Source organism: Bacillus cereus group sp. BfR-BA-01381, from assembly GCF_022663555.1.
GTDB lineage: Bacteria > Bacillota > Bacilli > Bacillales > Bacillaceae_G > Bacillus_A > Bacillus_A pacificus.
The window spans coordinates 1-55399 of the sequence record NZ_JAKUFR010000027.1 but is presented as its reverse complement, the minus strand read 5'-3'; the positions used below and the strand labels follow the sequence as shown (position 1 = coordinate 55399).

Here is a 55399-nt window from a genome sequence, read left to right as displayed (position 1 = left end):
GATAATAACATTATAATACAGATAAACATGGGTATAGGTAATTTTAGACAATAATTCGGAAATTGTTCATAATTTCACAAACATATTTTTCCTTTTCTATCTAGTGAAAATGCAAAAATACCGATTTTTCAGATGGATTTCTTCATGCTATATACATAGTGGGGAGGGAAAAATGATGAATGGAATTGAAAGCTTTGCGAATACGATTTTGAAAGAGGCGTGTAGGGTACAAGCTTCGGATTTACATATTGTGCCCCGGAAGAAGGATGTAGTGATTCAACTGCGCATAGGGAAAGATTTAATGACTAAACAATACATTGAAAAGGAATTTGGAGAAAAACTTGTTTCACACTTTAAATTTTTAGCATCCATGGATATAGGAGAGAGGCGGAAACCACAAAACGGTTCACTATATATACAAATAGATGGACAAGAAGTGTATTTACGCCTTTCCACGCTTCCAACCGTATATCAAGAAAGTCTCGTTATTCGTCTTCATTTACAAGCGTCTATTCAGCCGCTATCTCATCTTTCGTTATTTCCAAGTACAGCGAAGAAACTACTTTCTTTTTTACATTATTCCCATGGATTACTCGTATTTACGGGACCGACTGGTTCAGGAAAGACAACAACAATGTATGCATTACTAGAGGTGATTAGAAAAAAGAAAACACGTCGCATCGTTACACTGGAAGATCCAGTTGAAAAAAGAAATGACGATGTATTACAAATTCAAATAAATGAAAAAGCAGGTATCACATATGAGGCTGGACTAAAGGCTATTTTGCGTCATGATCCAGATGTTATTTTAGTGGGTGAAATTCGTGATGAAGAAACAGCAAAAATCGCTATAAGAGCAAGTTTGACTGGCCATTTAGTAATGACGACACTGCATACGAATGATGCGAAAGGAGCAATACTTCGGTTCATGGATTTTGGTATAACGAGGCAAGAGATTGAACAATCTTTATTGGCTATAGCTGCACAGCGACTTGTTGAATTGAAGTGTCCGTTTTGCAAAAGAAAGTGCTCAACTGTATGTAAATCAATGAGGCAAGTAAGGCAAGCGAGTATTTATGAGTTGTTATATGGATATGAGTTAAAACAAGCGATTAAAGAAGCAAACGGGGAATGTGTCACGTACAAGCATGAGACATTAGAGTCTTCGCTGCGAAAAGGATACGCTTTAGGATTTTTAGAAGAGGATGTTTATGTTTAAGAAAATATGGAGTTTAAGTGATCAAGTAATATTACTGAAACGATTAGGAGAACTATTAGAAAAAGGATACTCTCTTTTGCAGGCATTAGAATTTTTACGGTTTCAATTACCTTTAGAAAAGAAAGTACAATTGCAGCACATGATTGATGGATTAAAAAATGGAAAAAGTCTACACGATTCTTTTCATCAATTAAAGTTTCATCAGGAGATGTTAAGCTATTTATTTTATGCCGAGCAACATGGTGATATTTCTTTTGCGTTGCAACAAGGGAGTGCACTTCTTTATAAAAAGGATAAGTATAGGAAAGATATGATGAAAATAATGCAGTATCCTATGTTTTTGGCGTTCTTTTTAATAATCATGATTTTGATTTTTAACCGCATTTTATTACCACAGGTTGACATGGTATATAGTTCATTTGGTTCTACAGCACCGTTATTCACAGAACAAATATTAAGTACAATTAAGCTACTACCCTATCTTATTTTTAGCACAATTTTTATCGTTATGATTGGCTGTAGTGTATATATATTGTACTTTCAGAAACTCCCGCATATGAAGCGAGTAAAAATTATGCTTCGTATCCCCCTCGTAAAAACATTTCTTATTTTAAAGCATTCGCATTATTTCGCTACTCAATTGAGCGGCTTATTACACGGAGGACTATCAGTACTTGAGGCTCTAACAATAATGATGGAGCAAAAGTATCAGCCGTTCTTTCAGTATGAAGCGGGCCGAGTTAAACACCAATTAATTGCGGGAGAACCGTTGCAATCTATTATTGCTAAAAGCGGATATTATGAGGAAGAACTTTCTTATATTATTACACATGGACAAGCGAACGGTAATTTGGCGATTGAATTAGGTGACTATAGTGATCTAATTATGGAAAAGATTGAGCAAAAAATTAAACGTATGTTAGTGATTATTCAACCGATTTTATTTACGTGTATTGGAGCAATAGTCGTTCTTATGTATTTAGCGATGATTATGCCAATGTTTCAAATGATGAATTCTATATAGGAGGCATTTACATGCAGAATGAGGAAGGGTTTACCCTTTTAGAAATGTTATTAGTTATGGTCGTCATCACTGTATTATTACTATTAATTATTCCGAATGTCGTTACGCAACGTTCATCCGTCGAAGGAAAAGGATGTAAAGCCTATGTGAAATCTATAGAAGCGCAAATACAAGTATATCAACTACAACATAATAAAATTCCCTCGCTAAAAGAGCTGATTGATGGGAAATATATTACAAAGGATGAGTGTCCGAATGGTGAAGCTATTCATATTTCCAATGATGGCACAGTAACAAGTGGGAAACTGTGAACCAAAAAGGTTTTACACTTTTAGAAATGCTACTCGTTTTATTTGCAATTTCTGTACTAAGTATGGTCACGTATTTTCATGTACATTCATTATATGAAAAACAAAAAATTGAACAATTTTTAAGACAGTTTTCAAATGATATTTTGTATATGCAACAATTAGCCATAAACCGTCAAAAACACTATACATTACGATGGCATAAAGATAGACATATGTATTATATAGGGGAATCGAGTACGGATCTTTCTATCATTAAAAGAGAATATGATAACGATATACAATTGGATTTGAATACTTTTCCAAATCCGATGACATATAATCCGAGTGGAAATATTAATAGAGGTGGCACGATTTTACTTTCGTATCGAAGTTATAAATATGAGATTGTATTCCAGCTTGGAAGAGGGAGATTTACGTATCGTGAAATGTCAAAAAGGGTCAGTGATGGCTGAAATGCTTGTAGCATTAAGTATAGTAATGATGATGGTATCTTTACTACTTCCGCAAACAGTATTGATTATGCAAGAACGAAAAAACATACAAATTCGTTATAAGGCATTTGTATTATTAAAAAAAGAAGCAGCTTTATATATGTATGAGAATGAGGCAAAACAACAGAAAGAAAAAGTCATAAACGGAAATGTATATTACACATATTGGGGAGGAAATGAAGTTTGTGCGATGTGGAAAGATGTGAAAGGAAAAATGATGGAACAATGCTTTTATGCGGGAGAAAAAATGAATTAGAAGTTGGATTTACATTAATAGAAATGATCGTATGTTTTTTTCTGTTATCACTGTTCTTTTTACTCTTACCACGTTTAAACTTTATTGGAATAGAAAACAAGCAATCAAAAGGGTTAAATAATTGGGAATGGGATGTGTTTGTAGGACAAGTACAGTTAGAGTTTCGTGAAGTATCATTTGTGGAAAAAATAGTTCCTGAAAATAGAGAGAGTATGTTGCGCTTCCGTCTTCGCACTGGAGATGAAGTGACGTATGAAAAATTGAATAATCACCTTATAAGAAAAGTGAACATGCGCGGAAGAGAAGTTATATTACAAAATGTTGAAATGGTTTCGTATGAAGTAACACCTCATTTGCTCTTTATCAATGTGAAAGATAGGAGTGGGAAAATATATGAAGGTGTAGCTATTAGGTATAGTGAAATGGAAATAAATACATGAGAAAACAAGATGGGTTTACGATGCCAGGAACAATTATTTTTCTTGTATTATTAACTTCGTTCTTTATATACGAAACGAATATGTTGCTTGTAGATAAAAAATTTTATATTGAAATAGAGCAAAAGTTTGTACTGGAGGAAATACTAAATCGATCTATTACAAATATAAAAAAAGACTTACAGCAAAAAGAAAAGGAAGGTACTTTTTTCTTTTCATATGAAAAGGGCGAAGCGAGTGGAAATTACGTATTTGAAAACGACGTTATTCTCGTTTCATTGCAGTGCAAAATAAAACAAGAAGTTTTCTATAAAGTAAGCTTTCGGTATAGAAAAAAGGATGAGAAAATATTTGATTGGATAGAAGGGTAGTATGTGAAATATATGGATAAAAAACCATGATTTCTCATTTGAAAATAGGCTGTTTTTTTAAAGGAAATGGATAAATAAAACAATTAAAAGTTTAAATTTTCTTAAAAAAGAGAAAGGTAGAAAGAATATGATATATTCATGCTATCCAATCATTATTTTTAGGGAGAATAGGGAAATGACAAACAACAATCAAATAGGTGAAAATAAGGAACAAACTATTTTTGATCATAAAGGAAATGCAATTATGACAGAAGATAGGGAAATACAAATTATTTCAAAATTCGAAGAACCTCTTATTGTCGTGTTAGGAAATGTATTAAGTGATGAAGAGTGTGATGAATTAATTGAATTGTCTAAAAATAAATTAGCGCGTTCTAAAGTTGGCTCATCACGTGATGTAAATGATATTCGAACAAGTAAAGGTGCATTTTTGGACGATAATGAACTTACAGCGAAGATTGAAAAACGAATTTCATCTATCATGAATGTTCCTGCGTCGCATGGAGAAGGATTACACATTTTAAATTATGAAGTGGATCAACAGTATAAAGCGCACTATGATTATTTTGCAGAACATAGTAGATCAGCTGCTAATAATCGTATTAGTACGCTTGTCATGTATTTAAATGATGTAGAAGAAGGCGGAGAAACTTTCTTTCCGAAATTAAATCTTTCTGTGCATCCTAGAAAGGGAATGGCAGTATACTTTGAGTATTTCTATCAAGATCAATCACTAAATGAGTTTACGTTACACGGAGGGGCACCTGTAACGAAAGGCGAGAAATGGATTGCAACGCAGTGGGTGAGAAGAGGTACTTATAGATAAGGCGAGTATGTTACGTTTTGTTCTTCAGTGTATAAGAAGAACAAAACGTTTTTTATTAAATAAAGTAGCATCTTTCGTTATAATAACAAGTAATACATGACGATTGAGAGGAACGAAAATGAAATCTATATACATAACCGGCTATATGGGAGCTGGGAAAACAACAATTGGAAAAGCATTAAGTAAAGAACTTCATATGGATGTTATAGATACAGATCAAAAAATTGAAGAGAAGCAAGAGAAGGAGATTCGTGATATTTTTGCCGAAGAAGGTGAAATGGCTTTTCGGGAATATGAAAGTGAGATGTTACGTTCACTACCTGTTGAAAATGTAATCATTACAACTGGCGGCGGAATCATTGAGCGAGAGGAAAACCGAAAGTGGATGAAGGAAAATGGCACTGTCGTGTATTTATATTGTGATCCACACGTAATTGCAGAGAGGCTTCGTGAAGATACGACACGTCCACTATTTCAGAAGAAAGATATAGATGCATTTGTAATGAAATTCGAATCGCGCCGAGCTTATTATGAAGAGGCTCATATTCATATTGATACGACGAATAAGTCTGTAAAGCAAATTATGGATGAATTAAAAGAAAAGATTAATGAATAAAAAAGTGGACATACTAATCAAGTAGAGGTGATGATAATATGTCTACTAATGATTATGTTCGCTTTGTGACACAGCAGTTTGTGTCGTATATGGATGCGCCAAAAGAAGATCGAAAACAAAAGAAAGAACAACGCCGTGCTGAAAAAGAGCCATTTATGAATAAGTGGTTTGGTGTTATGCCGCTAAGTGCTGCTTTGTTTTATCAAAACGTAAAAAATAAAAGAAAAAAATCAAGTTAAAGATTTCGTAATATGTGTAGCAAAATGAAAATCCCCTAGTAGCATCATACTACTAGGGGATTTTCATTTACTGCATAGACTCGTTTTCTTCTGTAACGGCATGTATTTTATTGTTCACCCAGACAAATCCAATTCCGATACAAATGGAAATGCCCCATCCAACAGCGGTCATAATTGCTCTCATTTCACCGTAGCCATCTACACCGAAAACAGAGATGAAATAAATTTTTAAGAAGCTTTTTAATATGAATTGTAGACCGAAAAAGAGCGTTAAATATTGCAATGCTGGATAGATACGACTATCACGATACAGTTCACGACTTTTATCACGGTCATGGCCTTGCAGTGCAGCAATATCTGCTGCGAAATATAACATAAGTGGTTTTTTTATAAAAATTGTACATATAACGATAATACCGAGTACGATGTGATAATACGCATCGTTCCACAACATTCGTTCAGCTGATCCAGATAATAGATCTACCGTTGTATTAGAAATGAGTGTAATTAAAATAAAGAACCCTGTTACGTTAAACTGTTTTTCTTTTTTAAAGGTATACAGTGTATAAATAATCCCCGGAACAGAGGAAAGTAACATTGCGTAATAAGGATCGATATAAGGTTTTGCAAATTTCCAAATGAGGAATGGGATTACGAGATAAAAGACAAGATCTAATATAGCTTTTTTATTTTGATTCATATACAGCCTCCTTAAGTCATACATATATTTTATAATATAATTTCTGAAAATTGTATAAGGTTTAGTGGAAAAAGAAAAAGTATATGATTAGTAGATTGAAAAAAATACCCCTAGCGTAGTAAGTTTTTTTAGTATATAATAAAGGAAACGCTTTCATTTTTAGTTTGTTCACAAAATGGACGGAAAATCACATATTTACTATCGATATGTTGCTTTATAATGAAACTAATTAAATATACATGCATACAATATTGTGAAATAAATAACATAAATAATTTATATAAATGTAAACGTTATCAAAAGAGAGAGGTGGAGGCAATGAGTAAATTTTTCTTCAATCATAATCCAGCAACAGTAGAGGATGGAAGGCTTGTTGAATATGCTGAAATTATTTATGGAGAAGGCGGCCGTTCTGTATTAGAAAATTTAATGGTGAAGGCATCTATCAGATTGCGTGATCGTTATCCGAATAAATCTGACGAGCAGATCTCGAACCTCGTAAATAAAGGCATCCATGATATGTTTCAAAAATATGTGAGTGAGTAAGAGTAGCCATTTGCTACTCTTATTTTTTTGTATAAGGAAGGTGTCTCTAGCTGAAAATAAGGGTGTATTTTGAAAGATATAAAAGGAGTGAAACAGATGAGCAACGGAATTGGCCGTTCAAAAGAAAATCTTCCAACTGATGCAAATCATGTGAGTGCAAAGGATCGTGCGTATCAAAAACGCATGGCAAAGCAAAAACAACAAGAGCGTAATGGTGATAGAGGATAATTCAAAAAAGCTCCTTCAAAAATGAAGGGGCTTTTTAAGTTAGAAAATGATTCGCGGTAACATAAAAGAGTCCACCGTTAATAATTTGTACTGTAATGCGGGGTTCATATTGTTCTTGCAGTGCTTGTTTTTCAATTTCATAGCTTTCAGGAAGTTCATCACTTTCTTCATAAAAACGATTTAAAAGGTCCAAATCGTGATTCCAGCGTACTCTTGCTTCTTTCGCCCACGTATGGTCATCTTCTGCAATAATATTTTTTAAAGCATCCTCTATACGTTGTAAACCACTTTGCGGTTTAATAATAGGCGAGAGCGTAAAACAAAAGTCAGGTATTTTCGGTGTAAGTTTAATTTTAGTTAATGTTTCATGAAAGTTTGCAATCATTGTGCCAGAAATAAGATGAATGCCAATCGAGTGAAGAATATCTTTTTTTCGATCACATTGATAGGAAACTTTTATATTTACACCGAGCCACGGATGGAGCGGTGTATGCGTTGCTCCGCTATGCCGTACTTCTTCATATAAACGTATGTAAGAACCTAATTCTTTTGTCGTTTGAAAAATTTGATGAAGGCGTGGGGAACCGTAGTGGATAAGCTCGCCATCGTTTTCTTCATTTTCTGGATTTGTAATAAGAGTAAGGCGCATCGGATTCGGTACGCCCCCTGTTTTTTCAAGATAGTGCCAATAAAAAGGACGGTTCATTAATAATTTATCCATTTCAATTGTTAACTGCACATCTAATAAATGAGGAGAACGTTCTAAAATTTCACAGTTATTCGCCTCAAAGAAATTGTATAAGTAATTATGAATTTCATGTTGCTGCATAGCCTTGCACCTCAGCTTCATTTCGTTTCGCAAAGTCGATAATAGATGTTAAGTTTTCCATCTTAATGCGGATTTCTCCTTCGCTTTTTGATTGCGCAAATATTTCTTGAATGTGTGCGTCGATGTTTTTCATATTAATTCTCGTTAAAATTTCATCAAGTTCACCGATTACACGCTCAAATAAATTAATTTTTTCATATAACAGTTTCAAAATATGTTCTTCAACAGTGTGTTTTGTAGCTAAGTTATAAATATGAACATCATTCTTTTGACCAAGGCGGTGAATACGTCCGATTCTTTGTTCAAGGCGCATTGGGTTCCATGGTAAATCGTAATTGATCATATGGCTACAAAATTGTAAGTTAATTCCTTCACCACCAGCTTCCGTTGCGATTAGCACTTGCGCATGATTTTGGAAAAGTTCCTTCATCCAATCTTTCTTCCCGCGTTTAAATCCGCCGCGGAATGGGACGGAAGAAATACCGTGTTGTTGTAAAAACCATTGTAAGTACATTTGTGACGCTCGATATTCTGTGAAAATGACGACTTTATCGTCAATTTCTTTTATAAGCTCTAGCGCTTTATTTGCTTTTGAGTTAAAAGGAATACGGTTAATTTTGTCCATTAGCACATCAATATGCGGATCTTTTACGTAATGCTCATTTTCCTTCTGTCGTTTTTCTACATGTTTTTTTAATGAATAGTAAACGGCCTCGCGACTACTACACGCTTCCCGTTTTAAAGTTAATGATGAGAAAGCAGATGTGAAGGCGTCTTGTCCTCGCCAATTTTCGATATCATTATATAGAGCTTGCTCTTCTTCATTAAACTCAACAAAAATTGTACGTACATGTCTCTTTGGCCAATCAATCCCGGTATTATGACGCCGATTTCGGACCATTACTTTGTTAATAAGAGCTTTTAAATCTTCATCAGATTCGGCTGAACGATTTTTTGAAGCATAATATTCTTCAAAATTGGATTGATTGCCTAAGTGTCCTGGTTTTAATAAAGAAACGAGGTTGAAAATTTCATCAATCTTATTTTGGACAGGAGTAGCGGTTAATAATAAACAAAATTTCTTTTTTAATCGCTGTGCAAATTCATAGTTTTTTGTTTTATTATTTTTAAGTTTATGTGCTTCATCGATAATAATAAGGTCATATTCTAAGTTCAAAACGATATCACGATGTGGTGAACGTTTTGCAGTATCAATTGATGATACAATCACATCGGCTTGTTCCCACGAGTAGCTTTTCTTTTGAGCTACAGCTGGAATGAAAAACTTTGTATTTAATTCGTATGCCCATTGTGATACGAGAGAGGCTGGAACGAGTATAAGTACTTTTTTCACAAGGCCGCGGACCATATATTCTTTTAAAATAAGTCCAGCTTCAATCGTTTTTCCAAGTCCTACTTCATCTGCTAGAATCGCTTTACCATTCATTTGTTCAATAACATTTTGAGCGACTTCTAATTGATGAGGAAGTGGTGTGAAATGGGATAAATGTTTCGGTGCTTGTAATCCATCAAAAGTAGGAACAAGTAACGATTTTTCTGTTTCATAAGCTAAATGATATAAATCCCAGTTTGTCCAAGGACCATCTTCATCAATTCTATTTAAAAAATTGTTTTGCCACGTTCGATCTATGGAAATATCGACATTCATTACGACTCTCCCACCTTTTATAAACTAAAGTAATTATGAAAAAATCTTTAATATATAAGCCTTGTAATAAGGCGCTATTACACTTACTGAAAGGTAAACAATAAGTAAAGATAAAGGACTAAATCTTAAAAACTGTATGTAATAAGATTAAGCGTAAAAAATTCTAAATTATTTTTTATGCTAGAATATTGATGAAATATAGCGAATAATGTTAGGATAATGGTGTGAAATGTGTGGAATCTTTCGTATTTTATCCAAGAAAGTGATTTTTTATTTACGCTTTCATAAAAAAATATAATGAGATTCCGTATATCCTATCTTTTCAGAGTGAAAATGTTTAGATAAGGGAAACAACTTTTATTGATTTGTCAGAGCATAAGGGGGAGAGAGCATGATTACATTACAACGTACACCGTTATTTGATGTATACGCGAAGTATGGTGGGAAAACAATCGACTTCGGTGGTTGGGAGTTACCAGTTCAATTTTCAAGCATTAAAGAAGAACATGAAGCTGTACGTACAGCGGCAGGTTTGTTCGATGTGTCTCATATGGGAGAAGTTGAGGTAAAAGGTGTAGATAGTTTAGCATTTTTACAACGTGTTGTTACAAATGACGTATCTACCTTAAAGGTAGGGGGCGCACAATATACAGCAATGTGCTACGAAAATGGTGGTACAGTAGATGATTTATTAATCTACAAACGTGGTGAAGAAGACTATTTATTAGTTATCAACGCATCAAATATCGAAAAAGATTACGAATGGTTAGCTAGCCATGTAATTGGCGATGCGACAGTAGTCAATGTTTCTAGTGAAGTTGCACAGCTTGCAATTCAAGGACCAAAAGCAGAAGGCATTTTACAAAAAGTTGTGTCAGAAGATTTGAAAGAAATTAAGTTCTTTAAATTTAAAAACGATATTGTTGTAGATGGAATTCCAGCACTTGTATCTCGTACAGGTTATACAGGTGAAGATGGATTTGAAATTTACTGTAAGAGTGAAGATGCTGCAAAACTTTGGGAGAAACTTCTTGAAGTTGGAGCAGAAGAGGGCTTAAAACCATGTGGTTTAGGTGCTCGTGATACACTTCGTTTCGAAGCAACATTACCACTTTACGGTCAAGAATTATCAAAAGATATTACACCGGTTGAAGCTGGAATTGGCTTTGCGGTAAAACCAAATAAAGAAGCAGACTTCTTTGGGAAAGCGACTTTAAAAGAGCAAAAAGAAAACGGTGCGCCTCGTAAGTTAGTCGGCATCGAAGTAATCGAACGTGGAATTCCTCGTACGCATTACCCTGTATTTATTGGAGAAGAAAAAATCGGGGAAGTAACGAGTGGTACACAATCTCCAACGTTAAAGAAAAGCATTGGTTTAGCACTAATTGATGTAAAATACGCAGCAGTTGATACAGAAGTAGAAATTGAAATTCGTAATAAACGCGTCAAAGCAGTAGTTGTTCCAACACCATTTTATAAACGTTCAAAGTAACGGGGAGAGGGGTAGATTTCATGTTGCATCGTTATCTTCCAATGACAGAAGAAGACAAAAAAGAAATGTTACAAACGATCGGCGTTCAAACGATCGATGAGTTATTCTCTGATATTCCAGAGAGTGTTCGTTTTAAAGGGGATTTAAAAATTAAAGAAGCAAAATCAGAGCCAGAGCTTTTAAAAGAGTTATCTCAAATGGCTAGTAAAAATGCTAACTTAAAAGAGTACGCTTCTTTCTTAGGAGCAGGCGTATACGACCATTACGCTCCAGTAATCGTAGATCATGTTATCTCTCGCTCAGAATTTTATACAGCTTACACGCCATACCAACCGGAAATTTCACAAGGGGAATTACAAGCAATTTTTGAATTCCAAACAATGATTTGTGAATTAACAGGAATGGATGTAGCAAACTCTTCTATGTACGACGGAGGTACAGCTTTAGCTGAAGCGGCAATGCTAGCAGCTGGCCATACTCGTAAAAAGAAAATTCTTGTATCTAGCGCAGTTCATCCAGAATCAAGAGCTGTACTTGAAACATATGCAAAAGGTCAACACCTTGAAGTTGTTGAAATTAATCATAAAGATGGTGTAACAGATTTAGACGTATTACAAAGTGAAGTAGATGATACAGTTGCTTGTGTAATCGTTCAATATCCAAACTTCTTCGGACAAGTTGAAAAATTAGCTGATATTGAAAAAATCGTTCATCAACAAAAATCATTATTTATCGTTTCTTCAAATCCATTATCATTAGGCGCATTAACACCACCAGGAAAATTTGGTGCTGATATTGTCATCGGTGATGCACAACCATTTGGTATCCCAACGCAGTTTGGTGGACCACACTGTGGTTACTTTGCAACGACGAAAGCATTCATGCGTAAAATTCCAGGACGTCTTGTCGGACAAACTGTAGATTCAGATGGTAAACGTGGATTTGTATTAACGTTACAAGCACGTGAACAGCATATTCGCCGTGACAAAGCGACATCTAACATTTGTTCAAACCAAGCGTTAAATGCATTAGCAGCATCAGTTGCAATGACGGCACTTGGTAAACAAGGTGTGAAAGAAATGGCACGCCAAAACATTTCTAAAGCACAATATGCAAAACGTCAATTTGAAGCGAAAGGCTTCACAGTTACATTTGCTGGACCATTCTTCAATGAGTTCGTTGTAGATTGCAAGCGCCCAGTGAAAGAAGTAAACGATGCATTATTACAAAAGAATATTATCGGCGGTTACGATCTAGGCCGTGATTATAAAGAGCATGAGAACCATATGCTTGTAGCAGTAACTGAGCTTCGTACAAAAGAGGAAATTGACACACTTGTAAACGAAATGGGGGCTATCCAATGAAGAACCAAGACCAAGCACTTATCTTTGAAGTAAGTAAAGAAGGACGCATAGGATATAGCCTACCAAAATTAGATGTAGAAGAAGTGAAACTAGAAGATGTATTTGAGAGCGATTATATTCGAGTAGAAGATGCAGAGCTACCAGAAGTATCTGAACTTGATATTATGCGCCATTATACAGCACTTTCAAACCGTAACCACGGTGTTGATTCTGGTTTCTATCCACTTGGATCTTGTACGATGAAATATAATCCGAAAATTAATGAGAGTGTAGCTCGTTTCGCAGGATTTGCAAATATTCATCCGTTGCAAGATGAAAAGACAGTACAAGGTGCAATGGAATTAATGTACGATTTACAAGAGCATTTAATTGAAATTACAGGTATGGATACTGTTACATTACAACCAGCAGCTGGTGCACACGGAGAATGGACAGGCTTAATGTTAATTCGTGCATACCATGAAGCAAATGGTGACTTTAACCGTACGAAAGTAATTGTTCCTGACTCTGCTCACGGAACGAATCCAGCATCTGCAACTGTAGCTGGTTTTGAAACAATTACGGTAAAATCAAATGAACATGGTCTTGTTGACTTAGAAGACTTAAAACGTGTTGTAAATGAAGAAACAGCAGCACTTATGTTAACAAACCCTAATACATTAGGTTTATTCGAAGAAAATATTTTAGAAATGGCAGAAATCGTCCATAACGCAGGCGGTAAATTATACTATGATGGTGCAAACTTAAATGCAGTATTAAGCCAAGCGCGCCCAGGAGATATGGGATTTGACGTTGTGCATTTAAACCTTCATAAAACATTTACAGGTCCTCACGGTGGCGGTGGCCCAGGTTCTGGTCCAGTAGGTGTGAAAGCTGATTTAATTCCGTACTTACCAAAACCAATTTTAGAGAAAACGGAAGATGGCTATCGCTTTAACTATGATCGTCCAGAGGCAATTGGGCGCGTAAAACCATTCTACGGTAACTTCGGAATTAACGTTCGTGCATACACATACATTCGTTCTATGGGTCCAGATGGCTTGCGTGCAGTAACGGAGTATGCGGTATTAAATGCGAACTATATGATGAGAAGATTAGCACCATTCTATGATCTTCCATTCGATAGACATTGTAAGCATGAGTTTGTATTATCAGGTCGTCGTCAAAAGAAACTTGGTGTACGTACATTAGATATCGCAAAACGTCTGCTTGATTTCGGTTACCATCCACCAACAATTTACTTCCCATTAAATGTGGAAGAATGTATTATGATTGAGCCGACAGAAACAGAATCAAAAGAAACATTAGACGGTTTCATTGATAAGATGATTCAAATCGCTAAAGAAGTAGAAGAAAATCCAGAAGTTGTACAAGAAGCACCTCATACAACAGTCATTAAACGTTTAGACGAAACGATGGCTGCACGTAAACCAGTTTTACGTTATGAAAAGCCAGCTCCTGTACAAGTTTGATTAGAATAACAAAAAAAGAACTCGCTATATGCGAGTTCTTTTTTTGTATGGAGAATTTGTTCCGCAATTTGTGGCCTGGTAATCAGTAGAGATGAACAAAAACACCCACTGATTAAAGTTTCACTTTATGCAGAAGTGGTGAAGAAAATGTTAAAAATTTATATTTTTTGTTTCATAATGGTGTAAAGAAGCAGTTTTATAGGTGATTTTGTTGAAAAAGTCGGTTTGATAAAAGTATTTATTTTTGTTAGAATTTTATTGAAATTAAGAAGATGTGATGAGGCAAAAATTACTCATTTTTATGTATATGTGAAAAAACGAGCAAGACGGGGGTGAAAGTGTGGGATATCGATGTTATAGAATGGTATACCATCTAGAAAATGGAGAAACAATTAAAGATGTAAAAGAATTTTGCTATCGAGACCAAGGAAAAGTGTTAGAAAGAGTAGCGCATCGTGTAATGGATAATAGAGAAGTGACGGCAATTGATAAGCAAGGAACAATCATTTCAATAGCATGTGAGGACATTGTAAAGGTGGAACTTGATTACATAACAGAAAGTTAACCTTGAGTCATATCGAATTATTCGATAAAATATACTGTTGAATGGTGAAGTGAGAAGAGAGGAGTTTATCATGGGTAGTACAAGACACTTTTATATGTTTATCTTAGCGTTTGTTCTTGTTGTGGCATTAACGATTTATTTAATTGTTGATAGCACTTGGTACAACACAGTTCATCCGGCGTTCCTTCTGTTTATGTATGTAGGAATTGCGGTAGTGAGTTTCGGAATGAGAGATGAGATGTTAGATCGCTTTGAAAAGTGATACATATACGAAAGACCAACAGGAAAATGTTGGTCTTTTTTTCTTGCCAAAAATAGGATGGTGTGTATATACTGTATATATAAGGTATATACAGTATATACACAATGGAGGAAAACATGAATATTATTATTTCGAATTCTTCCCAAGACCCTATTTATGTACAAATAAGAAAACAATTAAGCCAGCTTATTTTAAATGGTGGTTTAAAGGGTGGAGACCAATTACCGTCTATTCGTAGCTTAGCAAAGGAATTACAGATTAGTGTAATTACTACGAAGCGTGCGTACGAGGAGCTTGAGAAAGAAGGATATATAGAAACTGTTGCTGGGAAGGGGACTTATGTTTCACGTAAAAATAATGAACTATTAAAAGAACAAAGGCTTCGTCTATTGGAAAGTAAAGCGGAAGAGATTGTAAATGAAAGTAAAGCGTTACAGCTTTCACTTGAAGAATTACAGCAGATGATAGCGTGTTTATATGAGGGGGAATAAAGGGTGTTAGAGCTAAAAAATGTTTGTAAAAGTTATGAAGATTTTGCAGTGAAAAATATAAGTTTTACATTACCACGCGGATATATTATGGGATTTGTCGGACCGAACGGAGCCGGGAAAAGTACGACGATCAAAATGATTATGAATTTAATTAGAAAAGATAGCGGCGATATAAAAATTTTTGGCAAGGACAACAAGAAAGCCGAAAAGGAAATAAAGCAAAATATCGGCTTTGTATATGATGAAAATCATTATTACGAAGATTTAACGTGTGAGCAAATGAAGCGTATTATTGCACCGTTATATAAAAAGTGGGATGAAGAGCAGTATCAATCGTATATGCATAGATTGCAAGTTCCGAAGTATAAAAAAATTAAAGAATTATCAAAAGGAATGAAAATGAAATTTGCGATTGCCATCGCGCTCTCGCACCACGCAGAATTTATCATCATGGATGAACCAACAGCAGGATTAGATCCAGTTGTTCGAAGTGAATTACTTGATATGTTGCAAGAAATTGTAATGGAAGATGAAGTATCGGTATTATTCTCAACGCACATTACAACAGATTTAGAGCGCATTGCAGATTATATTACGTTTATCAACGATGGAGAAATTATATTTACTGGTGAAAAAGAAGACTTAATGGAGAACTACGTAATCGTAAAAGGAAGTAATGATTTATTAGATCGAGAAGGAAAAGAACTATTTGTTGGATTACGAAAAAATAAATTTGGTTTTGAAGGTTTAGCGAAGGATAAACAAGCAATTATTGACTGGTTTGGAAATGAGGTTGTACTAGAAAAGCCTACATTAGATGATATTATCGTTTACACCGCGAAAGGGAGAAGTGCTTATGCGTCAGCTCGTATATAAAGATTTGTTCTTTTTTCGGGTAACTTGGTTAGTAAATCTTGTTGTCCCCCTTGTATTATTTATGTTAGATCCAGGTGGTGAATTGTTATTTTCGATGAGTTGTCTATTTATAACTCTTTCTTCTGTTATGACACTAATCTTTATGGATGAAAGAAATAAAAGTGACATTGTGATAAATAGTTTACCGGTAAGTCGAAAGGATATCATTATTGCTAGATATATTTCCTGTGCAATATTCATTGTAGGCAGCATATTCTCTACGATGTTAGTTGTTTTTCTTATAAGAGGCATTGTAGTTATTGGTGATATCGGTGCATATCATCCTAATCTATACATTGAAATTCCATGGTATGAAGTCATAAATGGAGCTGTTTACGCTGTGTTTTTTGTTGTGACATTTTTTCCAAGTTATTATGTTACAAAGTCAAAGATAGCACGAAGTATAGTATCAGGAGTATCAATGGCAGTTGGTGGGATTGCTTGGATATTTATAGGGGATGGACTGAATGAAACAACGTCATCATTCAGTAATTGGATTATGAATCTTTCGAACATTTTCTTGCTTATAGTTTGGGCGGTTATATTAGTTAGTGTGTATATCGCCTCTATGTTTCTTACAATTAAAATTTACGGAGCACGTGATTTATAGAGAGGGGAATTTAGATGCAGCAATTGATTTTGAAGGAGTTTTTCTTACAGAAGAAGATGTTTCCTTTTTATTTTTTTATACCTATTTTATCCGTTTTTAAAAATTCCGTAGAACCAATGGGGATTGCAATCGGATTATTTATAACATGTAGTACGATTATATATATTTCTTTTTATTATGAAGAGAAAAGTAAAGCAGAAAAAGTATTAGTGAGTTTGCCTATAACGAGAAAAGAAATAGTTATAGCTAAATATATTTCAAGCACATTATTTATTATGGTTGGTTTGAGTGTAACTTTTATAGTCGTAATATTAGGAAATATTTTATTGGGCAGGGATATAGTCATGCCTGGATATGCAATATTTTCAGCAATAGTAGCAACTTTGATCTATTGTATTGTAACGATACCTGCTAATTACATTGGAGGATATAAAGCTACTTCTGTTTTGAATGTTATTATGGTTTTGCCTTTAACAGGTATGATCGGTCTTATGTGCAATGTTTTTGGTGATAAAACAATTATGTTAAAAGTACTTCAATCTGAAGATGCTACACTAGCAATGGGTGTTCTTGGAACCGGAGTGTTAGTAAGCATATTCATATCAATGATTCTCTCAATGAAGATGTTTCAGGAGGTAGAGTTATAGAAGAGGCATTTTCATATTAGGAGGTGTAATACATGATCAAGCAATTAGTTTTAAAAGATATGATGATGCAAAGAAAGTTAGGGTTTGTTTATCTTATATGTTTCTTGTTCCTACTCATTGTTGATTTTCGCAGTGATAGTTTTTTGATGACATTTAGCATGTTTGTACCTGCTCTTGGCATGATACTGTCAATGAGTTATGAGGGGAAAAATAGAAGTGAACTGATAGTAAATAGTTTACCGTTTGACCGTAAAGATCTTGTCATAGGGAAATACATATTTGTAAGTATTTTAGTTGCTCTAGGTGGATGTTTCTCACTAGTGGTTGGTTTCATACAGTTGCAAAATGAGCATATGACTGGATTTATGCTGTGGGGAGAAATTCTCGGAGGTATAACAGGTGGGTTTGTTTGTAGCATAATTGTACTTCCGATTGAATTCTCAGTAGGATATAGCAGTGCCAAACAAATTGCTCCGTTCGCCGGACTTGCATTGGGATATTTGAGTGGATTGATTGTAAGTAACGTTTGGTTAGATGTAGAAAATGCTTGGAACACGAGTCTAGTCGTAAATATTTGTTTTATAGCAGGATTGCTTCTTTTATATGTTATGTCTATGTTTTTCTCAATTCATTTGTACAATGAGCGTGATTTATAAGGAGGAAGCGAGTGTGAAGCAACTAATTTTAAAAGATTTCATCATTCAATGGAAGTTTTTAATTTGGTACATACTGTATCCTGTTTTCTTTTATATGGCCTTAACAGATACGGAAAATCTGTTCATAATTATGTCCGTAATTATTACAATTGGAGCAACAGTAAAAACATTTGAAGCAGATAGTAAAAATGAGAGTGAAGTTATAGTAAATAGTTTGCCAATATTGAAAAAACATATTGTATTTGCAAAATATATAGTAGCAATTATTATTCTTTTTATAAGTGTAATGGTCGGTTGTTTTACGATGGGAATGAAGAATGGGGTTAACCTATTTGAATTTATTGAAACGACAATGGTTGCTAGTATTAGCTTTATTTTAGTGTATTTAAGCTTTGTTTTACCGATATCGTTTTGGTTGGCCTATAAAAAAACTATTTTTATTGCGATTTTTATACTAATAGCACCTATGGCCGTTTCTTCTATTTTCTTTGGAATCAACCTAGAACAAATTCAACTATATAACAGCGTGTTATTCATTAGTTCAATATGCATGTTTATAATATCTATCTTCGTTTCAGTGAAATTGTATGAGAAGAGAGAATTTTAAAAGGTGCCCTATAAAAGGCACCTTCTTCAATAACGACAATAGGAAAGTAAAAGTTTATAAACAGAGAGATTACTCGGTACAACATCTTTCGGAGTATGTAATATAAAGCTGAAAACGATAACGAGAATGAGAAAGAGGAAAAATAAAAATAGGATTTGCTTATGTATAGAATTTTGCATATTATTCACTCCTTTTTTAGGTAGTATGTCCAAAAGAAAGGAGTGTATGAAACATTTTAGGAGGGGAGAATGATGAGCAAAAGAAAATGGGTATATAGAATAGGGGTACTTTTCGTTTCAATTGGTCTCATATTAGGGAATGTTTATTCCGATATACCATCACCATTTCCTAATTTGCATAAAGAGGTTGGTATAAGTATTGCCATAGTTGGTCTATTTTGTCTTATCACATCAAACTTCTACAGAAAGTCTGAATGAGGATAAAAAAGGACAGTTACTCTTTTTCAGAAGAACTGTCCTTTTTGAATAATTTATTCCATAGCTTGGCGATACTCCATATAATGACGATTGCAATGGATGCAATAATGGACCAAACGATTGATATCATTTCAAGTGTCATGTTAGGAAGGAATGTGAGAATGGATACTATTTTATGAAACAATGATTCTATTATGTGAAAACTGATTTGTAATAGAACGACGATACCAAGCGTGATCCATGCTAACAGTTGCTTCCCTTTTTCTTTCCACATGACATTCACCTCACGTTAGCTTAATAGTTTTAAGCCAACAGCGCCGCATAGAATGCAGCTTAAGAAAGCAAGACGACGCCAATCCGCTGATTCGCGGAAAATAAGGATGCCTAGAAGTGCACTTCCGGCAGTTCCGATTCCAGTCCAAATCGCGTAAGCAGTTCCCATCGGTAATGTGTTCATCGCTAGGGATAAGAAGAAGAAGCTTACGCCGAAGTTAGCGATTAAAATAACTTTTGGTGCCCAGCCTTTCTTTTCAGTGGCTACTTTCATAAAGAGTACACCAATAATTTCACAAATACCAGCTAGAATTAAAAATACCCAAGCCATTTTATGCGGCCTCCTTCGCTTCTTTTTCTTCTGTTACTCGTTTTAAACCAATTACGCCGAAGAAGATTAAACCAATTAATAATACTTTTACGATAGAGAATGGCTCTCCGAAAACGAAAATTTCTGTAAGAACGATTCCACCAGCTCCAATTCCAGTGAAGACTGCGTATACAGTACCAACAGGTAAATCTTTATAAGCTCTAAATAATAAGATGAAACTGATTGTAATTAATAACGCAACACCAGCCCATTCAAGTGGAGCCTCCGCGTGTTTTAATCCAATTACCCAAAAGATTTCAATAATACCAGCTAAGATTACATAAATCCATGCCATATGTCATTTCTCCTTCCTACCAGTCGTTAGGTAAAGGGCTTAAAAACGACGCATTGCAAAGGAGCAATCCGTCAGTTTGAAAGTCCACGCCAAAATACTTTCCAAGAAGCGTCTAAACGTGTCTCAAAACGATTTAAACCTGCGTATAGTAGTTCAACCATAAGACCGTCAAGTAAGCATAGAAAAGCCTCTAAGGCGTCTTTTACTTCAATGTTATGCAACTCATCTTGTTCGCTTGCTCTTTTAAATACAGGGAATAAAAGTTTTCCGACGTTTTCAATGTGTACATTTGCTTTATTAATAATTTGTTCGCGAAATGCATCAGGCGGAAAATAAGAAGTGCGTAACCAAAACATTGATTCTTCACTTTCACCAAATCGTTTTGCATAGCCCTTTAGTAGCTGTAAGAGCAATTCTTCAGTAGACGAATTTGAAAACTTTTCGATATCGCCTGTGAAGCTCTGTAAGTCTTTTTGAAGAGCGGATTCTAAGCATATAAAATATAGCTCTTCTTTTCCTTTAAAGTGTGCGTAAATTGATGGTTTTTTAATCCCGACTTCTTGAGCAATATTTGCTAATGAAGTTCCTTCGTAGCCGTAGCGTGCGAAATGAGAAAGTGCTACAGCTTTAATGCGGTTTGCTGTCATTTTCATCCCCTACCTACCGTTCGTTAGGTTCATTATATGCAAGGGAAAATATAAAGTCAATAGGTGAAGAGCTGAAAAAGAGCGCTATAGGTAACGCTCTTATTAGACAGTATCTCGTTCAATTAAATGGAATGAAAGCTCTTTTGCGTTCCCGATAATTTGCTCGCTTTGGATTTGTTTATGGAATAAAGAAAACGCATGTGAGCCCATTTCGAGACCGGGATGTTCAATTGTTGAAATTTCTAACGCCTTTGAAATTTCATGATTATCAAATCCGAGGATAGCAAGGTCTTCGGGTATTCGAAGACCTTGCTTGCGAGCCTCTGTTAATAAACCAGCTGCAACTTGATCGTTCGCTGTAAAAATAGCAGTTGGACGATTTCTCATGTTTAAAATACGATGGAGTATTTGTGCACCGTCTTGCATTGTATAGCATTGATGAAAAATCCATTCGGGATGTAACGTTTTGCCTTCGTTACGAAGTGTATCAGCAAACGCTTTTTCACGTTCCATAGAATTTACACTTGTTTTTCTTGCTAAACAAATCCCGATTTTTTCATGACCTTTATTGAGTAAATAGGCGGTGCCGAGACGGAAGCCTTCATAATGATCTACGTAGACAGATGAAATGAGGGGGTGGTGCATTTTTTCGCATGAAATAATAGGAGCAAATTTTGCGAAAGGTTCAATTTGTTCCCATGAACTCGTTCGAGAGCAAATAATCATCCCGTCGAATTGTTTCATTTTCATCATTTCAAGAACACGAATTTCTTCGATACTATCGTAATTCGTTTGACATAAATTAATGTGATATCCAGCTGCTAACGCTTCGTTGCCGATTCCTTCAATAATGGTACTGAAGTATGGAAGGTTAATGAAAGGGAGCATAACACCGATTGTATATGTTTTTCCCTTTATTAAATGAATAGCATTTATATTTTTGGCATAGTTCAATTTTTCAACAGCATCTAGAACACGCTTACGTTTTTCTTCTTTTACGTAAGGGTGATTATTTAGGACGCGGGAAACAGTTGATATGGATACACCAGCGGTTTTTGCAATTTGTTTTATATTGGCCATATGTATCACCTCTCTCTCCTTATTATAAAGGGAAAATAATAAGAATGAAAAAATCTTGACCTGAAAAGCTTTTCACAAACTATGTTATAAATAGGACTTCTGTTATTCGCGTAACCTTTTTATTTGGGCGTGAGAATGATAGGGGTCTTTTTTGCGTCTATAAAAGAAGTTTTGTCAAAATGTGTGAGAATAACGTGGAAAGTTTTCAAAGGGGGAGTTTGTTAATGAGGCGAATATGAACAGCATATAAACAATTGATTCATAAAGATAGCGGTATGAAAGGGCGGAAACAAATTGAAAAAAGGGATCATTTGTTTCGTGTTTTCTAGTCTAGTGCTAAGTTCATGTTCGTTTCAGCAAACGATGCGAGAAGAAAAACAATTTGTGGGAACAACAGGGGGAGCTATGGATCATGTTACAGATCCAATTTCGCTGAAGGAGCTTCCGAAATATTTTCCAGTGACATTTAAAGTTCCGGCGTTTTTACCGTATGACATTACGAGTGATGTGAAGGGAGAAGTCAGAACGATTGGAAAAAAGAACACTGTCTTAATGATTAAATATAAACAGCAGGATCCAAGTAGAAATGAGTATATTGAGTTAAATGTTGCGAACTTTCCTTATAGTTTTCCGGATCTTGTGGAACAGAAACGATTTCAAGAACAAATGAAATTGAATAATGGAGCACTCGCTTATTTTAAAAATAAGGATGACGCCGAGCGAGGAGATGAATTTGCTACGCTTATATGGAAAGAGAAAGAGAAAGGACTTGAATATCAGCTACTGTATCGTAATGCACAAGAAAATGATCAAGATGTGATTAAGAAAAATTTATTATACATTGCAAATAATATGAAATGAAAAACTAGCTGAGTTATTCAGCTAGTTTTTGTATGTTATTATTTCTTTTTAATTTTTCCAGTCCACGTTTTGAATCCACCTTGTAATTGGTAGAAATCTTTGTAGCCTTGTTTCTTTAAGTATTGAGCCGCACGACCAGTACGGAATCCGCTTTGACAGTATAAGTAAACTGGTTGATCTTTACGAAGTTCTTTATGACGAAGGCGAATTTGTGATAACGGAATGTTACGTGCGCCTAAAATATGCCCTGCAGTATATTCGTCTGCTTCGCGAATATCGATAAGCTGTGCTTTACGGTAGCCAGCGCGAAACTCTTCTTCTGAAAGTGTTGTAATTAATTTTTTCTGATAGAAATACATCCATACAGTGTAACCGATGAACGCTACGATTACGGCTAATAAAATAATCCAAGTTGTTGACACGATTCTATCGCTCCCTTTTTTCTTATCCTACTTTCAATATTATAATGCCCGTATGTATTTATGCAACAGATTCATTTGTATATAAGAAGAAATTTCGTATTCTTTCACAAATTTTGTCGAATTTGGTAGACTAGAGAATGTGAAAAATAATTGGTTATATGAGGTGCAGGATGGGAAAAGAAAAATGGTGTTATATTAACTCTGGTCAATGTTCACCGGCATTTAATATGGCGTTAGATGAATGTTTATTAAATTGGCAAAGTGAAAAGAAAATGCCACCAACCATTCGTTTTTACGAATGGGAAGTACCGACATTAACAGTCGGGTATTTCCAGCGTGTTGAAAAAGATATTAATATGGATGTAGTTAACGAAAAGAAATATGGATTCGTTCGTCGTCAAACAGGCGGTAGGGGTGTACTACATGATAAAGAATTAACGTACAGTGTTATTGTGTCTGAAGATCATCCGAATATGCCAAAAACAGTTACAGAAGCGTATCGTGTTATTTCGCAAGGTTTACTAGATGGTTTTAAAGCATTAGGGTTAGAAGCGTATTATGCAGTTCCAAAAACAGAAGCAGATCGTGAAAATTTAAAAAATCCACGCTCAGGCGTATGTTTTGATGCGCCGTCTTGGTATGAAATTGTAGTAGAGGGAAGAAAAATCGCAGGTAGTGCGCAAACACGTCAAAAAGGCGTTATTTTACAGCACGGGTCGATTCCATTAGAAATAGATTTAGATGAGTTATATGATCTGTTTTTATTCCCGAATGAACGTGTAAAAGAACGTATGAAGAGTATGTTCTCTTCTAAAGCGGTAGCAATTAATGAATTAACAGACCGTACGTTTACAATCGAGCAGTTAATTAAAGCGTTTGAGGTTGGGTTTGAAAAAGGATTAGATGTAGAGCTTGTTCCGTATGAATTAACAGAAGAACAATTACATGAAGTGCAAACATTAGCAAAAGAAAAGTATGAAAGTAAAGAGTGGAATTATAAAAAATAAGAGGTGGCAATTGCCACCTCTTATTTTTTTATAGTAAATTAAGTACTTTTTCTACTTTGATTCCTTTATCTTGTAAAGAACGAAGGCGATTGACAACGTCCATAATTTCTTTGTCAAATGTAACGCTAATACCTTGGCTTTGTAGTTCTTTTTTTAAGTCTTCAATAGAATCATCTATGTCGATGCCAAGCTCGTAATCTTGACAAACTTCAATTGTCTTTTTCACGAGTTTCACATAATTTTCTTGTAGTTTTGAATTTGTTTCAGTCAAAGCAGGTTGCTTCGGTTTTGCAGGCGCGACCGGTGCTGTCTCTTGCTTTGTAACTGGAGTTGGTACTTCTCGTTTCACAGGTGCTGGAGTAGATAATTCCACAGCTGCTTCTACACTTACTGGCTTAGGTGTCGGTGCTGCAGTAGGCTTAGGTGTTGGTGCTGTAGCAGGTGTTTCCACACGTGTAACAGTCTTTGGAGCAGGTGTAACTGCTTTTGGAGCTTCTACAACTACTTCTTTTTTCGGAGTAGCTTCTACAACTGTTTCTTCTTGTTCAGCAGCCTCTTTATTTTCTTTACTCCACATAACGCGTTCTATCTCTAGAGAAACATTATTTTTGTTCATCGCTGTTAATGTAACTTTACCAACTTCAGCGTTTCCAGTGAAATCAACAATTTTATAAATAACACTCTTGTTCCAATCCACGTTTCCGCTCAAAAATAATTCTTCGTTACATTTCGGCGTTAAGCCCTCGATTTTAATTTCTGCGTTTACACCGTTTTCACTATATACCATAATTAGCGAAGCATTTACATCTTCGTCTGCTAACATTAGTTCACGTACCATTTTGCCGGTGCGTACTTGCGTTTTCTTCTTAACTGACATCTAATTTCTCCTCTCAAAAATTCAGTAATAATAAAAAAATCGTATAACGAAAAATAATTGCTCACGAAGATTTATGATACCGATAATAAAAGCATCACGTCAACAATTAACTTTAATTATTTTGCATTTTTCTTATTTTCTTTATGAAATTTTTCAATTTGTAAAATTAGACAGAAGAAAAACAGCCTTTTGAAAGGCTGTTAAAAATTTGATTTTTTATATAGGAATTTATATAAAGCATAAAATAGGATAGCGAATAAAGCGTTTTGCCAAAAGGTTAGATGATAAATGAGGTAAGGTTGTTTTTTAAAATAAATATTTAAGAATATAGCAGAACAAAATGGGATAGCAAATGCGAATCCAAATAGAATTCTTCTTTTCCAATTCATTTTCTGATCAAAGGAGTATCGCTTTAATAAATATAAAATGAATAGTATACCTAGTATAATTATTGAAACAGATAAAGTAGTTCCAAGGATACTAAAAGGTGGACTTATTATTTCGGTGTTCTTTTCAAAAAAGAAACTGATAAGAGAAGCAATGGTGTCTATTCCAAACTGTATAGCGAGAAGTAAGCTAATAACAAAGCCGATTAAAGAAGTTTTTTCTAACATTGTTTGAACCGGCAAAGACGATATGAGTTCATCACAATAAGATTGTAAGTCATCACCAAAAATGTCATAAGCATTTTTATTTTCTCTTTGTGCTTCAATGAGATGGTCTAATATTTCTAGTAATAGTTCTTCTACTTGTTGCTCTGGCACGTTAGATAAACGAAGATAAACTAGCATATCGCTATAAGCAACTTCATTTTCAGGTGTTAGAAGTTCGCGTTGTTTGTTGTTCAATTTAATCATGTCTTGTGCATTCATCCCCATCACTCCCCCTGTAATAAATTGTTCACTGTTGTTGAAACCATTCCCCAGCTTTGTTTAAATTCTTCAAGCTGTTCTAATCCTTTATCCGTTACGTGATAATATTTTCTCTTTGGGCCAAGTGAGGAGGCTTTTAATGTTCCTTCAATCAATTTCTCTTTTTGCATACGTAACAATAACGGATATATGCTTCCTTCACTTACGAATGTAAATCCGTGTTTATTTAATTTTGTACTCAGTTCATATCCGTACACTTCTTCTTGTGAAATGATGTATAGGATGCAACCTTCGAGCACACCTTTTAACATTTGGCTGTGCATGATTTCACCACCTTTTACTCAGGTAACTTGCTGTGCAAGGTAGCTGTTATTCAAATTATAACATTCAGTAACTTGCAAAGCAAGTTACTGAAGTGGAAAACTTTAATGCGTGTTAATTTTTAAACGTTTCCCATACTAACGAGAGGAGGGAAGCATATGAAACCGTTTATGCCAAAACTTGTTTATTTTGAACCGAAGGCACTTGAATATCCACTTGGAAAAGAGCTGTATGAGAAGTTTACGAAGATGGGACTAGAGATTCGTGAAACGACATCCCATAATCAAATTAGAAATTTGCCGGGTGAAAATGATTTGCAAAAGTATCGTAATGCAAAATCAACGCTTGTCGTTGGGGTGAGGAAGACATTAAAGTTTGATACGTCAAAACCGTCAGCTGAATATGCGATTCCGCTTGCAACAGGATGTATGGGACATTGTCATTATTGTTATTTACAAACGACACTTGGGAGTAAGCCTTACGTTCGCGTGTATGTGAATCTTGAAGAAATATTTGAGAAAGCAAAGCAATATATGGATGAAAGAGCACCTGAAATAACAAGATTCGAAGCTGCTTGTACATCAGATATCGTTGGAATTGATCATTTAACACATGCATTAAAGCGGACGATAGAGTTTATTGGAGAAAGTGAATATGGGCGTTTACGTTTCGTTACGAAATATTCGCACGTTGATCATTTGTTAGATGCAAAACATAACGGAAAAACTCGTTTCAGGTTTAGTATTAATTCACGGTATGTAATTAAAAATTTTGAGCCGGGGACGTCACCGTTTGAAGAACGAATTGAAGCGGCTCGTAAAGTAGCAGGCGCGGGTTATCCGCTTGGGTTTATAGTTGCGCCGCTTTATATGCATGAAGGATGGGAAGAAGGATATCGTGAATTATTTGAGCGACTGTACAATGCACTAAAAGATTTGTCTATACCGAATTTAACATTTGAATTAATTCAACATCGCTTTACAAAGCCAGCCAAAAAGGTCATACAAGAGCGTTATCCGAGTACGAAGCTTGAAATGGATGAAGAGAAGCGAAAATATAAATGGGGACGGTACGGCATTGGGAAATACGTATATAAAAAAGATGACGCAGCAGTATTAGAAGAAACAATAAGAGGTTATATACATGAGTTTTTTCCTGATGCAGAAATACAATACTTTACTTAAGAGGAGTCTGTATGCAAATACAGATTCTTTTTTGTTTTATATATTTAGGCTTGTTTTCAACTTGTCACGTTATTCTTTCTGGTGTATCATTTTATTGATTGCTTCGTACGGAATGAGCAAAATGAAATTGGATGGAGGAAACCGATGCCTACCCCTAGTATGGAAGATTATATTGAACAAATTTATTTGTTGATTGATGAAAAGGGTTATGCCCGCGTATCTGATATTGCTGAAGCGCTTAGTGTACATCCATCCTCTGTAACAAAAATGGTGCAAAAATTAGACAAAGATGAATATCTAATTTATGAAAAATATAGAGGGCTTGTATTAACATCAAAAGGTAAAAAAATCGGAGAACGTCTCGTATATCGTCATGAATTGTTAGAGCAATTTATGCGTATTATCGGTGTGGATGAAAGTAAGATTTACAATGATGTAGAAGGAATTGAACATCATTTAAGTTGGGAAGCAATTGACCGCATTGGCGATTTAGTGCAATACTTTGAACAAGATGAGGTTCGAGTGGAAACACTTCGTGGCGTTCAAAAAGCAAATGAAGAGAAAAGTAATTAAGGGGAACGTAATTCGTTTCCTTTTTTATTTCAATCGAAAAGGATGGGAGAATTATGAAAGCAATTATTTTTGATTTTGATGGATTAATTGTGGACACAGAAACAATATGGTTTCACTCTTTCAGAGACGCCGTTCGTGAGTACGGTGGGGAGTTACCTTTAGAAGAATTTGCAAAGTGTATTGGAACGACAGATGATGTATTGTATGCCTATTTAAATGACCAATTAAAAGAGAAGTTTAACAAGCATGCATTAAAAGAAACAGTGAAAGCTTTACATAAAGAGAAAATGAAAATACCAGAAGCTCGTGACGGGGTAAAAGAATACTTACAAGAAGCGAAAGAAATGGGATTAAAAATCGCATTAGCTTCCAGTTCCTCTAGAGAATGGGTAATTCCTTTTTTGGAAGAGCTACAAATTCGAGATTATTTTGAAGTCATTAAAACGAGGGAAGATGTTGAGAAGGTAAAACCAGACCCAGCACTTTACCGAGTTGCGATAGAAGATTTAGGGATTGATCCGTCTGAAGCGGTTGTATTTGAAGACTCGTTAAACGGATTGAAAGCAGCGATTGCAGCAGGGTTAACGTGCGTCGTTGTACCTAATGATGTGACACGTAATTTACCATTTGAAAATCATCACCTTCGAATTGAAAGTATGAAAGATAAAAGCTTGAAAGAAGTACTGCGAAATATAAAGAAAGACCGTATTTCCTAAAAGGAAGCACGGTCTTTCTTTTTGTTTTTTTTACCTTCAATGACAGTTAAATGAGATTGTTTTCTTTTTCGCTTTAAAGAAGAAGGATTCCCTTTTTTCCCTTTGTCATTAGAAGCGTTTGATTTAAAGAAAGAATTGCTTAGGGGTGCTACATTTTGTTTCCCATGTTTGCGGCTCGATTGTTTTGCAGCACGCTTATATGAGCTTTGCGAATTTGCTGAACCGCTAGAGTTTGTAAACATTTTGTAGAGTAAATAAAAGATACCAACGACAGCCAACATGATACCAATATTTCTTAACACTCCCATTGGATCTGTAATGACAGATGAAACAAGGCCGAATATTGCTAATCCGATAATAAGCACAAATATAGCGAAAGTAAACGAACGACCGTTCATAAGGAACACCTCCTAAAAACATATATTAAAATTAGTATATTAACGATGAGGAAAGGAGTTGAACACCATTTTTAAATAATTATTGTTTGTTTTCTAAACGTAATAATTCTTCAAACGATGCAATGGCTACTTCCACTTGATCATCTGTTGGTTCTTTCGTTGTTAATAGTTGTAGCCATAATCCGGGATATCCAAGTATGCGTAATACTGGAATATCGCGTAATCGATTCGTAAATTGTAACACTTCAAAAGAAATGCCGAGAACGACTGGAATTAATAAAATTCGGTTTACGACTCTGGCCCAAAGTGGATCTGTAGGGACAAGGAAATAAACAAACATTCCAATAATGACTGTAAATATAATGAAGCTACTGCCACAACGATAATGAAGGCGAGTTTGTTTTTGAACATTTTCTACAGTCAATGAAAGATTATTCTCATAGGCATTAATTACTTTATGCTCCGCACCATGGTACTGAAATACCCGCTTAATGAGTGGCGTTAAAGAAATAAAGTATATATAGCTCAATAATAGCATGAGCTTAATGACACTTTCGACAATGATTTGCCCTGTATGAGATGGGAAAATCGGTCTCGTTAATTCAGCTAGTAATGCAGGAACTGCTGTGAAAATGACTTTACCGAATATGAAAGATAAAACGCCAACTGCTGCAACTCCTAATACCATCGTTAACTTCGATTGTTCTTCTTTTTTATTTGCAATTTGTTCGTCTTCTTCTGGGGGAACATCAAATCGTTCTGAAGCAAAGTTTAAATGTTTTGCTCCGTTCGCGCTTGCATCCACAATAGCGGCAATCCCTCGTAAAAATGGAATTTTTTTTAGGATAGATAATGCTTTATTACGAACGCGTGGTAATCGATAAAATTCAATCGATTTATCTTTACGACGAACCGCTGTAACAGTATATTCTCTACCGCCAAACATAACTCCTTCTATGACCGCTTGCCCGCCATATATTTGTTTTGACTCTTCTGCCATGTTAACACCAACCTGTATTTGTTTCTCTCTTATGTAGAAAAAGAGGCAATTGTCATACTGGGTTCTGTCATTTTGAAATAAGACAATCACCGAGTTTCCTTTATTTTATCGACAAATACAAGTATATGACAAGGAAAAATGTTACGAGAGTCGGACATTTCTTATTCTTTTTATAGACAAATTTCGCAGTATTTAAACATGGTTCAAAATAGTTTCGGGCATACTATTGAGCGGAGGTGTCGATGTGAGTCAAGAACAATTAGGAACAAGGAATTTTGTACAAATTGGTTTATTTGGTGGACTGTTTTGGGGAGGGATATGGTATTTCCTTCATATATTTTCATTTACAGAAGCGGGACCGAACTATTTATTATTACCATTTGCCTTTGGAAGCTGGAAAGAAGGGGTATGGGGCAATGTGTCAGGAATTGTTTGTATGGCACTACTCTCGATTTTAATTGCCTTTTTATATAAAGCGTTTTTGGCAAAGTTTGAAGGAATTCTTCCAGGGATGATTTATGGTCTATTTTGGTGGGCGTTATTATTTTTCGGAGTGGGGTTAATAGCTCCTGCTATTAAAAGTGCACTCCATTTACCGAAAGAAACAATTGTGACGACAATATGCATCTTTATATTGTATGGTGTGTTTATAGCATACTCTGTTTCCTACGCAGTAAATACGAATAAAGCTGAGCGAGAAGGGGAAGAGAAGACAAACTATTCAAATAAGTAACTCCTATGTTAAAATGTTATATAGATATTTAATATTAAGGAGTTTTAAGCATATGAAAAAGGTACTCCTCGTAAACGGTCCTAACCTAAATCGCCTCGGTGTCAGGGAGGTAAATGTATATGGAAAGGGCACGCTAGCGACACTTGAAGCAGATATGAAGCAAGAAGCAGAAGCAATGGGAGTGGAGTTAGAATGTTTCCAATCGAATCATGAAGGTGCGATTATCGATCGTATTCATGAGGCAGAAGATATATATGAAGGAATCATTTTAAATCCTGGAGCATTTACGCATTATAGCTATGCGATTCGAGATGCAATTGCGAGCATTTCGATTCCTGTTATTGAAGTACATATTTCTAACATTCACCAGCGTGAGGCGTTCCGTCACGAATCTGTGACCGCAGCTGTTTGTGCGGGACAAATTGTTGGATTTGGTTTTTATGGCTATAAGTTAGCGTTATTTGCATTAATGGAGAAATTGAGGGAGGCATAAAGTAATGGAGAAAATCGAAAGATTAAGAAGTGCATTTGATGAGGCTGGTATTGACGGTATTTTGTTAACAAATGAACATAGTCGTAGATATATGGCTAACTTCACAGGAACAGCTGGTGTTGTACTCATTTCGAAAAACCGCGCTCAATTTATTACAGATTTCCGTTACGTAGAGCAAGCTACTAAACAAGCGGTTGGATACGAGATTGTACAGCATGCAGGACTAATCATTGATGAAGTTGCAAAGCAAGTGAAAGAATTAGGAATTCAAAAGCTTGGCTTTGAGCAAGATACTCTTACATATAGTTCTTATTCAGCGCATAAAGAAGCAATCGATGCTGAATTTATCCCAACTTCTGGGCTTGTAGAAAAGTTACGCTTGATAAAGACTGATTCAGAGATTAAGATATTAAAGGAAGCTGCACAGATTGCAGATGCTGCCTTTGAACATATTCTATCATTCATTCGCCCGGGAGTATCTGAAATTGAAGTGTCAAATGAACTTGAATTTTTCATGAGAAAACAAGGAGCAACATCTTCTTCGTTTGATATTATCGTTGCTTCAGGTCTTCGTTCGGCATTACCGCACGGCGTGGCATCTGAAAAAGTGATAGAAACAGGAGATTTCGTTACATTAGACTTCGGCGCTTATTACAAAGGATATTGCTCTGATATTACTCGTACGATCGCAGTTGGTGAACCATCTGATAAATTGAAAGAAATTTATAATATCGTTTTAGAAGCACAATTACGTGGTGTGAACGGTATTAAAGCTGGTTTAACAGGCCGTGAAGCGGATGCGTTAACGCGCGATTACATAACGGAAAAAGGATACGGTGAATACTTCGGACACTCTACTGGTCATGGAATTGGTCTTGAAATCCATGAAGCACCAGGTTTAGCGTTCCGTTCTGATACAGTACTTGAACCAGGTATGGCTGTAACAGTAGAACCAGGTATTTATATTCCAGGTATTGGCGGCGTACGTATTGAAGATGATATCATTGTAACAAGTGAAGGTAATGAAGTAATTACGAAATCACCAAAAGAACTTATTATTTTGTAATACACAGGAGGATTTTTTTACATGATTTCAGTAAACGATTTTCGTACAGGTTTAACAATTTCAGTGGATAATAGCCTTTGGCAAGTACTTGATTTCCAACACGTAAAGCCAGGTAAAGGTGCTGCATTCGTTCGTTCTAAACTACGTAACCTTCGCACAGGTTCTGTTCAAGAGAAAACATTCCGTGCAGGTGAGAAAGTAGAAAAAGCACACATCGAAAACCGTCGTATGCAATATTTATACGCAAGCGGTGAGGCTCACGTATTTATGGATAACGGAACTTATGAGCAAATCGAACTTGGTGAAAAACAAATCGAGCGCGAGCTTAAATTCCTAAAAGAAAACATGGAAGTATCTATTATGACTTACCAAGGCGAAGTACTTGGTGTTGAACTTCCAAACACAGTTGAATTACAAGTTACAGAAACAGAGCCAGGTATTAAAGGTGATACTGCTTCTAACGTAACAAAACCAGCTACATTAGAAACTGGCCTTGTTGTACAAGTACCAATCTTCATTAACGAAGGCGAAACACTTATCATCAACACTGGTGAAGGTAAATACGTTTCTCGTGCATAGTAGAAAAGCACTCGTGATTATCACGAGTGCTTTTTTTATAGAAAATAGGGCAGATAATAAATAGTAGTTATTATAAAACTGAAAGCTGTAAGACTAGCAGCACCTGTTGTGTAAGGACCCCATGTCATTTGAAAAGGTTTTACCGTACCTGTTTTATATATAGTGTGATCAATGTTGTTATTTTGATTTATATTTAAAGCAATGAGCCAGATTGCCCCGAATATCGCTAAACTACCAAGAAAAAAGGCCTCCATAAATGACCAACCGACCAATAATGAAAAAAGATAAATAAGAGCTACTTCTACTACAACGGTTAAACTAATTTTCAATATCTTCATATTTTTCCTCCTCCTTTTGTAGGTCTAGCCAATTGAGAAAGTTCTCACGTGACACAACATGTAGTACACAAGAAGATTTTACTTCATTCTCTAAGGCAGAATGTTCATTAGGGAACGTATCTTCCACATGCAATGAAATATAAGGTAGTTTTTCTTGTGCTTTTAACGAGCGAATATTATTCGTTTTAGCACCAGTAAATACGTAGGAAAGTTGTAAGTCTAAAAAGGCGATTTTAAAGATTTCTTTTTTAGCAGCCTCATTATATCCTTTTCCCCAGTACGGATAGCCGAGCCAACTACCAATGTGAGATTGTTTCTTCTCGTAATTAATATGTTTAAGTGTGGTGAGACCAATTATTTCATTCTCTTCATTTACAATCACTCTCGATAAAGACTTCTTTTGGCGTTCTTCTTCTATGGCGAAAAGAAGGAATGCTTTCGTGTCTTCGATTGTTTCTACTTTTATTCCTAATGCATTTTTTACGTGTGGATCACTTGATAGCTTGAAAATCGCATTTGCATAGCGTAAATCTAGTGGTACTAAAGTAACTTGTTGCATCGTCTATTCCCCTTTCAAATTAAATATACCATAATATACCATTTGAAATAAGGATATTCAGATTAATAGAAGACGGTAGATAAAAATTATGTTTTTAATTCTGAAATAGACAACCTCTGCATATGGTTGTACAAATATATTCTTTTTTGGAGTGCAGCACTAGTAACCGTTATGGGAGAGGGTGGGAGAATGAAACAGTGGCTAGCGGCAATGGAAACATCCGTGCTTGTTATGGGAGCACTTCGATTATTTTCAGGTAGTGCGGAAATATTTGCTGCTTTGCTTATGCTCTATGTGAATGATGCAAAGAAAGCATTGTTTATAAATAGTATGTTGGCGTTTGTTGGACCGACCGTATTAATTTTAACAATGACAATAGGTATAGCGAGTGTGGCAAGCGAGATTTCTTTCTTGAAACTCTTTTTTTTAACGCTTGGAATTTGCTGCATTTTTATCGCGTTGTTGAAATAAGTAAGTCGAGTATAGTGGGGCGAAGCTGATGAAAGAAGTATTAGAAGTTTTACCGAAAACGATGAAGCAGTTAGTGGAAAGTTGTAAGCAGTACGATGCTCTAGAGGAAATCCGAGTTCGAATTGGAAGACCGCTAGAGTGTATTGCTCATGGTGAAGTGTTTTTTTATGACTATGTCGTTACAGCAGATGATGCTATTTACTTATTGAATAAGTTAAGTCACTTCTCAATTTATACGATGGAAGAAGAATTAAAGCGTGGGTATGTGACACTTCGAGGTGGGCATAGAATAGGCCTAGCAGGAAAAGTCATTACAGAAAAAAGCACAGTGAAAATGATTCGAGATGTCTCTTCTTTTAATATTCGTATTGCTCGTCAAAAAATAGGAATTGCTGAACCGCTTTTACCGTATTTGTATGAATCACGATGGTTAAACACGATGGTAATTGGCCCGCCACAAACGGGGAAAACAACACTTTTAAGAGATGTAGCGCGTTGCATGAGTCAAGGTGTAAGTACTTCGAAAATTCCTTCTTGTAAAGTCGGGATTGTTGATGAACGGTCAGAAATTGCTGGCTGTGTGAAAGGTATCCCGCAATATGACTTTGGCACACGAGTAGATGTGTTAGATGCATGTCCAAAAGCTGAAGGAATGATGATGATGATCCGTTCTATGAGCCCAGATATATTAATTGTGGATGAAATTGGGCGTAAAGAAGATAGTGAAGCAATTATGGAGGCTGTACATGCAGGGGTTCAGCTTTTTATAAGTGCACATGGATTTTCCTATGATGATGTTGTGAAACGCCCATCATTAAAGGCAGTGCTAGAGCTCGGCATTTTTGATAGGTTTGTGGAATTGTCAAAAGCAAGAGGGCCAGGAACAGTTATGCAAGTGAAAGATAAATATGGAAAACCGGTATTACCTCATAGAAAGGCTGAGAGCGTATGGTGAAAATATTTGGTGCAGTGTTAATCGTTGCGGTCAGCACCTTTTTCGGGTTTTCATACGCCAAAAGATACAGTGAGAGACCGAGACAACTTAGATTATTAAAAGCAGCACTGCAATCATTAGAGGCGGAAATTATGTATGGGCATACACCATTGTCTGAAGCCGCTGAGAGATTAGTGAAACAAATGCCGAAGCCGTTAAATTGGATATTTCAAAGTTTCGCTAGCAGGCTAGAAAGCGGAGAACAAACAGTTAGAGAAGCTTGGATAGATAGTTTGAAAGAAAATTGGAAGCTAACAGCATTTCAACAAACGGAGTACGAGATTTTACAGCAATTTGGTGAAACGCTTGGACAACATGATCGTGAATCACAACAAAAACATATTCGCTTATGTATTACACATTTAGAGAGAGAAGAAGAAGAAGCGAAAGCATTACAACTGCAATATGAAAAGATGATTAAGAGCTTAGGAGTACTAGCGGGGCTACTTATCGTAATTTTACTGCTATAGGGGGGAGAAAGGCGATGTCCATTGATGTTGGATTAATATTTCAAATCGCCGGAATCGGCATTGTTTTAGCTTTCATCCATACTGTACTAAAAGAATTAAAGCGTGAGGATATTGCAAATTGGGTTATCCTCGTCGGTTTTGTCGTTATTTTATTTCATGTCGCATTTTTAATTAATACGCTATTTGACAAGATTAAAAGTGTCTTTCTCTTCCAGTAAAGGGGGCGGTTCGAATCGAAATTATACAAATTGTCGGATTAGGCCTCGTTGCTACGTTTTTAGCAGCTGTATTGAATCAGCATAAATCTAGCATTACGTCATTATTTATTGTGTTCGTAGGTAGCGTAATGTTCCTTCTTTTAATCGATCAAATTCACGCTATTTTACAAATGATTGAGAGAGTAGCGAGTGAAGCGAAAGTTAGCAACGTATATGTAGAAACGTTACTAAAAATTATTGGGATTGCTTATATCGCTGAGTTTGGAGCGCAAATTACAAAGGATGCAGGGCAGGGGGCAATCGCTTCGAAAATTGAATTAGCTGGAAAGATTTTAATTCTCGTTATGGCGATCCCTATTTTGACGGTTGTAATTGAAACTATTCTCGGATTTTTACCGACGGGATAAGGGGGAGTGAATGTTGAGGGGGTTTGGAGCTAAGCTGCTATTTGCTTGCTTCCTTTTCTTTTCTTTACCGGTTGTTGTACAAGCTTCTCCTGTAGAGACAAACGTCGTTGATCAACAATTGGATAAGCTCGGAATTGAAGATGTGAAGCAATTTTGGGACGGGCTTGTTACAAAATATGGAGGTTACTTACCAGAGAGTCAAAAAGGTAGCTTTATGGAGTTTGTAAAGGGAGAAAAAGAAATTTCTATAAAAGAGTGGATACTAGGTTTATTAAAGTACTTATTTCACGAGCTTGTTGCAAATGGGAAACTACTTGGAACGCTCATTATGCTCACAATTTTTAGTGCATTATTGCAATCACTGCAATCGGCATTTTCAAAGAGTAGTGTAAGCAAAATAGCCGATGCAGTTGTATATATGGTACTAATTATTTTCGCTTTAAATAGCTTTTATGTCGTTATGACATATGCAAGAGAAACGATACAAACAATGGTAGATTTCATATTAGCGTTATTGCCTATCTTGCTTGCACTTATAGCAACAGGGGGCGGTGTTGTATCCGTATCGTTTTTTCATCCGATTATCATCTTCTTAATGAATACGAGTGGGCTTTTGATGAATTATATCGTTCTACCACTTTTATTACTTGCAACGATATTAAGTATTGTAAGTACGATGAGTGATCAATATAAAGTTACGAAATTGTCCAAGCTTCTCCAAAACGTTAGCGTCGGGATTATCGGTATCTTTTTAACGATTTTTTTAGGCGTATTATCTGTACAAGGAACAGCGACAGCTGTTGCTGATGGAATCGCTGTGAAAACAGCTAAATTTGTAACAGGGAACTTTATTCCCGTAGTAGGAAGGATGTTTACCGAGGCAGCGGATACAGTTATTAGTGCGTCGGGATTATTAAAAAACACAGTCGGAATTATTGGGCTCGTCATTCTATGCTTAATTGTCGCTTTTCCAGCGATTCAAATTTTTTGCATAGCATTTATTTATAAGTTCGCAGCAGCAGTATTGCAACCAGTTGGCGGCGGAGCAATTATTCAATGTTTAGATATCATTGGACGGAGCATTATTTATGTATTTGCTTGCTTAGCTATCGTATCGTTTATGTTCTTTTTAAGTATCACAATTATTATTGCTGCGGGGAACATTACACTTATGATGCGGTAGGAGGTGAAGGGTATGCAATTTGTTACAGAGTGGATTCGAAATATTATCGTTTTTTTACTCTTAGCTACAATGCTTCATCTTATTCTTCCAAATTCTAATTTGCAAAAGTACGTTAAATTCGTTGTAAGTCTATTATTAGTTGTTTTAATTTTAACGCCGCTTTTTAAACTATTGCAAACAGATGTAAATGAAGTAATCGCAAATTTTAATGAAGAGAAGTACGTAGCAGAAGGATCTGTAAAAAATTCAATAGATTCGAAGAAAAAAGAAATACAAGCTCTAACACGTGCATATAGTTTAGAAGAGATGGCTACCAAAATGAAAAAAGAAGTAGGAAAAGAGTTTGAGAAACAGTATGGTATGTCAGTCTCTGAAATACAAATAGTCGCGGCGGAAAGCACAGCGGAAGTAAAGTCAGCGAAAGATATTCAATCTGTTGTTGTGACGTTGAAAGAAAAAGAACGTAGTAAAAATGATGCAATTGAAACAGTAAAACCAGTTGAAATTAACACGAAAGAACCACCGAAAAAGGTAGAGGAAACGAATGTAGAAATGAAAGACTTCTTTTCAAGCAGGTGGCAACTAGAGAATAAACAAATCCAAGTTCAAATGGAAGGGAGGACAGGTAGAGTAAATGGACAATAAAGATAAAAATTCGAAGTTCTCATTTTTTCGAAACTTATTGAATGGAGATGAAAAAGAAAGTAATGAGAAGGGAAAAAAGGTAACACCTAAGTTCTTACTTGTCCTACTCATACTTGGAATGTTGCTTATGTTTTCTAGTAGTTTTTTTTCAAGTAAAAAAGAAGAAGTACCTGTATTTAAAGAACAAAAAACTCAAAACCAAGAAAAAGACGTACCAACTTTTGGACAAAAAAATAATGATAATATGTCAAATGTAGAAAAATATGAAAAAGCGTATGAGCAAGAATTAAAAGCAGCCTTAGAAGAAATAGCAGGAGTAAAAGATGTAACGATTAATGTGAATTTAGACTCATCAGAGGAAAAAATATTAGAAAAAAATACAGTGAAACGTTCACAAACAACAGGTGAAACAGATAAAACAGGTGGCAAGAGGGAAGTAGAAGATGAGTCTCTTGATGAAAAGACAGTCATTATACGTGAAGGGGATAAAGAAACTCCCGTTGTTTTACGAACAGAGAAACCGAAAGTGCGAGGTGTTCTTGTCGTAGCAAAGGGAGTGGATAATATACAAGTTAAAGCGATGGTAAAAGAAGCTGTCATACGGCTGCTAGATGTACCAGCTCATCGCGTTTCAGTATCACCGAAAAATTGATAGGGAGGAAATAAAGTGTTAAAAAAACAAACGGTTTGGCTATTAACGATGTTGAGTTTAGTTGTTGTACTATCTGTGTATTACGTAACAACTCCAGAAAAAATGAATACAGCATCGCCGACAACAGGGGAAAAGATTGGACAAGAAAAACAAGGTACTGATAAAGCAGTAACAAATGAAGCACCTAAAGAAACGCCAAAAAAAGAGAATACAAGTAAGGAAACATCAAATAAAGAGACAAACAAAGAAACAGAGAAAAAAGAGAGTACTACAAAAGAAAGTGCTACAAAAGAAACAAGTAAAAAAGAAGCTAACGTGACAGTTCAATCAAGTGATGAAAATTTTACAGCGTTACGTATGCAAATGGAAGATCAGCGAAGTGAACAAAAAGCAAGATTACAAGAAGTGATGAATTCAGCAAAATCTTCAGCAACAGAAAAAAGTAAAGCAAAAGATAATTTTGATGCCATTACGACAATGGAAACGAAACAAGAATTACTTGAGACAGTAATTAAATCTCAAGGTGGATATAAAGATGCCCTTGTAAGAGCTGATGGAACTGACATTAAAGTAACTGTAAAAGCAGCAAAGCATTCACAAAAAGAAGCGAATAAAATTATACAACTTGTAAGAAGTGAAGGCGGATCAAAAGATGTAGGTGTAAAATTTGATCCACCAACAAAATAAAACGAATAATCCGCGGGGAAATCCTCCGCGGATTATTCGTTTTTAAGACTCGGATTGTTTGAAAATAGTTAGATAAAGTGAAACTTTAATCAGTGGGGTAAAAAATAATAGAAAAAAAGCTATCATTTTCGATAGCTTTTTTCTGTTTCGTCTTTGTAATTGTTTTTACTATGTTCAACTCGGAACGGAGAAATACGTTGTGAGTAAAAGATTAGTGGTTCATGGTAGCGGTGATTACTTTTTCCGGATTTGACGTGGATGAAGAGAACGAATGCCCAGACCATTACGGCAGGTAAGAAGAGAATGAGCCATATCATATGTCCACACCTCGATACAATATATTTTCTACACTTTGAACATACTATTCTTATATGAAGGAATGATGAACGACGTGTAAACAAAAAAATAATATTTGGTAAAAATACGTTATTGACTATAGATGTGGCGAAGAGTAGAGCGTGAGTGGGGTGTTTACTGTGTACAGTTTTGAATAAGTAGTGGATGTTTTTTAGGAAGTGGTCTTGCCAATTTCGTGTGAAACTTGGTATTATTACTAGGTATTAAATTTTTATTGGGATAACATTTTTACAGGAATTTCGATTTATTATAAAGAAATATAAATTGGAATGTTTAAAAAATTTATCGTAAGATGGAAATAGTAACTATTTCTATTAGTAAATGAAATGCATTTTCTAATAGAGTACATCGTATTTTTACAGTCAATCTAGTTTTTAGTGACGAGAAATCTGTAAAAACGGGACAAACAAGAGTATGGGAGTGGATTTTACATGTTTAAAATTCAAGAAGTTCGTGAATTAATTAAATTAATTGATAGCTCTAATATTGATGAATTTGAATACAAAAAAGATGGTACGACAATCAAAATGAAAAAGCGTGGTAATGAAGTTGTTGCGGTGCAAGCACCTGTAGCAAAACAAGCCGTGCAACCAGTAGCACCTGTTGAAGTTGAAACAACAGTAGCGGCAGCGCAAGTGGAAGTGCAAAAACAAGAAGAGAAAAAAGCTGTTCAGAATGAAAACCTACATAAAATTACATCACCAATGGTAGGTACATTCTATTCTTCTTCTTCTCCTGATACGCCTCCATATGTAAGTGTAGGGGATAGAGTATCGAAAGATTCTATCGTATGTATTGTCGAGGCTATGAAGTTATTTAACGAAATCGATGCAGATATAGATGGCGAAATTGTTGAGATTCTTGTTAATAACGGACAGCTTGTTGAGTATGGACAACCGCTATTTCTTGTAAAAGCGTAATAAGGGAGTCTTTGTGATGATAAAAAAAGTATTAATAGCCAATCGTGGGGAAATTGCTGTACGAATTATTCGTGCTTGTAAAGAAATGGATATTGAAACAGTTGCAATTTATTCAGAAGCAGATAAAGAGTCACTTCACGTACAAATTGCTGATGAGGCGTATTGTGTAGGACCAACGATTTCGAAAGAAAGCTATTTAAATTTGACGAACATTATTAGTGTTGCGAAGTTAACAGGCTGCGATGCAATTCATCCGGGATACGGATTTTTAGCAGAGAATGCAGATTTTGCAGAGTTATGCCGTGAATGTAACTTAATTTTTATCGGTCCAAGTCCAGAAGCTATTTCAAAGATGGGCACAAAAGACGTTGCTCGTGATACAATGAAAGAAGCAGGGGTTCCGATTGTACCAGGTTCACAAGGAATTATTAAAAATACCGAAGAAGCGATCGAACTTGCGAATCAAATTGGATATCCTGTTATTATTAAAGCGACTGCAGGTGGCGGCGGAAAAGGTATTCGTGTTGCGCGTCATGAAGAAGAGCTTGTAAAAGGAATTCAAATTACACAGCAAGAAGCTAGTACCGCTTTTGGGAACCCTGGTGTATACTTAGAAAAGTACGTTGAAGATTTCCGCCATGTTGAGATTCAAATAATGGCAGATACACACGGAAATGCCATTCATTTAGGAGAGCGTGATTGTACAATTCAGCGCCGCTTGCAAAAACTACTAGAAGAAAGTCCATCACCAGCACTTGATGAAAATGTGCGTAAGCAGATGGGTGAGGCGGCAGTTAAAGCGGCGGTAGCGGTTGATTATACAGGTGCTGGTACGGTTGAGTTTATTTATGAATATAAAACGAAAAGCTTTTATTTCATGGAGATGAATACGAGAATCCAAGTTGAGCACCCAGTTACTGAAATGGTAACAGGGGTGGACTTAATTAAAGAACAAATTCTTGTTGCTTCTGGAGAAAAGTTATCGTTACAGCAAGAAGAAGTACAATTTAATGGTTGGGCAATTGAATGCCGAATTAATGCGGAAAACCCTGCCAAAAAATTTATGCCATCTCCAGGTAAAGTAGAAATGTACTTACCACCAGGCGGATTTGGTATTCGCGTCGATTCAGCTGTATATCCGGGGTATTCAATCCCACCTTTCTATGATTCGATGGTTGCTAAATTAATTGTTCACGGAAAAACACGTGAAGAGGCAATTGCAAAAATGAAGCGTGCACTCAGTGAGTTTGTCGTTGAAGGCGTACATACAACAATCCCGTTCCATTTGCAATTGTTAGATCATCCTGATTTTGTAAAAGGTGAGTTTAATACGAAATTTTTGGAAGAGCATGAACTTGTGACGCAGTGATACATTAAAGGAGGTTTTTTTCATGGCTGAACATATGTTAGATATGGGTCAAGATACAACTCTTGGTAAAGTAGAAATTGCACCAGAAGTAATTGAAGTAATCGCAGGTATTGCAGCTGCTGAGGTAGAAGGCGTAGCGGCAATGCGTGGTAATTTTGCTACAGATGTTGTTGAGAAGTTAGGGAAGAAAAATCATGGTAAAGGTGTAAAGGTTGAATTAGCAAACGAAGATATTATCGTTGACCTTTATGTTGTGATGTATTTTGGCGTAGCAATTCCAGTTGTTGCACAAAAGATTCAAGACAACATTCGCCAAGCACTCTTTACAATGACAGGGCTTGAGCCAAAAGAAGTGAATGTTCACATCGTTGGCGTAACATTCGAAACACAAAAAACAGAAATCGAACCAGTGTAAGAATGAAAAAGGTGCCTAGTAACATAGGCATCTTTTTTATCGTTTCGTTTCTTCACAAATTACAACCCTCTAATTATTATACTATTTCAAAAAATGAGAAATAAAAAAGAAAATGTTTCGTTTTACCAAAAAACGTACATTGTGATAAGATATGGAACTTGAAGTTAATCTTTTTATTATTTTTCAGCCTTGTAACCCGTGTGTGAAACGATAAATTGTGTTATTATCATTGTATTATAAGGTTGGAAAATCAATGAAAACTGTAAGAGTAAGTGAATTGACGGCTTATAAATTATAATAATATAACAAAGCATAAGGAAAGACTTGAAGCATAAAGGAGAGTTACAATGAAACGTAGGACGGCTAGAGAAAGAGCTATGCAAGCATTATATCAAATGGATATTACAGGTGAATTAGAACCGAAAGTAGCAGTGGAAAACACGCTAGATGAAGGTGAAGAAACAAATGAGTTTCTAGAATCACTTGTTGTAGGTTTTGTAGAAAATAAAGAAGTAATTGATGAAGCGATTCGTCAAAATTTAAAAAAGTGGAAGCTTGAGCGTATTAGTATTGTTGATCGCAGTATTTTACGTGTAGCTGTGTATGAAATGAAATACATGGAAGAAATTCCACACAACGTAACAATTAACGAGGCAATTGAAATTGCTAAAACATTTGGGGATGAGGAATCTCGTCGTTTTATTAACGGCGTTTTATCTAATATAAAAGATACACTGTAATTTCTTTAAGGGGGAATCTTAAAATGGTAGCAGTAATCATCAAAGGAAATGAAGTTGCGGAGAAAAAACGAGCACAATTAACAGAAGAAGTTGTGAAGTTGAAAGAGCAAGGGATTGTACCAGGATTAGCAGTTATTTTAGTTGGAGAAGATCCAGCATCTCGTTCTTATGTAAAGGGAAAAGAAAAGGGCTGCGAACAAGTAGGAATCTATTCAGAGCTAATTGAATTTCCTGAAACAATTACGGAGGAGCGTTTGCTTGCTGAAATCGATCGCTTAAATGGCGATGACCGCATTAATGGCATATTAGTGCAATTACCTTTACCAAAACATATTGAAGAAAAAGCTATCATTGAAAGAATTTCACCAGAAAAAGATGTAGATGGATTTCACCCAATCAGCGTAGGACGTATGATGACGGGACAAGATACATTCCTTCCATGTACACCGCATGGTATTGTAGAGTTAGTAAAAGAAACAAATCTTGATATCTCAGGAAAACATGTTGTAGTAATTGGAAGAAGTAATATTGTCGGCAAGCCAGTGGGACAATTGTTCTTAAATGAAAATGCAACTGTCACATACTGTCATTCTAAGACGCAAAATATGAAAGAGTTAACGAAATTAGCTGATATTTTAATCGTAGCAGTAGGACGACCTAAAATGGTAACAGCTGATTATATGAAAGAAGGAGCAGTTGTAATCGACGTTGGTGTAAACCGTTTAGAAACAGGAAAACTTTGTGGTGATGTTGACTTTGACAACGTGTTAGATGTTGCAGGTTACATTACACCTGTGCCAAAGGGTGTTGGTCCAATGACGATCACAATGCTTCTTCATAATACTGTTGAATCGGCTAAGCGTGCAGGTGTCGTTTGTAAATAATTTGAGTCGGCTATGAGGAGAGAGAAATGGAGAAACAATATTTAACCGTTACAGCGTTAACACGCTATATAAAAACAAAAATAGAATATGATCCGCACTTACAGTCTGTTTGGTTAAAAGGTGAAATTTCCAACTTTAAAAATCATAGCCGTGGCCACATGTATTTTACATTGAAAGATGAAAATGCAAGAATCGCAGCGGTTATGTTTGCGGGTCATAATCGTAATATTAAATTCAGACCTGAAAATGGGATGAAGGTACTCGTGAAAGGGAAAATTTCTGTTTACGAGGCGAGTGGTTCTTATCAAATTTATATTCAAGACATGCAGCCTGACGGAGTCGGAAACCTGCATTTAGCTTACGAACAATTAAAGGTTCGTTTAGAGGAAGAAGGATTGTTTTCTCAAGTTTATAAAAAAACAATCCCTCCTTATGCGAAAACAATAGGTGTGATTACGTCACCAACAGGAGCAGCGATTCGTGATATTATAACAACGATTAAACGTCGTTATCCAATTGGAAATGTTATTGTGTTTCCAGTACTTGTACAGGGGGAGTCATCAGCTCCCTCAATTGTACAAGCGATTCGTACAGCGAATGAAATGGAAGGGATAGATGTCCTAATCGTTGGGCGCGGTGGAGGCTCTATTGAGGAATTGTGGGCGTTTAATGAAGAGATGGTTGCAAGAGCTATTTTCAAGAGTGAGATCCCTATTATTTCAGCAGTAGGCCATGAAACAGACTTTACAATTGCGGATTTTGTTGCCGATTTAAGAGCACCAACACCAACTGCAGCGGCTGAGCTGGCAGCGCCTAATATTATCGAGTTACAAGAAAAGGTATTACAAAGAACTCTAAGGTTGCAAAGAGCAATGAGAGAGTTAGTACATAAAAAAGAAGAAAAACTACAAGTATTGCAAAAATCTTATGCGTTCCGTTATCCAAGACAAGTATATGAGCAAAAAGAAGAGCAATTGGATAGAGCGTTAGAACAGCTTGTGTTAGCGAAAGAGCGCTATATTGATAAAAAGGTAAATCAGTTAAAACAGCTTTCATTTTATTTAGAGAAGCACCACCCATCTCAAAAAATTATGCAAACGAAGGTAGCAGTTGAAACATTGCAAAAGCAATTGCAACGTGAAATGCAAACGTTACTCCAAACGAAAGAATTTGCCTTTGTAAGAGCTGCTCAAAAACTTGAAGCGCTAAGTCCGCTTAAAGTAATGATGAGAGGGTACGGGCTTGTATATGATGAAGAGAAGCAAGTGTTAAAAAGTGTGAAAGATGTTAGCCTTGGAGATGCTGTTTCAGTTCAATTACAAGATGGAATATTAGATTGTAGCGTATCAGGAATAGAGGAGCGTGAATTGAATAATGGAAAATAAATTAAGCTTTGAAGAGGCAATTTCGCAACTTGAGCACCTCGTTTCTAAGTTAGAGCAAGGTGACGTACCTTTAGAAGAAGCAATTTCTTATTTTAAAGAGGGTATGGAATTATCTAAGCTTTGTGATGAGAAGTTGAAGAACGTACAAGAACAAATGGCAGTTATTCTTGGGGAAGATGGAGAGCTTGAACCGTTTACTGCTTTAGGAGATGAAGCATAGTGACAATTGCTTTTGATACTTTTTTGAAAGAAAGTAAAACTTTCGTAGAAGAGAAGCTTGTAAGCTATGCAAATGAATTACAATGTCCAAATGTACTTCGTGAAGCGATGGCATATTCTTTGGAAGCGGGTGGAAAGCGTCTCCGCCCGTTACTTTTATTTGCAACATTACAAGCGTTTGGTAAAGAAAAAAATCTTGGTGTAGGTGCAGCTTGTGCTCTTGAAATGATACATACATACTCGTTAGTTCATGATGATTTACCTTGTATGGATGATGATGATTTAAGAAGAGGGAAGCCCACAAATCATAAAGTATTTGGTGAAGCGATGGCAGTTTTAGCAGGTGATGGTTTGTTGACATATGCTTTTCAAGTTATTATGGCATATGAACAAAAGGAAATCTCTGCTGAGAAAAAAGTAAGACTTGTACTTGAGCTTGCAAAGGCGGCAGGGCCAGAGGGAATGGTTGGCGGACAAGTAGCAGACATGGAAGCGGAAGGGAAACAGCTTACGATTGATGAGCTAGAATATATTCATAAGCATAAGACTGGGAAACTACTTGAATTCGCTGTACTAGCAGGGTCGATACTTTCTAATGCCACAGAAGAACAGGAAGAAAAATTACTTGAGTTTGCAAAATATATCGGCCTAGCTTTCCAAATTCGAGATGATATTTTAGATGTGGAAGGAACCGAAGAAGAGATTGGAAAACCGATTGGTAGTGATGTTTCCAACGAAAAGAGCACATATACGACGTTATTTACTGTAGATAGAGCAAAGGATATTTTAGAAGAAACGATTGCAAAAGCAAAAGATGCTATTAGTTCCTTGCAATTACAAGATGAATATTTACTATCTATTTGCGATTTGATTGCAAAACGTAATAACTAATATAACAGCGTTTTCATTTGTTGAGTCATTCATCATTTTATGATATAAATGTAGGAAAAGGTTTTTCTTTTCTTGTTATTGGCAAAAATATATGTAGATTACATTGCCGTTATCACTTCGTGTTAGCGGCTATTTTTTTCATCGCCTAAAGAAATATAGTTTATAATAAGATTAGGGCGCAATAGACTGGTTAATAGCAGGACAAGTTGAAAAATAAAAAAAAGAGAATTTCTTGTTTTGTGTAAATGTTTTTTATAATATTTGACATGTTGACAGATTATGAAATGAAAGTGAGTGATCCATGTGGATCTAACGCAAATTCAAAACCCTAGTTTTTTGAAAGATATGTCTATCAGTGAACTAGAGGGATTGAGTGAGGATATTCGTAAGTTTTTAATTGAAGAGCTCTCTCAAACAGGTGGACATATTGCGCCTAATTTAGGTGTAGTAGAACTCACAATTGCTCTGCATAAATTATTTGATAGTCCGAAAGATAAATTTTTATGGGATGTAGGACATCAATCCTATGTACATAAAATTTTAACTGGACGTGCAAAAGAATTCGGCACATTAAGGCAATATCAAGGTCTATGTGGTTTCCCAAAACGTTGTGAGAGTGAGCACGATGTATGGGAAACTGGCCATAGCTCGACATCATTATCTGCTGCAATGGGAATGGCTCTAGCACGTGATTTAAAGAAAACGAAAGAATATGTTATACCAATCATTGGAGATGGTGCTTTAACGGGCGGAATGGCTTTAGAGGCATTGAACCATATTGGACATGAAAAAACAGACATGATTGTTATTTTGAATGATAATGAAATGTCAATTGCGCCAAACGTTGGTGCGCTTCATAATGTGCTTGGACGTCTACGTACCGCAGGAAAATACCATTGGGTAAAAGACGAGCTAGAGTATATTTTGAAGAAAATCCCAGCTGTCGGTGGGAAAGTTGCTGCGACAGCAGAGAAAATAAAAGATAGTCTTAAATATTTACTAGTATCCGGTGTCTTTTTCGAAGAGTTAGGCTTTACATATTTAGGTCCAGTCGATGGACATGATTATGAAAAGTTATTCGAAACGTTGCAATATGCAAAGAAAACAAAAGGCCCGGTGCTTGTTCATGTTATTACGAAAAAAGGAAAAGGTTACAAACCAGCTGAGAGTGATGTTATTGGCACTTGGCATGGAACAGGACCTTATAAAATTGAATCAGGTGACTTCGTTAAACCGAAAGAAGTTGCACCAGCATGGAGTGCTGTTGTTAGTGAAACAGTACTTAAGTTAGCGAGAACGGATGAGCGTATCGTTGCAATTACACCTGCAATGCCTGTTGGATCGAAACTTGAGAAATTCCAAAAAGAATTCCCAGATCGTATGATTGATGTAGGTATTGCAGAACAGCATGCTACAACCATGGCAGCGGGTATGGCAACGCAAGGTATGAAACCATTCTTAGCGATTTATTCAACATTTTTACAAAGAGCATATGACCAAGTTGTTCATGATATATGCCGCCAAAATTTAAATGTTTTCATCGGAATCGATCGCTCTGGTTTAGTAGGAGCAGATGGTGAAACGCATCAAGGTGTATTTGATATTTCATTCTTACGCCACTTGCCGAATATGGTACTTATGATGCCAAAAGATGAAAATGAAGGGCAACATTTAGTATACACGGCGATGCAATATGAAGATGGACCAATCGCATTACGTTATGCGCGAGGTAATGGACTTGGCGTTCATATGGATGAAGAATTAAAGGCGATTCCAATCGGTTCATGGGAAACGTTAAAAGAAGGTACACAAGCAGCTATTTTAACATTTGGTACTACAATACCAATGGCAATGGAAGCGGCTGAGCGTCTTGAAAAGGCTGGAGTTTCAGTGAAAGTAGTGAACGCTCGCTTCATTAAACCAATGGATGAAGCATATTTACATGATCTCTTAGGAAAAAATATACCAATTTTAACGATTGAAGAAGCTTGCTTAATTGGTGGTTTTGGAACAGGAGTAGTTGAATTTGCGTCTGAGAACGGGTACCATAGTGCGTTAGTTGAACGAATGGGTATTCCAGATCGTTTCATAGAGCACGGTAGTGTAACAAAATTATTAGAAGAAATCGGTTTAACGACAGATGCTGTTGTAGACCGTATTCATACAATGATTCCATCAAAACAAAAAAGGGCGTAACAAATGAGTGCGAAAAAAGAAAGAGTAGATGTACTATTAGTAGAGCGAGGGCTTATAGAAACACGTGAGAAAGCAAAACGCGCCATTATGGCCGGCCTTGTATATGCGAATGAGATGAGATTGGATAAGCCAGGAGAGAAAATCCCACAAGATACAGAGATTACGGTGAAGGGGCAAGTTATGCCGTATGTAAGCCGTGGTGGTTATAAACTAGAAAAGGCATTAGAGACATTTCATCTTGATTTACAAGATAAAGTTATGATAGATATTGGTTCATCAACTGGTGGCTTTACCGATTGCGCGCTTCAAAATGGAGCGAAATTATCTTATGCATTAGATGTAGGGTACAATCAACTTGCGTGGAAATTGCGTCAAGATGAGCGTGTTGTCGTAATGGAACGAACGAACTTCCGTTACGTAACACCAGCAGACTTAGAACGTGGTTTACCACAATTTGCTAGTATCGATGTTTCGTTTATATCATTAAAACTTATATTGCCAGTTTTAAAAACAATGCTTATGCCGAATGGGGATGTAGCAGCGTTAATTAAACCGCAGTTTGAAGCTGGAAGAGAGCAAGTTGGTAAAAAGGGTATCGTTCGCGATCGAAAAGTACATGAGGCTGTCGTAGAAATGATTGTCGACTTTGCTATAAAAGAAGGATACGACGTAGAAGGTTTAACATTCTCACCGATTACGGGCGGGGATGGTAACATTGAATTTTTAATTCATCTGAAATGGCATGGTGAACGTGAGAATGGCGAAAATCATTCTCCAGTTTCTGTTGAGCAAGTAGTTACAGAGGCACATGATGTCCTAAAACAAAAAGGGAAAGGGGAATAACATATGTTGTTCCTCTTTTTGTTGTAATTGTATAATGATTGTAAAAACAATTGTGTACAAGTAACGAATTATAAGTTAACATAAATAAGTGAAGTATACCAATGTTTAAACTATGGTAAGAGATAGTGTGAGGTGCAAATGTATGAATAAAGGTCAGCGCCATATTAAAATCAGGGAAATTATTGCGAACAAAGAAATTGAAACACAAGATGAATTAGTTGATATTCTACGTAATGAGGGATTTAATGTAACGCAAGCAACAGTATCGCGCGATATTAAAGAATTGCACTTAGTGAAAGTGCCATTACATGATGGTCGCTATAAATATAGCTTGCCAGCAGATCAACGATTTAACCCGTTACAAAAATTAAAACGCAATCTAGTGGATTCATTTGTAAAATTAGACACGGCAGGACATATGCTTGTGCTAAAAACATTGCCTGGTAACGCTCATTCACTTGGAGCACTTATTGATCATTTAGAGTGGGATGAGATCATCGGAACCATTTGTGGTGATGATACTTGCTTAATTATTTGCCGTACACCTGAAGATACAGGTGTTGTCTCTGATCGTTTCTTAAATATGCTGTAACAAAAAAATCTTGTTTGCTTTCCTCTGTAAAGTGGAAAGTGAACAGGATATTTTTATTGGTTAAAAACGTGAATTCTTAATTGTAATATAATATTTTCTTTGAATAAAATTAGGAAATAGGTGGATTGACCCGTAAAACAAATGTTTGGTACAATGGAGCGGTTAGAAAAGTAATTTATACATACAAACATATAGTATGACTATTTGAATAAAGAACTGAGAAAAGCCCTTCATAGGGGATTAGTTTATAACGAGGTGAATGGGGCATTGTTATCGGAATTATCGATTAGAAACTTTGCTATTATTGAGGCATTAAATATTTCTTTTCAAAAAGGATTAACGGTTTTAAGTGGTGAAACAGGGGCCGGAAAATCGATTATTATTGATGCGATTAGTTTACTTGTAGGTGGCCGTGGTTCAGCAGAATTTGTTCGATACGGAACAGAAAAAGCTGAGATAGAGGGGCTATTTTATGTGGAAGATGATAAGCATCCATGTATTGAAAAAGCAGAAGAGTTGGATATAGAAATAGAAGACGGCATGATTATTTTGAAGCGTGATATCGCTGCAAACGGAAAAAGTGTATGTCGTGTAAATGGAAAACTAGTTACCCTTAGTGTATTAAAAGAAATTGGAAAAACACTTGTTGATATTCATGGGCAACACGAAACGCAAGACTTAATGAATGAAGAACGTCATCTATTTATGCTCGATCATTTTGATGGAGAGCGTATCGTTAAACAATTGGATATATACCAAAACGTATACGCTGACTATGAGAAGTTAAAAAAACAGTTGAAATCGTTAAGTGAAAATGAACAACAAATGGCACATCGTTTAGATTTAATTCAATTCCAGCATGAAGAAATCCGTAAAGCGGATTTAAAGATGGATGAAGAAAATGACCTAACTGAAGAACGATTGCAAATTTCTAATTTCGAGAAGATTTATAAAGCATTAGGTGACGCGTATCGCTCGTTAAGTGCTGACGGACAAGGGCTAGATAATGTACGAAGCGCAATGGGACAAATGGAGAGTATTACACATTTAGATGAAGTGTATCAAGAAAATCATGATTCCATTGCCAATAGTTATTATTTATTAGAAGAAGTTGCGTATCAACTAAGAGAAAAGCTCGATATGATGGAATATGATCCGAATCGCTTAGACGAAATTGAAACGCGTTTAAATGAAATTCGTATGCTAAAGAGAAAATATGGAAATACTGTAGAAGAGATTTTAGCGTATGCTGATAAAATTGAACAAGAAATTTTTACGATTGAAAATAAAGACGTTCATATTGAAACGACGAAGAAACAGTTGAAGGAATTAGAAAGTGTTATTCTGAAAGAAGCAACGTTGTTAAGTAATATGCGTCATGAACTTGCAGAGCATCTTACAAATGCCATTCATCAGGAATTAAAAGAATTGTATATGGAAAAAACAAAATTTGAAGTGAGAATAATGAAACGAGAAGGAAATGCAGAAGAGCCTCTTGTGGAGGGAGCACCAGTAAGACTTACGGCGGATGGCTATGACCATGTGGAATTTTATATTTCAACAAATCCAGGTGAGCCGCTAAAACCACTTTCAAAGGTCGCTTCCGGCGGAGAGTTATCTCGTATTATTTTAGCTTTAAAAAGTATTTTTTCTAAGCATCAAGGTGTTGCATCTGTAATTTTTGATGAGGTGGATACTGGTGTAAGTGGCCGGGTCGCACAGGCTATTGCGGAAAAAATTTATCGAGTATCAGTAAACTCACAAGTACTTTGTATTACGCACTTACCTCAAGTAGCTTCAATGGCGGATTCGCATTTATTTATTCGAAAACAAGTAGCAAATGATCGAACAATTACGTCAGTTACCGTTTTAACTATGGAGGATAAAGTAACAGAAATAGCTCGAATGATTTCTGGTGTGGAAATTACAGACTTAACGACAGAACATGCGAAAGAATTACTTACGCAAGCGCATCATTTTAAACAGACAGCAGAGGCTATCCAGTAATGGATAGCTTTTTTTCTCAAATGATGATTTCTTAATTCTTCCGGTTATAAATAAAGCATTGCAAGGAGAGATTAAAAAGTGAAGCCAAAAGGCTGAATGTGGGGTAGGAGCGAGGAGAGTGAACAAATTGAAATTAGAAAGATTTCGCAAAATAATAGGTATTTTTCTCCTTGTTTCTTTAGTTTTTATTGGGTGTTTTAAACCGCTTCGGACGTTTATTTCATCTCCGAAGCAACTTGTTGTTTTTGAAGGACAACAATCAGAAATAGCTTCATTACCAGTGTTTAAAGCTTCATCTACAGATCGTCATGTGTTTACAGTAAGTTCAAATGAACAAAAACAAGGACTTATGGTAAATTCTCATCAAAATGGTGAAGCAGATATGGTGTTTCAGCTTGCTGGTTTTCCAGTGAAAAAAGTAAATGTGAGAGTATTAAAAGATTTCAAAGTTATTCCAGGTGGACAATCAATTGGTGTAAAGTTAAACACAAAAGGGGTACTTGTTGTAGGCCATCATTTAATTCAAACTGAAAAAGGGAAAGTATCTCCTGGTGAAACAGCTGGTGTGCAAATTGGAGATATGATTACTGAAATTAATGGTAAAACAATTGAAAGAATGAGTGATGTAGCACCATTTATTCATAATAGTGGGGAAACAGGCGAACCGCTTAATCTCGTTTTATTAAGGGATGGAAAGCATATCCGCACTAAGTTAACACCACAAAAGGACAGTGGAGAATCGTCTTATCGCATTGGTTTATATATTCGTGATTCGGCAGCTGGAATCGGAACAATGACATTTGTTCATCCTAATTCTATGAAATATGGGGCACTTGGTCATGTCATTTCTGATAATGATACGAAAAAGCCGATTCAAGTCGAAGATGGACAAATTATGCGTTCGACAGTTACATCAATTGAAAGAGGTAGTCATGGGAATCCAGGGGAGAAATTAGCGAGGTTCTCACCTGATCGTGAAGTGATTGGCAATATTACAATAAATAGTCCATTTGGTATTTTTGGCAAATTGAATACAAATATGACAAATGGCGTAATGGATAAAGCAATGCCTATTGCACTATCTCATCAAGTAAAAGAAGGACCAGCAAAAATATTAACGGTTATTGATCAAGATAAAGTGGAAGCGTTTGATATTGAAGTTGTGAGTACAGTACCGCAAAAGTTTCCGGCAACAAAAGGCATGGTAATAAAAGTAACAGATAAACGTTTATTAGCGAAAACAGGTGGTATCGTACAGGGAATGAGTGGAAGTCCAATTGTGCAAAATGGAAAGGTAATTGGCGCTGTTACACATGTATTTGTAAATGATCCAACATCAGGATATGGTGTTCATATTGAATGGATGTTACATGAGGCTGGAATTAACATTTATGATCAAGAAAGAAAAGCGAGCTAATTAATAATTAGCTCGTTTTTCTATTGAAAAATTCGTTGAAATTTTGTAAAAGCTCCGCAAGAGGTGTTTTTTGTTGTAAAATAAAAGGAAAGGGTTGAACGTTTCGTTGTTTTTCTATGATGGAATGTGTTGCGAAAAGGAATAAATGAACGATAAACATATTTTTTTGTGATTTTATCGGAAAGTAACAAACTTTAAAAGGGAATTTTCACACAATTGTCGAACAATTCATGTAGCCTAGAAGGATACACATGTCGGAGAATCGATTCGGTAAGGGAGGAAAAGCTGTGGAGAAAATTAAAGTATGTCTTGTGGATGATAATAAAGAATTAGTATCAATGCTAGAGAGTTATGTAGCTGCTCAAGAGGATATGGAAGTAATCGGTACTGCTTATAATGGTCAAGAGTGTTTAAATTTATTAAAAGATAAGCAGCCGGATGTACTTGTGTTAGATATTATTATGCCACATTTAGATGGGTTAGCTGTACTAGAGAAAATGCGCCATATTGAAAGGTTAAGACAGCCTAGCGTAATTATGTTGACAGCGTTTGGACAAGAAGATGTGACGAAAAAAGCAGTTGACTTAGGTGCGTCATATTTCATATTAAAACCATTTGATATGGAGAATTTAACGAGTCATATTCGTCAAGTGAGCGGTAAAGCGAACGCTACTATTAAACGTCCACTGCCATCTTTCCGATCAGCAACAACAGTAGATGGAAAACCGAAAAACTTAGATGCAAGCATTACGAGTATCATTCATGAAATTGGTGTGCCTGCTCATATTAAAGGGTACATGTACTTAAGGGAAGCAATTTCTATGGTGTACAATGATATCGAATTACTTGGATCTATTACGAAAGTATTGTATCCAGATATCGCGAAAAAATATAATACAACAGCAAGCCGTGTCGAGCGTGCAATCCGTCACGCAATTGAAGTAGCATGGAGTCGCGGGAATATCGATTCTATTTCGTCCTTATTCGGTTATACAGTATCTATGTCAAAAGCAAAACCTACGAACTCTGAGTTTATCGCAATGGTTGCGGATAAGCTGAGACTTGAACATAAGGCTAGCTGAGAATAGTAGAAGTAAGAGATTTAAGTTTTTAATAATTCTTGAAATGTATACTTGATAGTAAATTTAAAATCAATGAACTTTTTAATTAAAGACCAATGAATGTTAGAATTCGTTGGTCTTTTTATTGTACATGTTCGAAGTGAAGGTTAAATTGAATTACGGTATATCCGATGAGGGATTTTAGCAAGCAAGTCATCCGTGATATAATAGAAAATAATAAAAAGTCCTGTGAAACAGGACTGTATTATTCTTCGTCTTTATTTTGTTTTTCTAATTCAACTAACTTTTGAATTAAAATGTGCTGCGGCATATGCATAAGTTGTTCAAGTGGAACACCTAATGCTTTTGATAGGCGGACTGCAGTGTCTGGAGAAATTTGTAATGGTCTCATAGAAGTACCTCCTTTTTCGT

At 35.8% G+C, this 55399-nt stretch carries 75 protein-coding genes; 56 read left to right on the top strand and 19 right to left on the bottom strand.

Annotation, left to right across the window (positions count from 1 at the left end):
* Nucleotides 1-175 precede the first annotated feature (175 nt).
* From comGA to MR079_RS11955, 10 genes are all read left to right on the top strand, one after another.
* Nucleotides 176-1219 (top strand): competence protein ComGA, encoded by a 1044-nt coding sequence (comGA, locus tag MR079_RS12000; protein ID WP_073530042.1) that lies wholly within the window; start codon nt 176-178, stop codon nt 1217-1219.
* Nucleotides 1212-2243, top strand: a complete 1032-nt coding sequence (gene comGB, locus MR079_RS11995; protein ID WP_139866670.1) for a competence type IV pilus assembly protein ComGB — start codon at nt 1212-1214, stop codon at nt 2241-2243. Before comGA ends, comGB begins: the two co-directional genes overlap by 8 nt.
* Before the next feature lie 11 nt (nt 2244-2254).
* A complete protein-coding gene (gene comGC, locus MR079_RS11990; RefSeq protein ID WP_001178694.1) occupies nt 2255-2554 on the top strand; it encodes a competence type IV pilus major pilin ComGC in 300 nt (99 codons plus the stop codon).
* A complete protein-coding gene (comGD, locus tag MR079_RS11985) occupies nt 2551-3006 on the top strand; it encodes a comG operon protein ComGD (protein WP_139866672.1) in 456 nt (151 codons plus the stop codon). The genes comGC and comGD overlap by 4 nt, the downstream gene beginning before the upstream one ends.
* Entirely contained in the window at nt 2999-3301 is a 303-nt protein-coding gene (gene comGE / locus MR079_RS11980) for a competence type IV pilus minor pilin ComGE (protein ID WP_000829518.1), read from the top strand. Before comGD ends, comGE begins: the two co-directional genes overlap by 8 nt.
* Nucleotides 3271-3741, top strand: coding sequence for a competence type IV pilus minor pilin ComGF (gene comGF, locus MR079_RS11975; RefSeq protein WP_000923056.1), 471 nt, complete (start codon nt 3271-3273; stop codon nt 3739-3741). The genes comGE and comGF overlap by 31 nt, the downstream gene beginning before the upstream one ends.
* Nucleotides 3738-4109, top strand: a complete 372-nt coding sequence (comGG, locus tag MR079_RS11970) for a competence type IV pilus minor pilin ComGG (RefSeq protein WP_242294016.1) — start codon at nt 3738-3740, stop codon at nt 4107-4109. The genes comGF and comGG overlap by 4 nt, the downstream gene beginning before the upstream one ends.
* A 175-nt stretch (nt 4110-4284) precedes the next feature.
* A complete protein-coding gene (locus MR079_RS11965) occupies nt 4285-4935 on the top strand; it encodes a 2OG-Fe(II) oxygenase (RefSeq protein WP_242294015.1) in 651 nt (216 codons plus the stop codon).
* Nucleotides 4936-5053: 118 nt separating this feature from the next.
* On the top strand, nt 5054-5551 hold the full coding sequence (gene aroK / locus MR079_RS11960; RefSeq protein ID WP_139866678.1) for a shikimate kinase AroK: 498 nt from the start codon (nt 5054-5056) through the stop codon (nt 5549-5551).
* 38 nt (nt 5552-5589) lie between these two features.
* Nucleotides 5590-5790, top strand: a complete 201-nt coding sequence (locus tag MR079_RS11955; protein ID WP_000106079.1) for a YqzE family protein — start codon at nt 5590-5592, stop codon at nt 5788-5790.
* A 67-nt stretch (nt 5791-5857) separates the two neighbouring features.
* On the opposite strand, the gene MR079_RS11950 is transcribed toward MR079_RS11955, so the two are convergent.
* Nucleotides 5858-6490: a VC0807 family protein gene (locus tag MR079_RS11950; protein ID WP_139866680.1), complete on the bottom strand. Its 633-nt coding sequence runs from the start codon at nt 6488-6490 to the stop codon at nt 5858-5860.
* A gap of 128 nt (nt 6491-6618) precedes the next feature.
* Nucleotides 6619-6735 carry a hypothetical protein gene (locus MR079_RS11945; RefSeq protein WP_003279814.1) on the bottom strand — a complete coding sequence of 39 codons (117 nt, stop codon included), beginning with the start codon at nt 6733-6735 and terminating at the stop codon, nt 6619-6621.
* A gap of 73 nt (nt 6736-6808) precedes the next feature.
* Here MR079_RS11945 and MR079_RS11940 point away from each other — a divergent pair, with 73 nt between their 5' ends.
* Both MR079_RS11940 and MR079_RS29220 read left to right on the top strand, forming a co-directional pair.
* Complete coding sequence (locus tag MR079_RS11940) at nt 6809-7036, top strand: hypothetical protein (protein WP_000032699.1); 228 nt, start codon at nt 6809-6811, stop codon at nt 7034-7036.
* A gap of 96 nt (nt 7037-7132) precedes the next feature.
* The gene (locus tag MR079_RS29220; protein ID WP_000064669.1) at nt 7133-7264 is read left to right on the top strand and encodes a hypothetical protein; all 132 of its coding nucleotides are present in this window, start codon (nt 7133-7135) and stop codon (nt 7262-7264) included.
* Nucleotides 7265-7298: 34 nt separating this feature from the next.
* Here the strand turns inward: MR079_RS29220 and MR079_RS11935 are convergent, their stop codons facing one another.
* Nucleotides 7299-8093 carry a YqhG family protein gene (locus MR079_RS11935; protein ID WP_001183969.1) on the bottom strand — a complete coding sequence of 265 codons (795 nt, stop codon included), beginning with the start codon at nt 8091-8093 and terminating at the stop codon, nt 7299-7301.
* Nucleotides 8080-9762: a DEAD/DEAH box helicase gene (locus tag MR079_RS11930; protein WP_139866682.1), complete on the bottom strand. Its 1683-nt coding sequence runs from the start codon at nt 9760-9762 to the stop codon at nt 8080-8082. The genes MR079_RS11935 and MR079_RS11930 overlap by 14 nt, the downstream gene beginning before the upstream one ends.
* A 391-nt stretch (nt 9763-10153) precedes the next feature.
* Here MR079_RS11930 and gcvT point away from each other — a divergent pair, with 391 nt between their 5' ends.
* The 12 genes from gcvT (at nt 10154) to MR079_RS11870 (ending at nt 19280) form a co-directional block, all read left to right on the top strand.
* Nucleotides 10154-11254 carry a glycine cleavage system aminomethyltransferase GcvT gene (gene gcvT / locus MR079_RS11925; protein ID WP_139866684.1) on the top strand — a complete coding sequence of 367 codons (1101 nt, stop codon included), beginning with the start codon at nt 10154-10156 and terminating at the stop codon, nt 11252-11254.
* A 20-nt stretch (nt 11255-11274) separates the two neighbouring features.
* Nucleotides 11275-12618: an aminomethyl-transferring glycine dehydrogenase subunit 1 gene (gcvPA, locus tag MR079_RS11920; protein ID WP_000903231.1), complete on the top strand. Its 1344-nt coding sequence runs from the start codon at nt 11275-11277 to the stop codon at nt 12616-12618.
* On the top strand, nt 12615-14090 hold the full coding sequence (gene gcvPB, locus MR079_RS11915; RefSeq protein ID WP_000795696.1) for an aminomethyl-transferring glycine dehydrogenase subunit 2: 1476 nt from the start codon (nt 12615-12617) through the stop codon (nt 14088-14090). Before gcvPA ends, gcvPB begins: the two co-directional genes overlap by 4 nt.
* A 361-nt stretch (nt 14091-14451) precedes the next feature.
* Nucleotides 14452-14655 carry a DUF3929 family protein gene (locus MR079_RS11910; protein ID WP_000262495.1) on the top strand — a complete coding sequence of 68 codons (204 nt, stop codon included), beginning with the start codon at nt 14452-14454 and terminating at the stop codon, nt 14653-14655.
* 70 nt (nt 14656-14725) lie between these two features.
* Nucleotides 14726-14917, top strand: coding sequence for a hypothetical protein (locus MR079_RS11905; RefSeq protein ID WP_000535935.1), 192 nt, complete (start codon nt 14726-14728; stop codon nt 14915-14917).
* Between the two features lie 116 nt (nt 14918-15033).
* A complete protein-coding gene (locus tag MR079_RS11900) occupies nt 15034-15408 on the top strand; it encodes a GntR family transcriptional regulator (protein ID WP_001021352.1) in 375 nt (124 codons plus the stop codon).
* A 3-nt stretch (nt 15409-15411) separates the two neighbouring features.
* On the top strand, nt 15412-16284 hold the full coding sequence (locus MR079_RS11895) for an ABC transporter ATP-binding protein (RefSeq protein ID WP_000891297.1): 873 nt from the start codon (nt 15412-15414) through the stop codon (nt 16282-16284).
* Nucleotides 16265-16933: an ABC-2 transporter permease gene (locus MR079_RS11890; RefSeq protein ID WP_139866688.1), complete on the top strand. Its 669-nt coding sequence runs from the start codon at nt 16265-16267 to the stop codon at nt 16931-16933. Before MR079_RS11895 ends, MR079_RS11890 begins: the two co-directional genes overlap by 20 nt.
* 14 nt (nt 16934-16947) lie before the next feature.
* Complete coding sequence (locus MR079_RS11885) at nt 16948-17580, top strand: ABC-2 transporter permease (protein ID WP_113741457.1); 633 nt, start codon at nt 16948-16950, stop codon at nt 17578-17580.
* 32 nt (nt 17581-17612) lie between these two features.
* A complete protein-coding gene (locus MR079_RS11880; protein ID WP_139866690.1) occupies nt 17613-18236 on the top strand; it encodes an ABC-2 transporter permease in 624 nt (207 codons plus the stop codon).
* Nucleotides 18220-18843, top strand: a complete 624-nt coding sequence (locus MR079_RS11875; protein ID WP_242294017.1) for an ABC-2 transporter permease — start codon at nt 18220-18222, stop codon at nt 18841-18843. The genes MR079_RS11880 and MR079_RS11875 overlap by 17 nt, the downstream gene beginning before the upstream one ends.
* 248 nt (nt 18844-19091) lie before the next feature.
* Nucleotides 19092-19280, top strand: coding sequence for a hypothetical protein (locus tag MR079_RS11870; protein ID WP_242294014.1), 189 nt, complete (start codon nt 19092-19094; stop codon nt 19278-19280).
* 16 nt (nt 19281-19296) lie between these two features.
* On the opposite strand, the gene MR079_RS11865 is transcribed toward MR079_RS11870, so the two are convergent.
* From MR079_RS11865 to MR079_RS11845, 5 genes are all read right to left on the bottom strand, one after another.
* Entirely contained in the window at nt 19297-19554 is a 258-nt protein-coding gene (locus MR079_RS11865) for a DUF3975 family protein (RefSeq protein ID WP_242294013.1), read from the bottom strand.
* A gap of 15 nt (nt 19555-19569) precedes the next feature.
* Entirely contained in the window at nt 19570-19884 is a 315-nt protein-coding gene (locus MR079_RS11860) for a DMT family transporter (RefSeq protein WP_000312623.1), read from the bottom strand.
* 1 nt (nt 19885) lies between these two features.
* Nucleotides 19886-20218, bottom strand: coding sequence for a DMT family transporter (locus MR079_RS11855; RefSeq protein WP_042875534.1), 333 nt, complete (start codon nt 20216-20218; stop codon nt 19886-19888).
* Nucleotides 20219-20289: 71 nt separating this feature from the next.
* Complete coding sequence (locus MR079_RS11850; RefSeq protein WP_003267456.1) at nt 20290-20871, bottom strand: TetR/AcrR family transcriptional regulator; 582 nt, start codon at nt 20869-20871, stop codon at nt 20290-20292.
* A 96-nt stretch (nt 20872-20967) separates the two neighbouring features.
* Nucleotides 20968-21945 carry a LacI family DNA-binding transcriptional regulator gene (locus MR079_RS11845; RefSeq protein ID WP_242294012.1) on the bottom strand — a complete coding sequence of 326 codons (978 nt, stop codon included), beginning with the start codon at nt 21943-21945 and terminating at the stop codon, nt 20968-20970.
* 318 nt (nt 21946-22263) lie between these two features.
* On the opposite strand from MR079_RS11845, the gene MR079_RS11840 reads away from it, so the two are divergent.
* Nucleotides 22264-22806, top strand: a complete 543-nt coding sequence (locus MR079_RS11840) for a DNA polymerase III subunit delta (RefSeq protein WP_139867105.1) — start codon at nt 22264-22266, stop codon at nt 22804-22806.
* Nucleotides 22807-22844: 38 nt separating this feature from the next.
* On the opposite strand, the gene MR079_RS11835 is transcribed toward MR079_RS11840, so the two are convergent.
* The gene (locus MR079_RS11835) at nt 22845-23228 is read right to left on the bottom strand and encodes a rhodanese-like domain-containing protein (protein WP_000108655.1); all 384 of its coding nucleotides are present in this window, start codon (nt 23226-23228) and stop codon (nt 22845-22847) included.
* 170 nt (nt 23229-23398) lie between these two features.
* Between MR079_RS11835 and MR079_RS11830 the strand changes: the two genes are divergently transcribed.
* On the top strand, nt 23399-24235 hold the full coding sequence (locus tag MR079_RS11830) for a lipoate--protein ligase family protein (RefSeq protein ID WP_000514079.1): 837 nt from the start codon (nt 23399-23401) through the stop codon (nt 24233-24235).
* Nucleotides 24236-24263: 28 nt separating this feature from the next.
* Here the strand turns inward: MR079_RS11830 and MR079_RS11825 are convergent, their stop codons facing one another.
* From MR079_RS11825 to MR079_RS11815, 3 genes are all read right to left on the bottom strand, one after another.
* Nucleotides 24264-25112 carry a hypothetical protein gene (locus MR079_RS11825; RefSeq protein WP_242294011.1) on the bottom strand — a complete coding sequence of 283 codons (849 nt, stop codon included), beginning with the start codon at nt 25110-25112 and terminating at the stop codon, nt 24264-24266.
* A gap of 200 nt (nt 25113-25312) precedes the next feature.
* The gene (locus MR079_RS11820; RefSeq protein WP_139866696.1) at nt 25313-25984 is read right to left on the bottom strand and encodes a DUF1129 domain-containing protein; all 672 of its coding nucleotides are present in this window, start codon (nt 25982-25984) and stop codon (nt 25313-25315) included.
* A 5-nt stretch (nt 25985-25989) separates the two neighbouring features.
* Nucleotides 25990-26307 carry a PadR family transcriptional regulator gene (locus tag MR079_RS11815; RefSeq protein ID WP_000556083.1) on the bottom strand — a complete coding sequence of 106 codons (318 nt, stop codon included), beginning with the start codon at nt 26305-26307 and terminating at the stop codon, nt 25990-25992.
* Between the two features lie 156 nt (nt 26308-26463).
* Between MR079_RS11815 and splB the strand changes: the two genes are divergently transcribed.
* The 3 genes from splB to MR079_RS11800 all read left to right on the top strand — a co-directional run bounded on the left by splB (nt 26464) and on the right by MR079_RS11800 (nt 28778).
* Nucleotides 26464-27489, top strand: a complete 1026-nt coding sequence (gene splB / locus MR079_RS11810; protein ID WP_139866698.1) for a spore photoproduct lyase — start codon at nt 26464-26466, stop codon at nt 27487-27489.
* Between the two features lie 144 nt (nt 27490-27633).
* A complete protein-coding gene (mntR, locus tag MR079_RS11805) occupies nt 27634-28062 on the top strand; it encodes a transcriptional regulator MntR (protein ID WP_001143076.1) in 429 nt (142 codons plus the stop codon).
* Nucleotides 28063-28115: 53 nt separating this feature from the next.
* Complete coding sequence (locus tag MR079_RS11800) at nt 28116-28778, top strand: HAD family hydrolase (protein WP_242294010.1); 663 nt, start codon at nt 28116-28118, stop codon at nt 28776-28778.
* On the opposite strand, the gene MR079_RS11795 is transcribed toward MR079_RS11800, so the two are convergent.
* Entirely contained in the window at nt 28775-29176 is a 402-nt protein-coding gene (locus tag MR079_RS11795; protein WP_139866702.1) for an SA1362 family protein, read from the bottom strand. The genes MR079_RS11800 and MR079_RS11795 overlap by 4 nt on opposite strands.
* Nucleotides 29177-29255: 79 nt before the next feature.
* Entirely contained in the window at nt 29256-30176 is a 921-nt protein-coding gene (locus MR079_RS11790) for a DUF1385 domain-containing protein (RefSeq protein ID WP_242294009.1), read from the bottom strand.
* 244 nt (nt 30177-30420) lie between these two features.
* Between MR079_RS11790 and MR079_RS11785 the strand changes: the two genes are divergently transcribed.
* Genes MR079_RS11785 through efp form a run of 4 tightly spaced genes read left to right on the top strand, consistent with a single transcriptional unit; the run spans nt 30421 to nt 33047 of the window.
* Nucleotides 30421-30909 (top strand): YqhR family membrane protein, encoded by a 489-nt coding sequence (locus MR079_RS11785; RefSeq protein ID WP_049112497.1) that lies wholly within the window; start codon nt 30421-30423, stop codon nt 30907-30909.
* Between the two features lie 52 nt (nt 30910-30961).
* Entirely contained in the window at nt 30962-31402 is a 441-nt protein-coding gene (gene aroQ, locus MR079_RS11780) for a type II 3-dehydroquinate dehydratase (RefSeq protein ID WP_242294008.1), read from the top strand.
* A gap of 4 nt (nt 31403-31406) precedes the next feature.
* Nucleotides 31407-32468 (top strand): Xaa-Pro dipeptidase, encoded by a 1062-nt coding sequence (pepQ, locus tag MR079_RS11775; RefSeq protein WP_000411051.1) that lies wholly within the window; start codon nt 31407-31409, stop codon nt 32466-32468.
* 21 nt (nt 32469-32489) lie between these two features.
* Nucleotides 32490-33047, top strand: a complete 558-nt coding sequence (gene efp / locus MR079_RS11770) for an elongation factor P (protein ID WP_088297952.1) — start codon at nt 32490-32492, stop codon at nt 33045-33047.
* A gap of 35 nt (nt 33048-33082) precedes the next feature.
* On the opposite strand, the gene MR079_RS11765 is transcribed toward efp, so the two are convergent.
* Nucleotides 33083-33385: a hypothetical protein gene (locus MR079_RS11765; RefSeq protein ID WP_139866708.1), complete on the bottom strand. Its 303-nt coding sequence runs from the start codon at nt 33383-33385 to the stop codon at nt 33083-33085.
* Nucleotides 33366-33944: a GNAT family N-acetyltransferase gene (locus MR079_RS11760; RefSeq protein ID WP_139866710.1), complete on the bottom strand. Its 579-nt coding sequence runs from the start codon at nt 33942-33944 to the stop codon at nt 33366-33368. Before MR079_RS11760 ends, MR079_RS11765 begins: the two co-directional genes overlap by 20 nt.
* A 189-nt stretch (nt 33945-34133) precedes the next feature.
* Here MR079_RS11760 and MR079_RS11755 point away from each other — a divergent pair, with 189 nt between their 5' ends.
* From MR079_RS11755 to MR079_RS11715, 9 genes are read left to right on the top strand one after another with little or no spacing between them, the layout of a single operon-like run.
* Entirely contained in the window at nt 34134-34415 is a 282-nt protein-coding gene (locus tag MR079_RS11755; protein WP_242294007.1) for a YqhV family protein, read from the top strand.
* 28 nt (nt 34416-34443) lie between these two features.
* A complete protein-coding gene (gene spoIIIAA, locus MR079_RS11750; protein ID WP_139866712.1) occupies nt 34444-35370 on the top strand; it encodes a stage III sporulation protein AA in 927 nt (308 codons plus the stop codon).
* Nucleotides 35364-35879 carry a stage III sporulation protein SpoIIIAB gene (gene spoIIIAB / locus MR079_RS11745; protein WP_000238697.1) on the top strand — a complete coding sequence of 172 codons (516 nt, stop codon included), beginning with the start codon at nt 35364-35366 and terminating at the stop codon, nt 35877-35879. The genes spoIIIAA and spoIIIAB overlap by 7 nt, the downstream gene beginning before the upstream one ends.
* A 14-nt stretch (nt 35880-35893) precedes the next feature.
* On the top strand, nt 35894-36097 hold the full coding sequence (gene spoIIIAC, locus MR079_RS11740) for a stage III sporulation protein AC (protein WP_000020914.1): 204 nt from the start codon (nt 35894-35896) through the stop codon (nt 36095-36097).
* A 23-nt stretch (nt 36098-36120) separates the two neighbouring features.
* Nucleotides 36121-36504 (top strand): stage III sporulation protein AD, encoded by a 384-nt coding sequence (gene spoIIIAD / locus MR079_RS11735; protein WP_077317075.1) that lies wholly within the window; start codon nt 36121-36123, stop codon nt 36502-36504.
* 10 nt (nt 36505-36514) lie between these two features.
* Nucleotides 36515-37687, top strand: a complete 1173-nt coding sequence (gene spoIIIAE / locus MR079_RS11730; protein WP_242294006.1) for a stage III sporulation protein AE — start codon at nt 36515-36517, stop codon at nt 37685-37687.
* Nucleotides 37688-37699: 12 nt separating this feature from the next.
* The gene (gene spoIIIAF / locus MR079_RS11725; protein ID WP_001161052.1) at nt 37700-38332 is read left to right on the top strand and encodes a stage III sporulation protein AF; all 633 of its coding nucleotides are present in this window, start codon (nt 37700-37702) and stop codon (nt 38330-38332) included.
* The gene (spoIIIAG, locus tag MR079_RS11720) at nt 38322-38984 is read left to right on the top strand and encodes a stage III sporulation protein AG (RefSeq protein ID WP_000368876.1); all 663 of its coding nucleotides are present in this window, start codon (nt 38322-38324) and stop codon (nt 38982-38984) included. Before spoIIIAF ends, spoIIIAG begins: the two co-directional genes overlap by 11 nt.
* A gap of 15 nt (nt 38985-38999) precedes the next feature.
* Nucleotides 39000-39671, top strand: a complete 672-nt coding sequence (locus MR079_RS11715; protein ID WP_139866714.1) for a SpoIIIAH-like family protein — start codon at nt 39000-39002, stop codon at nt 39669-39671.
* Between the two features lie 122 nt (nt 39672-39793).
* Here the strand turns inward: MR079_RS11715 and MR079_RS11710 are convergent, their stop codons facing one another.
* Nucleotides 39794-39988 (bottom strand): hypothetical protein, encoded by a 195-nt coding sequence (locus MR079_RS11710; protein ID WP_033678013.1) that lies wholly within the window; start codon nt 39986-39988, stop codon nt 39794-39796.
* A gap of 471 nt (nt 39989-40459) precedes the next feature.
* Between MR079_RS11710 and accB the strand changes: the two genes are divergently transcribed.
* The 14 genes from accB to spo0A all read left to right on the top strand — a co-directional run bounded on the left by accB (nt 40460) and on the right by spo0A (nt 54988).
* Nucleotides 40460-40948: an acetyl-CoA carboxylase biotin carboxyl carrier protein gene (accB, locus tag MR079_RS11705; RefSeq protein ID WP_139866718.1), complete on the top strand. Its 489-nt coding sequence runs from the start codon at nt 40460-40462 to the stop codon at nt 40946-40948.
* Between the two features lie 16 nt (nt 40949-40964).
* Nucleotides 40965-42317, top strand: a complete 1353-nt coding sequence (accC, locus tag MR079_RS11700; RefSeq protein ID WP_000592876.1) for an acetyl-CoA carboxylase biotin carboxylase subunit — start codon at nt 40965-40967, stop codon at nt 42315-42317.
* A 22-nt stretch (nt 42318-42339) separates the two neighbouring features.
* On the top strand, nt 42340-42732 hold the full coding sequence (locus MR079_RS11695; protein ID WP_000807630.1) for an Asp23/Gls24 family envelope stress response protein: 393 nt from the start codon (nt 42340-42342) through the stop codon (nt 42730-42732).
* A 347-nt stretch (nt 42733-43079) separates the two neighbouring features.
* Nucleotides 43080-43472 carry a N utilization substance protein NusB gene (gene nusB / locus MR079_RS11690; protein ID WP_000830249.1) on the top strand — a complete coding sequence of 131 codons (393 nt, stop codon included), beginning with the start codon at nt 43080-43082 and terminating at the stop codon, nt 43470-43472.
* A gap of 23 nt (nt 43473-43495) precedes the next feature.
* Nucleotides 43496-44356 carry a bifunctional methylenetetrahydrofolate dehydrogenase/methenyltetrahydrofolate cyclohydrolase FolD gene (gene folD / locus MR079_RS11685; protein WP_000226728.1) on the top strand — a complete coding sequence of 287 codons (861 nt, stop codon included), beginning with the start codon at nt 43496-43498 and terminating at the stop codon, nt 44354-44356.
* Nucleotides 44357-44382: 26 nt separating this feature from the next.
* Nucleotides 44383-45741: an exodeoxyribonuclease VII large subunit gene (gene xseA, locus MR079_RS11680; RefSeq protein ID WP_242294005.1), complete on the top strand. Its 1359-nt coding sequence runs from the start codon at nt 44383-44385 to the stop codon at nt 45739-45741.
* On the top strand, nt 45731-45961 hold the full coding sequence (xseB, locus tag MR079_RS11675; RefSeq protein WP_000428423.1) for an exodeoxyribonuclease VII small subunit: 231 nt from the start codon (nt 45731-45733) through the stop codon (nt 45959-45961). Before xseA ends, xseB begins: the two co-directional genes overlap by 11 nt.
* Complete coding sequence (gene ispA / locus MR079_RS11670; RefSeq protein ID WP_000150362.1) at nt 45961-46851, top strand: (2E,6E)-farnesyl diphosphate synthase; 891 nt, start codon at nt 45961-45963, stop codon at nt 46849-46851. The genes xseB and ispA overlap by 1 nt, the downstream gene beginning before the upstream one ends.
* Before the next feature lie 303 nt (nt 46852-47154).
* Complete coding sequence (gene dxs, locus MR079_RS11665; protein WP_000366448.1) at nt 47155-49047, top strand: 1-deoxy-D-xylulose-5-phosphate synthase; 1893 nt, start codon at nt 47155-47157, stop codon at nt 49045-49047.
* 3 nt (nt 49048-49050) lie between these two features.
* A complete protein-coding gene (locus MR079_RS11660; RefSeq protein WP_001274742.1) occupies nt 49051-49890 on the top strand; it encodes a TlyA family rRNA (cytidine-2'-O)-methyltransferase in 840 nt (279 codons plus the stop codon).
* Nucleotides 49891-50032: 142 nt separating this feature from the next.
* Entirely contained in the window at nt 50033-50482 is a 450-nt protein-coding gene (argR, locus tag MR079_RS11655; protein WP_001032581.1) for an arginine repressor ArgR, read from the top strand.
* A 267-nt stretch (nt 50483-50749) separates the two neighbouring features.
* Entirely contained in the window at nt 50750-52489 is a 1740-nt protein-coding gene (gene recN, locus MR079_RS11650) for a DNA repair protein RecN (RefSeq protein WP_000947752.1), read from the top strand.
* Between the two features lie 118 nt (nt 52490-52607).
* Complete coding sequence (gene spoIVB, locus MR079_RS11645) at nt 52608-53906, top strand: SpoIVB peptidase (RefSeq protein ID WP_242294004.1); 1299 nt, start codon at nt 52608-52610, stop codon at nt 53904-53906.
* 287 nt (nt 53907-54193) lie between these two features.
* Nucleotides 54194-54988: a sporulation transcription factor Spo0A gene (spo0A, locus tag MR079_RS11640; RefSeq protein ID WP_014297988.1), complete on the top strand. Its 795-nt coding sequence runs from the start codon at nt 54194-54196 to the stop codon at nt 54986-54988.
* Nucleotides 54989-55232: 244 nt separating this feature from the next.
* Here spo0A and MR079_RS11635 read toward each other — a convergent pair whose 3' ends face one another.
* Nucleotides 55233-55379: a YycC family protein gene (locus MR079_RS11635; RefSeq protein ID WP_001247671.1), complete on the bottom strand. Its 147-nt coding sequence runs from the start codon at nt 55377-55379 to the stop codon at nt 55233-55235.
* Nucleotides 55380-55399: the final 20 nt, after the last annotated feature.

Coding starts and splice junctions, on each gene's coding strand:
- splB (WP_139866698.1), top strand. CDS start 26,464: ATGAAACCGTTTATGCCAAAACTTGTTTATTTTGAACCGAAGGCACTT.
- MR079_RS11965 (WP_242294015.1), top strand. CDS start 4,285: ATGACAAACAACAATCAAATAGGTGAAAATAAGGAACAAACTATTTTT.
- MR079_RS11860 (WP_000312623.1), bottom strand. CDS start 19,884: ATGGCTTGGGTATTTTTAATTCTAGCTGGTATTTGTGAAATTATTGGT.
- aroK (WP_139866678.1), top strand. CDS start 5,054: ATGAAATCTATATACATAACCGGCTATATGGGAGCTGGGAAAACAACA.
- MR079_RS11815 (WP_000556083.1), bottom strand. CDS start 26,307: ATGCACAGCCAAATGTTAAAAGGTGTGCTCGAAGGTTGCATCCTATAC.
- MR079_RS11935 (WP_001183969.1), bottom strand. CDS start 8,093: ATGCAGCAACATGAAATTCATAATTACTTATACAATTTCTTTGAGGCG.
- spoIIIAC (WP_000020914.1), top strand. CDS start 35,894: ATGTCCATTGATGTTGGATTAATATTTCAAATCGCCGGAATCGGCATT.
- accB (WP_139866718.1), top strand. CDS start 40,460: ATGTTTAAAATTCAAGAAGTTCGTGAATTAATTAAATTAATTGATAGC.
- MR079_RS11850 (WP_003267456.1), bottom strand. CDS start 20,871: ATGAAAATGACAGCAAACCGCATTAAAGCTGTAGCACTTTCTCATTTC.
- comGB (WP_139866670.1), top strand. CDS start 1,212: ATGTTTAAGAAAATATGGAGTTTAAGTGATCAAGTAATATTACTGAAA.
- MR079_RS11900 (WP_001021352.1), top strand. CDS start 15,034: ATGAATATTATTATTTCGAATTCTTCCCAAGACCCTATTTATGTACAA.
- spoIIIAB (WP_000238697.1), top strand. CDS start 35,364: ATGGTGAAAATATTTGGTGCAGTGTTAATCGTTGCGGTCAGCACCTTT.
- MR079_RS11865 (WP_242294013.1), bottom strand. CDS start 19,554: ATGTGGAAAGAAAAAGGGAAGCAACTGTTAGCATGGATCACGCTTGGT.
- comGG (WP_242294016.1), top strand. CDS start 3,738: ATGAGAAAACAAGATGGGTTTACGATGCCAGGAACAATTATTTTTCTT.
- comGC (WP_001178694.1), top strand. CDS start 2,255: ATGCAGAATGAGGAAGGGTTTACCCTTTTAGAAATGTTATTAGTTATG.
- MR079_RS11875 (WP_242294017.1), top strand. CDS start 18,220: ATGAGCGTGATTTATAAGGAGGAAGCGAGTGTGAAGCAACTAATTTTA.
- gcvPB (WP_000795696.1), top strand. CDS start 12,615: ATGAAGAACCAAGACCAAGCACTTATCTTTGAAGTAAGTAAAGAAGGA.
- xseB (WP_000428423.1), top strand. CDS start 45,731: ATGGAAAATAAATTAAGCTTTGAAGAGGCAATTTCGCAACTTGAGCAC.
- aroQ (WP_242294008.1), top strand. CDS start 30,962: ATGAAAAAGGTACTCCTCGTAAACGGTCCTAACCTAAATCGCCTCGGT.
- MR079_RS11755 (WP_242294007.1), top strand. CDS start 34,134: ATGAAACAGTGGCTAGCGGCAATGGAAACATCCGTGCTTGTTATGGGA.
- MR079_RS11765 (WP_139866708.1), bottom strand. CDS start 33,385: ATGAAGATATTGAAAATTAGTTTAACCGTTGTAGTAGAAGTAGCTCTT.
- MR079_RS11950 (WP_139866680.1), bottom strand. CDS start 6,490: ATGAATCAAAATAAAAAAGCTATATTAGATCTTGTCTTTTATCTCGTA.
- MR079_RS11945 (WP_003279814.1), bottom strand. CDS start 6,735: ATGCATGTATATTTAATTAGTTTCATTATAAAGCAACATATCGATAGT.
- MR079_RS11845 (WP_242294012.1), bottom strand. CDS start 21,945: ATGGCCAATATAAAACAAATTGCAAAAACCGCTGGTGTATCCATATCA.
- MR079_RS11660 (WP_001274742.1), top strand. CDS start 49,051: ATGAGTGCGAAAAAAGAAAGAGTAGATGTACTATTAGTAGAGCGAGGG.
- MR079_RS11825 (WP_242294011.1), bottom strand. CDS start 25,112: ATGTCAGTTAAGAAGAAAACGCAAGTACGCACCGGCAAAATGGTACGT.
- spoIIIAA (WP_139866712.1), top strand. CDS start 34,444: ATGAAAGAAGTATTAGAAGTTTTACCGAAAACGATGAAGCAGTTAGTG.
- spoIIIAG (WP_000368876.1), top strand. CDS start 38,322: ATGGACAATAAAGATAAAAATTCGAAGTTCTCATTTTTTCGAAACTTA.
- MR079_RS11890 (WP_139866688.1), top strand. CDS start 16,265: ATGCGTCAGCTCGTATATAAAGATTTGTTCTTTTTTCGGGTAACTTGG.
- argR (WP_001032581.1), top strand. CDS start 50,033: ATGAATAAAGGTCAGCGCCATATTAAAATCAGGGAAATTATTGCGAAC.
- MR079_RS29220 (WP_000064669.1), top strand. CDS start 7,133: ATGAGCAACGGAATTGGCCGTTCAAAAGAAAATCTTCCAACTGATGCA.
- MR079_RS11905 (WP_000535935.1), top strand. CDS start 14,726: ATGGGTAGTACAAGACACTTTTATATGTTTATCTTAGCGTTTGTTCTT.
- MR079_RS11910 (WP_000262495.1), top strand. CDS start 14,452: ATGGTATACCATCTAGAAAATGGAGAAACAATTAAAGATGTAAAAGAA.
- pepQ (WP_000411051.1), top strand. CDS start 31,407: ATGGAGAAAATCGAAAGATTAAGAAGTGCATTTGATGAGGCTGGTATT.
- MR079_RS11790 (WP_242294009.1), bottom strand. CDS start 30,176: ATGGCAGAAGAGTCAAAACAAATATATGGCGGGCAAGCGGTCATAGAA.
- MR079_RS11710 (WP_033678013.1), bottom strand. CDS start 39,988: ATGATATGGCTCATTCTCTTCTTACCTGCCGTAATGGTCTGGGCATTC.
- folD (WP_000226728.1), top strand. CDS start 43,496: ATGGTAGCAGTAATCATCAAAGGAAATGAAGTTGCGGAGAAAAAACGA.
- xseA (WP_242294005.1), top strand. CDS start 44,383: ATGGAGAAACAATATTTAACCGTTACAGCGTTAACACGCTATATAAAA.
- MR079_RS11855 (WP_042875534.1), bottom strand. CDS start 20,218: ATGGCATGGATTTATGTAATCTTAGCTGGTATTATTGAAATCTTTTGG.
- MR079_RS11955 (WP_000106079.1), top strand. CDS start 5,590: ATGTCTACTAATGATTATGTTCGCTTTGTGACACAGCAGTTTGTGTCG.
- gcvPA (WP_000903231.1), top strand. CDS start 11,275: ATGTTGCATCGTTATCTTCCAATGACAGAAGAAGACAAAAAAGAAATG.
- MR079_RS11830 (WP_000514079.1), top strand. CDS start 23,399: ATGGGAAAAGAAAAATGGTGTTATATTAACTCTGGTCAATGTTCACCG.
- MR079_RS11820 (WP_139866696.1), bottom strand. CDS start 25,984: ATGAATGCACAAGACATGATTAAATTGAACAACAAACAACGCGAACTT.
- nusB (WP_000830249.1), top strand. CDS start 43,080: ATGAAACGTAGGACGGCTAGAGAAAGAGCTATGCAAGCATTATATCAA.
- MR079_RS11870 (WP_242294014.1), top strand. CDS start 19,092: ATGATGAGCAAAAGAAAATGGGTATATAGAATAGGGGTACTTTTCGTT.
- spoIIIAE (WP_242294006.1), top strand. CDS start 36,515: ATGTTGAGGGGGTTTGGAGCTAAGCTGCTATTTGCTTGCTTCCTTTTC.
- comGA (WP_073530042.1), top strand. CDS start 176: ATGAATGGAATTGAAAGCTTTGCGAATACGATTTTGAAAGAGGCGTGT.
- MR079_RS11635 (WP_001247671.1), bottom strand. CDS start 55,379: ATGAGACCATTACAAATTTCTCCAGACACTGCAGTCCGCCTATCAAAA.
- MR079_RS11695 (WP_000807630.1), top strand. CDS start 42,340: ATGGCTGAACATATGTTAGATATGGGTCAAGATACAACTCTTGGTAAA.
- MR079_RS11760 (WP_139866710.1), bottom strand. CDS start 33,944: ATGCAACAAGTTACTTTAGTACCACTAGATTTACGCTATGCAAATGCG.
- MR079_RS11940 (WP_000032699.1), top strand. CDS start 6,809: ATGAGTAAATTTTTCTTCAATCATAATCCAGCAACAGTAGAGGATGGA.
- efp (WP_088297952.1), top strand. CDS start 32,490: ATGATTTCAGTAAACGATTTTCGTACAGGTTTAACAATTTCAGTGGAT.
- MR079_RS11795 (WP_139866702.1), bottom strand. CDS start 29,176: ATGAACGGTCGTTCGTTTACTTTCGCTATATTTGTGCTTATTATCGGA.
- mntR (WP_001143076.1), top strand. CDS start 27,634: ATGCCTACCCCTAGTATGGAAGATTATATTGAACAAATTTATTTGTTG.
- accC (WP_000592876.1), top strand. CDS start 40,965: ATGATAAAAAAAGTATTAATAGCCAATCGTGGGGAAATTGCTGTACGA.
- spoIIIAF (WP_001161052.1), top strand. CDS start 37,700: ATGCAATTTGTTACAGAGTGGATTCGAAATATTATCGTTTTTTTACTC.
- MR079_RS11885 (WP_113741457.1), top strand. CDS start 16,948: ATGCAGCAATTGATTTTGAAGGAGTTTTTCTTACAGAAGAAGATGTTT.
- comGE (WP_000829518.1), top strand. CDS start 2,999: ATGGCTGAAATGCTTGTAGCATTAAGTATAGTAATGATGATGGTATCT.
- MR079_RS11880 (WP_139866690.1), top strand. CDS start 17,613: ATGATCAAGCAATTAGTTTTAAAAGATATGATGATGCAAAGAAAGTTA.
- gcvT (WP_139866684.1), top strand. CDS start 10,154: ATGATTACATTACAACGTACACCGTTATTTGATGTATACGCGAAGTAT.
- comGF (WP_000923056.1), top strand. CDS start 3,271: ATGCTTTTATGCGGGAGAAAAAATGAATTAGAAGTTGGATTTACATTA.
- MR079_RS11800 (WP_242294010.1), top strand. CDS start 28,116: ATGAAAGCAATTATTTTTGATTTTGATGGATTAATTGTGGACACAGAA.
- MR079_RS11930 (WP_139866682.1), bottom strand. CDS start 9,762: ATGAATGTCGATATTTCCATAGATCGAACGTGGCAAAACAATTTTTTA.